Annotated in this window: 49 protein-coding genes (2 of these 49 only partly in view); 27 read left to right on the forward strand and 22 right to left on the reverse strand. The window is 64.3% G+C overall.

What is annotated here, in order from left to right:
• The 8 genes from AC3WLX_RS17365 to AC3WLX_RS17400 form a co-directional block, all read left to right on the forward strand.
• Positions 1-29 carry the 3' portion of an A24 family peptidase gene (locus AC3WLX_RS17365; RefSeq protein ID WP_291627518.1) on the forward strand. The gene continues 496 nt to the left of window position 1, outside the view, so 29 of the gene's 525 nt are visible here — the last part of the coding sequence; its start codon lies beyond the left edge, outside the window; it ends in the stop codon at positions 27-29.
• Between the two features lie 129 nt (positions 30-158).
• On the forward strand, positions 159-956 hold the full coding sequence (gene cpaB / locus AC3WLX_RS17370; protein WP_492336857.1) for a Flp pilus assembly protein CpaB: 798 nt from the start codon (positions 159-161) through the stop codon (positions 954-956).
• A gap of 11 nt (positions 957-967) precedes the next feature.
• Complete coding sequence (locus AC3WLX_RS17375) at positions 968-2,443, forward strand: type II and III secretion system protein family protein (protein WP_492336858.1); 1,476 nt, start codon at positions 968-970, stop codon at positions 2,441-2,443.
• Between the two features lie 20 nt (positions 2,444-2,463).
• On the forward strand, positions 2,464-3,198 hold the full coding sequence (locus AC3WLX_RS17380; RefSeq protein WP_291627514.1) for a CpaD family pilus assembly protein: 735 nt from the start codon (positions 2,464-2,466) through the stop codon (positions 3,196-3,198).
• Entirely contained in the window at positions 3,195-4,463 is a 1,269-nt protein-coding gene (locus AC3WLX_RS17385; protein WP_291627513.1) for a CpaE/TadZ family protein, read from the forward strand. The genes AC3WLX_RS17380 and AC3WLX_RS17385 overlap by 4 nt, the downstream gene beginning before the upstream one ends.
• A gap of 21 nt (positions 4,464-4,484) precedes the next feature.
• Positions 4,485-5,957 carry a TadA family conjugal transfer-associated ATPase gene (locus tag AC3WLX_RS17390; protein ID WP_492336859.1) on the forward strand — a complete coding sequence of 491 codons (1,473 nt, stop codon included), beginning with the start codon at positions 4,485-4,487 and terminating at the stop codon, positions 5,955-5,957.
• Positions 5,958-5,973: 16 nt separating this feature from the next.
• A complete protein-coding gene (locus tag AC3WLX_RS17395) occupies positions 5,974-6,951 on the forward strand; it encodes a type II secretion system F family protein (RefSeq protein ID WP_492336860.1) in 978 nt (325 codons plus the stop codon).
• 9 nt (positions 6,952-6,960) lie between these two features.
• Complete coding sequence (locus tag AC3WLX_RS17400; RefSeq protein WP_492336861.1) at positions 6,961-7,935, forward strand: type II secretion system F family protein; 975 nt, start codon at positions 6,961-6,963, stop codon at positions 7,933-7,935.
• 51 nt (positions 7,936-7,986) lie between these two features.
• Here the strand turns inward: AC3WLX_RS17400 and AC3WLX_RS17405 are convergent, their stop codons facing one another.
• Positions 7,987-8,814: a tetratricopeptide repeat protein gene (locus tag AC3WLX_RS17405; RefSeq protein WP_492336862.1), complete on the reverse strand. Its 828-nt coding sequence runs from the start codon at positions 8,812-8,814 to the stop codon at positions 7,987-7,989.
• Positions 8,815-8,909: 95 nt separating this feature from the next.
• Positions 8,910-10,415: a metallophosphoesterase family protein gene (locus AC3WLX_RS17410; RefSeq protein ID WP_492336863.1), complete on the reverse strand. Its 1,506-nt coding sequence runs from the start codon at positions 10,413-10,415 to the stop codon at positions 8,910-8,912.
• A 487-nt stretch (positions 10,416-10,902) separates the two neighbouring features.
• Between AC3WLX_RS17410 and AC3WLX_RS17415 the strand changes: the two genes are divergently transcribed.
• Together AC3WLX_RS17415 and AC3WLX_RS17420 are read left to right on the forward strand one after the other, a co-directional pair.
• Positions 10,903-12,276 carry a leucyl aminopeptidase family protein gene (locus tag AC3WLX_RS17415; protein ID WP_492336864.1) on the forward strand — a complete coding sequence of 458 codons (1,374 nt, stop codon included), beginning with the start codon at positions 10,903-10,905 and terminating at the stop codon, positions 12,274-12,276.
• Positions 12,269-13,123: a C40 family peptidase gene (locus tag AC3WLX_RS17420; RefSeq protein ID WP_492336865.1), complete on the forward strand. Its 855-nt coding sequence runs from the start codon at positions 12,269-12,271 to the stop codon at positions 13,121-13,123. The genes AC3WLX_RS17415 and AC3WLX_RS17420 overlap by 8 nt, the downstream gene beginning before the upstream one ends.
• Before the next feature lie 103 nt (positions 13,124-13,226).
• Here the strand turns inward: AC3WLX_RS17420 and AC3WLX_RS17425 are convergent, their stop codons facing one another.
• The 8 genes from AC3WLX_RS17425 to AC3WLX_RS17460 form a co-directional block, all read right to left on the reverse strand.
• On the reverse strand, positions 13,227-14,864 hold the full coding sequence (locus AC3WLX_RS17425) for an ABC transporter ATP-binding protein (RefSeq protein WP_291631419.1): 1,638 nt from the start codon (positions 14,862-14,864) through the stop codon (positions 13,227-13,229).
• The gene (locus AC3WLX_RS17430) at positions 14,864-15,304 is read right to left on the reverse strand and encodes a type II toxin-antitoxin system VapC family toxin (protein WP_492336866.1); all 441 of its coding nucleotides are present in this window, start codon (positions 15,302-15,304) and stop codon (positions 14,864-14,866) included. The genes AC3WLX_RS17425 and AC3WLX_RS17430 overlap by 1 nt, the downstream gene beginning before the upstream one ends.
• Positions 15,297-15,524, reverse strand: coding sequence for a hypothetical protein (locus tag AC3WLX_RS17435; protein WP_492336867.1), 228 nt, complete (start codon positions 15,522-15,524; stop codon positions 15,297-15,299). Before AC3WLX_RS17435 ends, AC3WLX_RS17430 begins: the two co-directional genes overlap by 8 nt.
• Positions 15,525-15,556: 32 nt before the next feature.
• Complete coding sequence (locus AC3WLX_RS17440) at positions 15,557-16,738, reverse strand: ABC transporter permease (protein WP_492336868.1); 1,182 nt, start codon at positions 16,736-16,738, stop codon at positions 15,557-15,559.
• Positions 16,738-17,847: a microcin C ABC transporter permease YejB gene (locus AC3WLX_RS17445; protein WP_291626806.1), complete on the reverse strand. Its 1,110-nt coding sequence runs from the start codon at positions 17,845-17,847 to the stop codon at positions 16,738-16,740. The genes AC3WLX_RS17440 and AC3WLX_RS17445 overlap by 1 nt, the downstream gene beginning before the upstream one ends.
• Positions 17,848-17,849: 2 nt before the next feature.
• Entirely contained in the window at positions 17,850-19,736 is a 1,887-nt protein-coding gene (locus AC3WLX_RS17450) for an extracellular solute-binding protein (protein WP_492336869.1), read from the reverse strand.
• Between the two features lie 14 nt (positions 19,737-19,750).
• On the reverse strand, positions 19,751-21,652 hold the full coding sequence (locus tag AC3WLX_RS17455; protein WP_492336870.1) for an extracellular solute-binding protein: 1,902 nt from the start codon (positions 21,650-21,652) through the stop codon (positions 19,751-19,753).
• Positions 21,653-21,878: 226 nt separating this feature from the next.
• Complete coding sequence (locus AC3WLX_RS17460) at positions 21,879-22,433, reverse strand: c-type cytochrome (RefSeq protein WP_291626812.1); 555 nt, start codon at positions 22,431-22,433, stop codon at positions 21,879-21,881.
• Between the two features lie 218 nt (positions 22,434-22,651).
• Here AC3WLX_RS17460 and AC3WLX_RS17465 point away from each other — a divergent pair, with 218 nt between their 5' ends.
• Both AC3WLX_RS17465 and AC3WLX_RS17470 read left to right on the forward strand, forming a co-directional pair.
• The gene (locus AC3WLX_RS17465) at positions 22,652-23,392 is read left to right on the forward strand and encodes a 3-deoxy-manno-octulosonate cytidylyltransferase (RefSeq protein ID WP_291626814.1); all 741 of its coding nucleotides are present in this window, start codon (positions 22,652-22,654) and stop codon (positions 23,390-23,392) included.
• Positions 23,393-23,413: 21 nt separating this feature from the next.
• A complete protein-coding gene (locus AC3WLX_RS17470; protein ID WP_291626816.1) occupies positions 23,414-24,271 on the forward strand; it encodes a prephenate dehydratase in 858 nt (285 codons plus the stop codon).
• Positions 24,272-24,400: 129 nt separating this feature from the next.
• Here the strand turns inward: AC3WLX_RS17470 and AC3WLX_RS17475 are convergent, their stop codons facing one another.
• Positions 24,401-25,417, reverse strand: a complete 1,017-nt coding sequence (locus tag AC3WLX_RS17475) for an LLM class flavin-dependent oxidoreductase (protein ID WP_492336871.1) — start codon at positions 25,415-25,417, stop codon at positions 24,401-24,403.
• Between the two features lie 361 nt (positions 25,418-25,778).
• Between AC3WLX_RS17475 and metF the strand changes: the two genes are divergently transcribed.
• Together metF and metH are read left to right on the forward strand one after the other, a co-directional pair.
• Positions 25,779-26,696: a methylenetetrahydrofolate reductase [NAD(P)H] gene (metF, locus tag AC3WLX_RS17480; protein WP_492336872.1), complete on the forward strand. Its 918-nt coding sequence runs from the start codon at positions 25,779-25,781 to the stop codon at positions 26,694-26,696.
• Positions 26,697-26,702: 6 nt separating this feature from the next.
• Positions 26,703-30,548 carry a methionine synthase gene (gene metH / locus AC3WLX_RS17485; protein WP_492336873.1) on the forward strand — a complete coding sequence of 1,282 codons (3,846 nt, stop codon included), beginning with the start codon at positions 26,703-26,705 and terminating at the stop codon, positions 30,546-30,548.
• Between the two features lie 287 nt (positions 30,549-30,835).
• Here the strand turns inward: metH and AC3WLX_RS17490 are convergent, their stop codons facing one another.
• Positions 30,836-31,465, reverse strand: coding sequence for a glutathione S-transferase family protein (locus tag AC3WLX_RS17490; RefSeq protein ID WP_492336874.1), 630 nt, complete (start codon positions 31,463-31,465; stop codon positions 30,836-30,838).
• A gap of 114 nt (positions 31,466-31,579) precedes the next feature.
• Between AC3WLX_RS17490 and AC3WLX_RS17495 the strand changes: the two genes are divergently transcribed.
• Complete coding sequence (locus AC3WLX_RS17495) at positions 31,580-31,999, forward strand: DUF6636 domain-containing protein (protein ID WP_492336875.1); 420 nt, start codon at positions 31,580-31,582, stop codon at positions 31,997-31,999.
• Between the two features lie 3 nt (positions 32,000-32,002).
• A complete protein-coding gene (locus tag AC3WLX_RS17500) occupies positions 32,003-32,629 on the forward strand; it encodes a hypothetical protein (protein WP_492336876.1) in 627 nt (208 codons plus the stop codon).
• 103 nt (positions 32,630-32,732) lie between these two features.
• On the opposite strand, the gene AC3WLX_RS17505 is transcribed toward AC3WLX_RS17500, so the two are convergent.
• Positions 32,733-34,085, reverse strand: a complete 1,353-nt coding sequence (locus AC3WLX_RS17505) for an MFS transporter (protein ID WP_492336877.1) — start codon at positions 34,083-34,085, stop codon at positions 32,733-32,735.
• Between the two features lie 120 nt (positions 34,086-34,205).
• Here AC3WLX_RS17505 and AC3WLX_RS17510 point away from each other — a divergent pair, with 120 nt between their 5' ends.
• The gene (locus AC3WLX_RS17510; protein ID WP_492336878.1) at positions 34,206-35,147 is read left to right on the forward strand and encodes a LysR substrate-binding domain-containing protein; all 942 of its coding nucleotides are present in this window, start codon (positions 34,206-34,208) and stop codon (positions 35,145-35,147) included.
• Between the two features lie 167 nt (positions 35,148-35,314).
• On the opposite strand, the gene AC3WLX_RS17515 is transcribed toward AC3WLX_RS17510, so the two are convergent.
• The 9 genes from AC3WLX_RS17515 to AC3WLX_RS17555 form a co-directional block, all read right to left on the reverse strand.
• Positions 35,315-35,908, reverse strand: coding sequence for a GNAT family N-acetyltransferase (locus AC3WLX_RS17515; RefSeq protein ID WP_492336879.1), 594 nt, complete (start codon positions 35,906-35,908; stop codon positions 35,315-35,317).
• A gap of 271 nt (positions 35,909-36,179) precedes the next feature.
• Positions 36,180-37,685: a glycerol kinase GlpK gene (gene glpK, locus AC3WLX_RS17520; RefSeq protein ID WP_492336880.1), complete on the reverse strand. Its 1,506-nt coding sequence runs from the start codon at positions 37,683-37,685 to the stop codon at positions 36,180-36,182.
• Between the two features lie 281 nt (positions 37,686-37,966).
• Positions 37,967-38,374 (reverse strand): endonuclease domain-containing protein, encoded by a 408-nt coding sequence (locus AC3WLX_RS17525; protein WP_492337314.1) that lies wholly within the window; start codon positions 38,372-38,374, stop codon positions 37,967-37,969.
• A 129-nt stretch (positions 38,375-38,503) separates the two neighbouring features.
• Positions 38,504-39,277: an SDR family NAD(P)-dependent oxidoreductase gene (locus AC3WLX_RS17530; protein ID WP_291628660.1), complete on the reverse strand. Its 774-nt coding sequence runs from the start codon at positions 39,275-39,277 to the stop codon at positions 38,504-38,506.
• A gap of 130 nt (positions 39,278-39,407) precedes the next feature.
• On the reverse strand, positions 39,408-40,550 hold the full coding sequence (gene pimD / locus AC3WLX_RS17535) for a pimeloyl-CoA dehydrogenase small subunit (RefSeq protein ID WP_492336881.1): 1,143 nt from the start codon (positions 40,548-40,550) through the stop codon (positions 39,408-39,410).
• 184 nt (positions 40,551-40,734) lie between these two features.
• Positions 40,735-41,925, reverse strand: coding sequence for a pimeloyl-CoA dehydrogenase large subunit (gene pimC / locus AC3WLX_RS17540; RefSeq protein ID WP_492336882.1), 1,191 nt, complete (start codon positions 41,923-41,925; stop codon positions 40,735-40,737).
• Positions 41,926-42,074: 149 nt separating this feature from the next.
• Entirely contained in the window at positions 42,075-43,262 is a 1,188-nt protein-coding gene (locus AC3WLX_RS17545) for an acetyl-CoA C-acyltransferase (protein ID WP_492336883.1), read from the reverse strand.
• Positions 43,259-44,941, reverse strand: coding sequence for a dicarboxylate--CoA ligase PimA (gene pimA / locus AC3WLX_RS17550; RefSeq protein WP_492336884.1), 1,683 nt, complete (start codon positions 44,939-44,941; stop codon positions 43,259-43,261). Before pimA ends, AC3WLX_RS17545 begins: the two co-directional genes overlap by 4 nt.
• A gap of 221 nt (positions 44,942-45,162) precedes the next feature.
• Positions 45,163-47,259, reverse strand: a complete 2,097-nt coding sequence (locus AC3WLX_RS17555; protein WP_492336885.1) for a 3-hydroxyacyl-CoA dehydrogenase NAD-binding domain-containing protein — start codon at positions 47,257-47,259, stop codon at positions 45,163-45,165.
• Between the two features lie 129 nt (positions 47,260-47,388).
• Here AC3WLX_RS17555 and AC3WLX_RS17560 point away from each other — a divergent pair, with 129 nt between their 5' ends.
• From AC3WLX_RS17560 to AC3WLX_RS17605, 10 genes are all read left to right on the forward strand, one after another.
• Positions 47,389-48,255, forward strand: coding sequence for an IclR family transcriptional regulator (locus AC3WLX_RS17560; protein WP_291622436.1), 867 nt, complete (start codon positions 47,389-47,391; stop codon positions 48,253-48,255).
• Between the two features lie 66 nt (positions 48,256-48,321).
• Complete coding sequence (locus tag AC3WLX_RS17565) at positions 48,322-49,119, forward strand: ABC transporter ATP-binding protein (protein WP_492336886.1); 798 nt, start codon at positions 48,322-48,324, stop codon at positions 49,117-49,119.
• A complete protein-coding gene (locus AC3WLX_RS17570; protein ID WP_291622429.1) occupies positions 49,116-49,829 on the forward strand; it encodes an ABC transporter ATP-binding protein in 714 nt (237 codons plus the stop codon). The genes AC3WLX_RS17565 and AC3WLX_RS17570 overlap by 4 nt, the downstream gene beginning before the upstream one ends.
• A 220-nt stretch (positions 49,830-50,049) precedes the next feature.
• A complete protein-coding gene (locus AC3WLX_RS17575; RefSeq protein WP_291622427.1) occupies positions 50,050-50,928 on the forward strand; it encodes a branched-chain amino acid ABC transporter permease in 879 nt (292 codons plus the stop codon).
• Between the two features lie 2 nt (positions 50,929-50,930).
• A complete protein-coding gene (locus AC3WLX_RS17580; protein ID WP_291622424.1) occupies positions 50,931-51,950 on the forward strand; it encodes a branched-chain amino acid ABC transporter permease in 1,020 nt (339 codons plus the stop codon).
• A 39-nt stretch (positions 51,951-51,989) separates the two neighbouring features.
• Complete coding sequence (locus tag AC3WLX_RS17585; protein ID WP_291622422.1) at positions 51,990-53,225, forward strand: ABC transporter substrate-binding protein; 1,236 nt, start codon at positions 51,990-51,992, stop codon at positions 53,223-53,225.
• Positions 53,226-53,341: 116 nt separating this feature from the next.
• The gene (locus AC3WLX_RS17590; RefSeq protein WP_492336887.1) at positions 53,342-54,568 is read left to right on the forward strand and encodes an ABC transporter substrate-binding protein; all 1,227 of its coding nucleotides are present in this window, start codon (positions 53,342-53,344) and stop codon (positions 54,566-54,568) included.
• A gap of 254 nt (positions 54,569-54,822) precedes the next feature.
• Positions 54,823-56,049 (forward strand): ABC transporter substrate-binding protein, encoded by a 1,227-nt coding sequence (locus AC3WLX_RS17595; RefSeq protein WP_492336888.1) that lies wholly within the window; start codon positions 54,823-54,825, stop codon positions 56,047-56,049.
• A 178-nt stretch (positions 56,050-56,227) separates the two neighbouring features.
• On the forward strand, positions 56,228-57,457 hold the full coding sequence (locus AC3WLX_RS17600) for an ABC transporter substrate-binding protein (RefSeq protein ID WP_291622417.1): 1,230 nt from the start codon (positions 56,228-56,230) through the stop codon (positions 57,455-57,457).
• A gap of 180 nt (positions 57,458-57,637) precedes the next feature.
• A protein-coding gene (locus tag AC3WLX_RS17605) for a glycerate kinase type-2 family protein (RefSeq protein WP_492336889.1) crosses the window boundary here: on the forward strand, positions 57,638-57,671 show its 5' portion. 1,250 nt of this gene lie beyond the right edge of the window; the window shows 34 of its 1,284 coding nt (coding positions 1-34); its start codon is at positions 57,638-57,640; its stop codon lies off the right edge, out of view.

Here is a 57,671-nt window from a genome sequence, read left to right on the forward strand (position 1 = left end):
TCGACCTCGCTCACCTCGCCCTGCGCTGAAAGCTCCGGGTAAACCCGGCGTTAAGCCGATTTAGATACGCCTCATTAACCATGCTTTGACGAATAGCTGGTCAACTGCCGATCACGGCGGCGGCAGCGTCGCAGCGTATTGTTGGAAAGTTGAAGCGTATGAATAGGGCACGCATTGTCGTCCTGGCGGTCGCCATCTGCGCCGGCGGCGTCGCCGCGTACCTGGCGAGCGGCACCGACAATTCGGCGCCGGCTCCGCCTCCGACCGCGCAACTGCCGACCGTCGACGTCCTCGTGGCTAAGAATGACATCGGCCTCGGCCAGACCGTGAAGCCGGAAGACGTGCAATGGCAGACATGGCCTGCCGCGACCGCCAGCGCAACATTCATCCGCCGCAACGAGCGCCCCGAAGGGGCGACCCAGGTTGCCGGTTCGATCGCGCGCGCACCGTTCATCCAGGGTGAGCCGATCCGCGAACAGAAACTGGTCAAGGTTGAAAACTCCGGCTTCATGGCGGCAATCCTGCCCACCGGCATGCGGGCGATCTCGACCGAGATCTCCCCGGAGACCGGCGCGGGCGGCTTCATCCTGCCCAACGATCGGGTCGACGTCCTGCTCACGCGCCGCTTGAAGAACCCCGACCAGAACAGCGGCGCCCCTGATATCGTCACCTCCGAGATCATCCTGGCCAATATCCGGGTCCTGGCGATCGACCAGGCGCCCAAGGAGAAGGATGGCCAGAACGCGGTGGTCGGCAAGACCGTCACTCTCGAACTCAACCCCGCGCAGACCGCGACGCTCTCCGCGGCGCGGCAGAGCGGCACGCTGTCGCTGGCGCTGCGCAGCATCGTCGACGTCAAGATGAGCGAGATCCCACTCGACGATTCCGCACAGAAGCAGGACGGCGTTTCGATCATTCGTTACGGCATTCCAAGTCAGACGGCTAAGGCACGATGAAGACAGTCGACATGAAATTCAGATCGGCTTCGGCCACGATGCGTCTATCACTGGTCCGAACCCTGTCGTTTTCGGCCGCCCTCGCCTTGGCGCTCAACCCGGCGATCGCTCCGGTGATCGCCGCCGATTACCGCCCGGTGCCGTCCGCCGCGGCGGACGGCCAGATCAACGCGCGCTTCCTCTCGCTCGGCGTCGGCAAGTCGATCGTGATCGACCTGCCGCGCGACATCAAGGACGTGCTGGTCGCCGACCCCAAGATCGCCAATGCGGTGGTCCGCTCGGCGCAGCGCGCCTACATCATCGGCGCCGCGGTCGGCCAGACCAACATCGTGTTCTTCGATTCGGCCGGTCAGCAGATTGCGGCCTATGACATCGCGGTGAAGCGCGACCTCAACGGCGTAAGGGCTGCTCTGAAGCAGATCATGCCCAATTCGGACATCCAGATCGACGGTCTCGGCGACGGCATCGTCTTGACCGGCACGGCTGCCAATCCGATGGAGGCGCAGCAGGCCAACGAACTCGCTGCGCGCCTGGCGGGCGGTGCCGACAAGGTGGTCAACTCGATCGTGGTGCGCGGCCGCGACCAGATCACGCTCAAGGTGACGGTGGCCGAAGTCCAGCGCAGCATCATCAAGCAGCTCGGCATCGACCTGACCGCCAACCTCAACTACGGCACGTCGGTGGTGAGCTTCACCAACTCCAATCCGTTCACCGCCCTCGGCAGGAACCTCGTGGACGGCAACAACCTGACCACGAAGTTCGGCGCAGCCCCGTCGGTGCAGGCCACCCTGCGCGCGATGGAGACCGCGGGCGTCATCCGCACGCTGGCCGAGCCGAACCTGACCGCGATCTCGGGTGAATCGGCGACGTTCATCGCCGGCGGCGAATTCCCGGTCCCGGCTGGCTATGCGTGCGACCCCGTCACCCATGTCTGTACCACCCAGATCAGCTTCAAGAAGTTCGGCATCTCGCTCAACTTCACGCCGGTGGTGCTGAGCGAGGGCAAGATCAGCTTGCGCGTGATGACGGAGGTCTCGGAGCTGTCGAACGAGAATTCGATCACGCTGTCCCAGGCCGTGAGTTCGACGTCGGTGAACTCGCTGACGGTGCCCTCGATCAGGACGCGCCGCGCCGAGACCTCGTTGGAAATTCCCTCGGGCGGCGCGATGGCGATGGCGGGCCTCATCCATCAGCAGACCAAGCAGGCGGTCAGCGGAATGCCGGGGCTGATGCAGCTCCCGATTCTGGGCACGCTGTTCCGCAGCCGCGACTTCGTCAACAACGCGACCGAGCTGGTCGTGATCGTGACGCCTTATGTCGTTCGCGCGGTGGCGCCGAAGGACCTGTCGCGGCCGGATGACGGCTTCGCCCCCCCTGCGGATCCGCAGGCCCAGCTGATCGGCAATATCAACCGGCTCTACGGCGTGCCCGGACGGACCGAACCAGCCAAGAACTACCGCGGCACCTACGGCTTCATTACCGACTGATGCGGAACGGGGACTTCACGATGATGACAAGACCACCCCAGCTTCGCAAACGCGCCCTCCGCCTCGGTGGCGCGCTGGTTGGCATCGCGCTCGCCGTCGGCGGCTGCCAGCACGACGACGTGCTCACGGCCTCCATCCCCGACGACTACAAGCAGCGCCATCCGATCGCGGTCGAGGAGCAGAATCGCTCGATCGTCGTCTTCGTGGGCCATGCCCGCGGCGGATTAACCGCTGCCCAGCGTGCTGACGTGATGGGCGTCGCATCGTCGTGGCTGCACGAAGGCACCGGCGCCATCCGCATCGACGTGCCTTCCAATACCCCCAATGCCCGTCCGGTCGCGGACACCATGCGTGAGATCCAGGCGATGCTGACAGCAGCAGGCGTTCCGCCGCGCGGAGTCAGCGTTCACCCCTACCAGCCGCAAGACAAGCGCTTCCTGCCGCCGATCCGGCTCACCTATTCGAAGATCGCGGCGGTCGCCGGTCCCTGTGGCCTGTGGCCGGAGGACATCGGACCCTCGATGAAGAACAAGCGATGGTTCGAGAACAAGGACTATTACAATTACGGCTGCGCTTATCAGCGCAACCTCGCAGCCATGGTCGACAATCCCTCGGACCTCGAGCAGCCGCGGCCCGAAACTCCGTCATACACGCCGCGGCGCATCACCGGCCTGGAGAAGTATCGCAAGGGAATGACGTCGGCGACCACCTATCCTGAGGCCGACAGGGCCAAACTCAGCGACACCGGCAAATGATCAGCTACGCGCGCCAGACACAAGAAGAGCAGCCGGCAGCAGCTACGCCGCCGGTGGAGGAGCACATTGCGCCCGCGCCGCGCGTCTCGGTCCAGGCCTTCTGCGAGACAGTGGAGACCGCCGCCGCGGTGCAGTCGGCCGGCGAGGATCGCCGTCTCGGCAAGGCCCATCTAAAGATCCAGATGGGCGGCATGGCGGCCGCCATCGAAGCCTACCGTTCGGCCCCCACGCCGAACGTGATCGTGCTCGAGAGCGATGGCCGCAACGATCTGTTGGGCGGTCTCGACCAGCTCGCAACCGTCTGCGACGCCGGCACCCGCGTGGTCGTGATCGGCCGCATCAACGACGTCACGCTCTATCGCGAGCTCGTGCGCCGCGGTGTCAGCGACTACGTGCTGGCGCCGGTCGGCGCGATCGACGTCGTGCGCTCGATCTGCAACCTGTTCTCGGCGCCGGAAGCCAAGGCGGTCGGCCGCATCATCGCCGTGGTCGGGGCCAAGGGCGGCGTCGGAGCTTCCACCATCTCCCACAACGTCGCCTGGGCGATCGCGCGTGACCTCGCGATGGACGCCGTCGTCGCCGACCTCGACCTCGCCTTCGGCACCGCCGGCCTCGACTACAATCAGGATCCACCACAGGGCATCGCCGACGCGGTGTTCTCGCCCGACCGCGTCGACACTGCGTTCATCGACCGCCTGCTGTCGAAATGCACCGACCATCTCAGCCTGCTGGCGGCGCCCGCCACGCTCGACCGGGTCTATGATTTCGGCACCGACGCGTTCGACGCGGTGTTCGACACGCTGCGCTCCACCATGCCCTGCATCGTGCTCGACGTTCCGCATCAATGGTCGGGCTGGACCAAGCGCGCCTTGATCGGAGCGGACGACATCCTGATCGTGGCCGCGCCCGATCTTGCCAATCTGCGCAATACCAAGAACCTGGTCGATCTGTTGAAGGCCGCCCGCCCCAACGACCGGCCGCCGCTCTATTGCCTGAACCAGGTCGGCGTGCCGAAACGGCCCGAAATCGCCGCCGCGGAGTTCGCCAAGGCGATCGAGAGCCAGCCGATCGTCTCGATCCCGTTCGAGCCGCAGATCTTCGGCTCGGCGGCCAACAACGGCCAGATGATCGCGGAGATCTCCGCCAACCACAAGTCGATCGATATGTTTCTGCAGATCGCCCAGCGCCTGACCGGCCGCAGCGAGACCAAGAAACAAAAGTCGTCCCTGTTTTCACCTCTGATTGAGAAGTTGCGGGGAAGATAAGCCGCCGCATGGAGTTGTTAAGTGTTCGGTAAGCGTAGCGGAACAGACACCGACCTTCGGGCGCCCAAGCCCGGTGCCGTGTCGCTCGAGCCTGCCCAGGCTCAGGCGGCGCCGGTGTCGCGCGCCCCGGCCCCGCCGGCTGTCGTCTCGCCGCCGCTTGCCCCCGCCAAGGCTCCGCCGCCGCCTCCGGCCATGGAGAGCCGGCGTTCGGACACTTATTACGAGGTCAAGGCGACCATATTCGGCGCGCTGATCGAGGCCATCGACCTTGCCCAGCTCGCCAAGCTCGATTCGGAATCCGCGCGCGAGGAAATCCGCGACATCGTCAACGAGATCATCGCGATCAAGAACATCGTGATGTCGATTGCCGAGCAGGAAGAGCTGCTCGACGACATCTGCAACGACGTTCTCGGTTACGGTCCGCTCGAGCCGCTGTTGTCGCGCGACGACATTGCCGACATCATGGTCAACGGCGCCAACACCGTCTACATCGAGGTCGGCGGCAAGATCCAGCGCACCGGCATCCGCTTCCGCGACAACCAGCAGCTCCTCAACATCTGCCAGCGCATCGTCAGCCAGGTTGGTCGGCGCGTCGATGAATCCTCGCCGATCTGCGACGCCCGCCTTGCCGACGGCTCCCGCGTCAACGCCATCGTGCCGCCGCTGTCGATCGACGGCCCCGCGCTCACCATCCGCAAATTCAGGAAGGACAAGCTGACGCTGGATCAGCTCGTCAGGTTCGGGGCGATCACGCCTGAAGGCGCCGAGATCCTCCAGATCATCGGCCGCGTCCGCTGCAACGTGCTGATCTCCGGCGGAACCGGTTCGGGCAAGACCACGTTGCTCAACTGCCTCACCAACTACATCGAGCACGACGAACGCGTCATCACCTGCGAGGACGCCGCCGAGCTCCAGCTTCAGCAGCCCCATGTGGTGCGGCTGGAAACCCGTCCGCCCAATATCGAGGGCGAGGGCCAGATCACGATGCGCGAGCTGGTGCGCAACTGCCTGCGTATGCGGCCCGAACGCATCATCGTCGGCGAGGTCCGCGGACCCGAGGCCTTCGACCTGCTGCAGGCCATGAACACGGGCCATGACGGCTCGATGGGCACGCTGCACGCCAACAACCCGCGCGAGGCGCTGTCGCGCTGCGAATCCATGATCACGATGGGTGGCTTCTCGCTGCCGTCGCGCACCATCCGCGAGATGATCTGCGCCTCGATCGACGTCATCATCCAGGCCGCGCGCCTGCGCGACGGTTCCCGCCGCATCACCCACATCACCGAGGTGATGGGCATGGAAGGTGACACCATCATCACCCAGGACATCTTCCTCTACGACATGGTCGGCGAGGACGCCAATGGCAAGATCATCGGCCGGCACCGCTCGACCGGCATCGGCCGTCCGAAGTTCTGGGAGCGCGCCCGTTACTACGGCGAGGAGAAGCGCCTTGCCGCCGCGCTCGACGCGGCGGAAGTCGCGCCGCAGACGTGAGCAAGGCAGCAGCGCCATGAACATCCAGGTCCTCGCCCTCGCCTTCCTCGCCACCGCAGCGGTCGGTGGCGTCGCCTGGGTCTTCCTCTACCCGCTGCTGTCCGGAGAGCGAAAGGCGGAAAGCCGCCGCGCCTCGGTCGCGCGCGCCGAGGCCCCCACGGTCCGCCAGGCCGAGAAGACCCAGCGCTCACGCCGCGAGCAGGTCGAGTCCTCGCTGAAGGATCTCGAGGCGCGGCGCGCCCAGGAGAAGAGCGCTCCGCTCAGCGTCCGCCTGTCGCAGGCAGGGCTCGACTGGACGACGCAGAAATTCTGGATCGTGTCCGCCGTCGTCGCGGGCGTCTTCTTCGCGGCCGCCCTGTTCGCCGGCGGCGGCCTGATCGGCGCCGCCGGTCTCGCTTTTGCCGGAGGCTTCGGCCTGCCGCGCTGGGCACTCGGCTTCCTGAAGAAGCGTCGGGAAGCCAAGTTCCTGGCTGCACTGCCCGATGCGGTCGACGTGATCGTCCGCGGCATCAAGGCGGGCCTGCCCCTGTTCGAATCGATCAAGGTGGTGGCCGCCGATGCGCCTGAGCCGCTGCGCAGCGAATTCCTCACCATCATCGAAACGCAGGCGATCGGAATGCCGCTTGGCGAGGCCTGTGGAAGACTTTACGAGCGCATGCCGCTGCCGGAGGCCAACTTTTTCGGCATCGTGATCTCGATCCAGCAGAAATCGGGCGGCAACCTCTCGGAAGCGCTGGGCAACCTCTCCAAGGTGCTGCGCGACCGCAAGAAGATGAAGGAGAAGATCCAGGCGATGTCGATGGAAGCCAAGGCCTCCGCCGGCATCATCGGCTCGCTGCCGCCGATCGTGATGTTCCTGGTCTATCTCACGACCCCGCAATACATCTCGGTGCTTTGGACTCATCCCACCGGACAGCTGATGCTGGTCGGTTGCGTCGTTTGGATGTCGATCGGCATCCTGGTGATGAAGAAGATGATCAACTTCGATTTTTGACGGTGTCGTATGGTCGAATTCCTCGTCTCGAAACTGCACGACGTCCGTTTCATGACCATGCTGCTCGCGGCCATCGCCGCGAGCGCCACCGTCTATACGCTGGTGATGCCGTTGTTCGCCGGCGAGGGCCTCTCCAAGCGCATGAAGGCGGTGGCGAGCGAGCGGGAGCGCATCCGGCAGCGCGAGCGTGAGCGCCTCAACAAGAACGAGAAGGTCTCGCTGCGGCAAACGCCGAAACAGCTTGTCTCCAAGGTGGTCGAGGACTTCAACCTGACCAAATGGCTCGCGCAGGAAGCTGCGCGAGACAAGCTGATCATGGCGGGCTACCGCGGCCAGGCGCCCTACATCACCTTCCTGTTCGCGCGCATGGTCGCACCGATCGTGCTCTTTATCGGCTCGGCCCTCTACGTGTTCGTGATCGCCCACATGCAGCAGTCGATGCCGATCAAGATCGGCATCTGCATCGGCGCCGCCTATCTCGGCCTCCAGGCTCCGATGCTGTTCCTCAAGAATGCGATCTCCAAGCGCCAGCTCTCGATCAAGCGTGCGTTTCCCGACGCGCTCGACCTGCTCTTGATCTGCATCGAATCCGGCATGTCGGTCGAGATGGCATTCCGCAAGGTCGCGACCGAAATTGTCGGCCAGTCGATCGCATTGTCGGAGGAATTCACCCTGACCACGGCCGAGCTGTCCTACTTGCAGGATCGCAAGGTCGCCTATGAGAATCTGGCGCGGCGCACCGGGCTCGAGGGCGTCAAGTCGGTGTGCCTGGCGCTGCAGCAGGCGGAACGTTACGGCACCCCGCTCGGCCACTCCTTGCGCGTCATGGCGCAGGAGAATCGCGACATGCGCATGAACGAGGCCGAGAAGAAGGCCGCCGCTCTGCCGCCGAAGCTCACGGTGCCGATGATCCTGTTCTTCCTGCCGGTGCTGTTCGTCGTCATTCTCGGACCCACCGCCATCAAGGTCACCGAGATGCAGTAAGCCGGGCTGGACCAAACGGTCCGCCACCAAGGCCGGCAAGATCGGATCTGATCAGTCGCCCTGGCTCAGCGCAGCCACCGGCGTTCGCTTCGGTGCGCCGCGCGGGGCCTCGCTGCGGCTCAACATCTCCTTGAGATAGGCGACATTGGCTGCGGCCTGGTCGGGTGGCAGGTCCGCCTTCACGATGGTCTCCGCTTCCGCGAAGCGGCCCTGGAGACCGACGACCAAGGCGAGGTTCTGCCGCACCCGGGCGCTCGCACGCGGCGAGGCATAGGCCTGCCGTAGCGCCTCCTCGGCCTTCGGCAGCTCTCTCGACAGCATGTATGACAGGCCGAGATTGGAGAGCACGCCGGGATCACCCGGCGCGATCTTCAGTGCGCTCGCGTAGTAGGAGCGCGCCTCCTCGTGACGGCCCATCTGGTCCAGCGCAGTGCCCTGTACCGAAAGCAGGCGCCAGTCCGGATTGTCGGGCGAATGCGCCTTCGACAACACGTCGTAAGCCTGCTGGAAATTGCCGTTGTCGGCGAGCGCGCGGCCGTACTGGGCCAGCAACGCCTTGTTGCCGGGATTGGCGATGGTCGCCTGCTCGAGCACGGCTGCGGCCTGGGCGCGCTGGCCGTTGGCGCGCAGGGCCTGCCCGTAGGCGAGCGCGGCGTCGGCGTCCTTGGGATTGGCGCGGTAACGCTCGCCATAGACTTCGATGGCGCGTGCTGGTTCGGCCGTTGCGCGGTCGCCGGGAGCCGCCTCCGCCCGCGGGCCGACCGAGCCCGTCACGTCGGAGAGTTTGGACATGGCCGTACAGCCGCCGAGGCCCATCGCCACCGTCGCGACCAGCGACGTGGAAGCAAGTAGCCGGGTAAGCCTGATCCGTTGGCGCATGACGCTTTGACTCTCGAGCCGCTCGATCGAGCCGAACGCGCCAGCAATAGAATGTTAACCCTAACGGCCGGTTAACACGCTCTCGAGCCCTCCCCTCACGCAGGCGTTTGATGGAGGGGCACTTCACCGCCGAGGTCCAAATCGAGGCCGAGCGCCTTCACCTGCCGGGCGAGGTCCTCCAGCAATTGCAGCCTCTGTTGTGCCTGCTGCTGAACGTCGATTCCCGCGCAAGGCAGCCGCGGCACTTCGCGCAGGAAATCGTCGCAGTTGGTCAAGCCCTTGCCGTAGAGCTCATCGAGCTGAGCGCGATCGATGCCGAGCACGCCGGCGGCTTGCTCGATCAACCGGCCGAGCAGCGCTCTTACCGCGGCGAGCGTGCCGACATCAGATCTCGGCCCGGACCTCGCGACCTTGCCTTCGAGCTCTGTCCAGGCATGCGACGAGACGATGTAGGCGTAGAGCGAATTCGCCCAATCCGGTTGCGCTTCATCGTGAAAACCGCGGCGCATGAACAGTCGGCGGGCGATCGCCGCCACCTGATCGCGCTTCAGCGCGCCGGACGAGACGACCTCGATGGCCGACTCGACGGCCGGATCACGGGAAAAGTCCCGTCCTGCCGGCAGCTTTATGATGCCGTCCGCCAGGTTCGAGTCGAGCGGCCTGAAGGCGGCATCGTTTCGCCGCCTCGAATAGCGGCTGATTGCGAAATGGTGCTCCCCGCGGCCGGCCCGGGACGCAGGGCCGAAATGGATGAGGTTGAACCCGGCATCGTCGCCAGCTTGCCCGGTCGAGGATGGACATGAGAGCACGTAGATCGTGCGCCAGAACGCCTCACCGCTCTCGCTCGATGTCGCACACGGATCGGGGATGGAATAGCGGGTCAGTCCCTCGACATGGCGATGACCATGCAGAACCAGATCGACGTTGAGCGAGGTGGCGGACTCCAGGAAGGTCGCAGGTGCGGCGAGATACATCAACGGCTCATCGGGCAGGCCGAGAAAGCGCTTTCCTTCGCCGGTCGCCTGCGGCAGCGGATGATGGTGCAAGGCCAGCACGCGCACCAGGTTTTCCGCCGGTTCGGCATAGTCGGCACGCCCCGCAGAACCGAGGCTGCCCGCGAGTTCGGCGCTCAGCCGGGCCGAATCCGCCACGATCGCCTTGTAAGTGCTCTCGTCGATATGTCCGCCCGCGAGCTTCATCAGGCTAGCGCGATTGGAGTCGAGCAGCACCAGGCTGAGGCCTGCCTGCCGGTAATAGACGCTCTTCGCGGTTCGCGGCAGATGCAGGTAATCGTAGGCGTCGTGGCGGCCTGCGGGCTGGCTCGGCCGCTTGACATCGTGATTGCCGGCAACGGCCTGAATGTCGGTGAACAGCCCGGTCTGCCGGAACGAGGCGATGACGGAAAGCGCCTCGTCGAGCGCACGCGGCGTCGGATCGTCGACCAGATCGCCCGTGATCAGCAAGATACGATCGGGGACCTGCGTGACGTCCGCCATCTTCTCGCAAACCGCGGCCCTGAGCGTCTCGATGGCCGGAAGCAGCCGGCCTGACCCATCCAGATGCAGGTCGGAAATCTGCGCAATAACGAACGATCTATCCATTTTGCGCCGCTCATCTGCGAATGCTGCGCCGCCCAAGCGATGAGAGAAATGCTTCGACGAACAAATTCAGGCCATCAGCCAAGAATGACCAACCGACAAGAATGACCAACCGAGTGCCACTGCGCCCCTGCGTGCGGTACGCGCAAGGCGAGCGACACAATCTAAAATATTCACGGATATTGCCACAACCGCGACGCTAGTAAAGCCCCGCGATTGTGCTTTTGCGAACAGCGGTTCTCGGCGCAAGATACGAGATTTGTCCGAGCACGGAATTGCCTAAAGCGCGATGCGATTAGGATGAATCGTCATCGCGCTTTAGGTTATTATTTGAGCATGATCTTTTCGGCAAACCCCTGCGCACTTTTCCGGATCATGCTCTAGCCCCCTCAATGTCGATGGCGAGCAAAGCCGATTGCAGCGGCGGCCAAACTCTGCGAAGTCTCGTCCGTTCGCATGACCTGCTTGATCCGACGATCCGGACCCGCCAATGCCTTCTGTCTTCGAGACATCACCCACCGCCACCCCGATCACGTTCATCACAAAATCGACCTGGGACCGGGTCGTCGAGACGCTGGCGCCGGCACAACGCAAGTTCGTGGGCGCCAGCGCCTTTGCCGCCAAGCCGGGCAGCTATCTGGCGCTGCCTGCGCCTGACGGTACGATTGCGCAGGTGCTGTTCGGCCTCGAAGACGACGGTGCGAGATCCCGAGACCTGTTCCGGCCTGGTGCCCTGCCCGGCTTGCTGCCGCCGGGCACCTATCGCTTTGCCAATGCACCTCACGATGCACGGCTCGCCGCGCTCGCCTTTGCATTGGGATGTTACCGCTTCGCCCGCTATCGCAAGGCAGACAGGCCCGACGTGCGGCTGGTGCCGCCGGAAGGTGTCGACGCGACCGAGATCGATCGCATTGCAGATGCGGCCATGCTGGCGCGCGACCTCATCAACACGCCGTCCAACGACATGGGCCCGTCGGAACTCGCCGCGGCCGCGCGAGCGCTCGCCGCCGAGTTCGGCGCGAGCTTTGCGTGCACCATCGGCGAAGACCTGGCGAAGAACTTTCCGCTGATCCATGCCGTCGGCATGGCTTCCAGCCGCGCACCGCGGCTGATCGACATCGGCTGGGGCGATCCAGATCATCCCAAGGTGACGCTGGTCGGCAAGGGCGTGTGTTTCGACACCGGCGGGCTCGACCTGAAACCGTCGAGCGGCATGCTGATCATGAAGAAGGACATGGGCGGCGCCGCCAACGTGCTGGCGCTGGCACGCATGGTGATGGACGCCAAGCTGAAGGTGCGGCTGCGCGTGCTGATTCCGGCGGTGGAGAACGCCGTCGCCGGCAACGCTTTCCGCCCGCTCGATGTCTTCACGTCGCGCAAGGGCATCACCGTCGAGATCGGCAATACCGATGCCGAAGGCCGGCTCGTGCTCGCCGACGCGCTGGCGCTGGCCGACGAGGAGAAGCCCGATCTGCTGATCGATCTGGGCACGCTCACCGGCGCGGCCCGGGTTGCGCTGGGGCCGGACTTGCCGCCCTTTTATACCAACGATGAAGCACTCGCCGCCGACGTCGCACGTTGTGCAGTGAAGGAGAACGATCCGTTGTGGCGCATGCCGCTGTGGCCGCCATACGATGCCTGGCTGGACTCCAAGACGGCCACGATCACCAACGCGCCATCAGGTGGCTTTGCCGGCTCGATCACCTGCGCGCTGTTTCTGCAACGCTTCGTCGAGCATGCCAAGAGCTGGCTGCATGTCGACATTTACGGCTGGACCCCCTCGGCGAAGCCGGCCCGTCCCGAAGGCGGCGAGTGCCAGTCCGCGCGGGCCATTTACGCACTCTTGAGCGAACGTTATGAATGACCCGGGATACGATCCGAGGCTGACGCCGGCGCGGGGCGACATCGCCGCGAAATATCTCGAAGGCAAAGTTGACGCGGCGCGCTTCGTCGAGGGCGAGGAATTCGAGGTAATCGACGCGCTCGCGCCGGTGCGCGAGCAACCATCCTCGAACGCCGTGCTGATGACCGAGGCCTTGCGCGGCGAACGCGTCACGGTCTACGAGCGCAACGGGGAGGGCTGGGCCTGGGGCCAACTCGATGCCGACGGCTATGTCGGCTGGCTGCCCGACGCGGCGCTCTCCAAGCTGCCGGGCGCGCCCACGCACAAGGTCAGCGCACTCAGAACCTTTGCGTTTCCCGGCCCGTCGATCAAGCTGCCGCCGGCCGACACGCTGGTGCTTGGGTCAAAGCTCACGATCGTGCGCGAGGAAGGGCCCTTCGCGACGACGCGCGAAGGAACGTTCTTGCCGAAGACGCATCTCGTCTCGCTCGACCACCGCGAGCCCGATTTCGTCGCCGTCGCCGAGCACTTCGTCGGAACGCCCTATCTATGGGGCGGCAAGAGCAGCCTTGGTATCGACTGCTCGGGCCTGGTACAGGTCTCGCTGACATCCGCCGGGATCGGCTGCCCGCGTGACAGCGACATGCAGCTCGCCGGTCTCGGCCGCGCGCTGGAGCCGCACGAGCGAGGCGGCTTGCTGCGCGGCGATCTGATCTTCTGGAAGGGACACGTGGCGATCGTTCGCGATGGCAGCACCATGGTGCACGCCAACGCGCATCACATGGCAACTGTGATCGAACCAATCGAGCCGGCCGTCGCGCGGATCAAGGCGGCCGGCAGCGAGGTCGTCGCGATCAAGCGGCTGTGACCTTCCAGTCATTCCGGGGCACGCGCAACGCGCGCGAACCCGGAATCTCGCGCTACAATCTCGGGATTCCGGGTTCGCCCATCGCGCCCCGGAATGACGAACGCTACGTCGCTGCCGCCCCGTTGCCGGCCGTCTCCAGCCGGAACGCGGCGGCGAACAGCGCGCGCGTGTAATCCGTCTTCGGGCTCTTGAACAGCTCGGCGGCCTGGCCCTCTTCGACCACCTTGCCGCCGCGCATGACGATGAGATGGCTGGCGAGCGAGGCGACGACGCGCAGATCGTGCGAGATGAACATGTAGGTGAGCTCGCGCTTGCGCTGGAGCTCGCGCAAGAGGTCGACCATCTGCGCCTGAAACAGCATGTCGAGCGCGCTGGTCGGCTCGTCCAGCACGACGAAGTCCGGCTCCAGCACGATCGCGCGCGCGATCGAGATGCGCTGGCGCTGGCCGCCGGAGAATTCGTGGGGGTAGCGGAATCGCGTCTCCGGATTGAGCCCGACGTCCTCCAGTGCCTTGACCACGCGCGTCTCGCGTTCTTCGCGCGACAGTCCCGGCTGATGCACAGAGAGACCTTCGGCGATGATGTCAACCACCGACATGCGCGGTGAGAGCGAACCGAACGGGTCCTGGAACACGATCTGCATATCGCGCCGGAAGGGGCGCATCTCCTTGAAGCGCAGGCCCTGGATGTCTTTCCCCAAGAACACGATGCGCCCGTCCGAGGAGATCAGCCGCAGGAGCGCCAGGCCCAGCGTGGTCTTGCCCGAGCCGGATTCGCCGACGACGCCGAGCGTCTCGCCCTTGCGCACGGCGACACTGACGCCGTCGACTGCCTTGATGTGGCCGACCGTCTTGCGCATCAGGCCGCGCTTGATCGGAAACCACACTTTCAGATCATTGGCCGACATCACCACCGGCGCGTTCGGCTGTGGCGGCGCCGGGTCGGGCTTCGGCTCCGCTGCGAGCAGGTCGCGCGTATAGGGGTGTTTCGGCGTCGTGAAGACCTGCTCGACCGGGCCCTGCTCGACGATCTGGCCGCCCTTCATGACGCAGACGGTTTCGGCGATGCGGCGCACGATGCCGAGGTCGTGGGTGATGAAGAGCAGGCTCATGCCGAGCCGGGAGCGGATCTCGGCGAGCAGCGCCAGGATCTGCGCCTGGACGGTCACGTCGAGCGCGGTGGTCGGCTCGTCCGCGATCAGAAGGTCCGGCTCGTTGGCCAGCGCCATCGCGATCATCACGCGCTGGCGCTGGCCGCCCGAGAGTTGGTGCGGATAGCTGCTCAGCCGCGTCTCGGGCTCGGGAATGCCGACCTGGGTCAAGAGCTCCAGCGTCCGCTTGCGCGCCTGCGCATTGCTGGTCGGATTGTGCAGCTGGATGATTTCGCCGATCTGCGCCTCGATCGTGTGCAGCGGATTGAGCGAGGTCATCGGCTCCTGGAAGATGATGGAGATGTCGCTGCCGCGGATCTCCCGCATTTCATGCTCGGAGCGGTCGATCAGCTCCTGGCCCTTGAAGCGGATGCTGCCCGAGGGATGCGAGGCATTGGGATAAGGCAGCAGCTTCAGGATCGAGAGCGCGCTGACCGATTTTCCGGAGCCGGATTCACCGACCAGCGCGAGGCATTCTCCGCGCTTGATCTGGAACGAGACCTTGTCAACCGCGAGCGTGGTGGCGCCGCCCTGGTGGAAGGCCACCGAGAGGTCGCGCACGCTGAGCAGGGGCTGGTTGATCGCGTCCACTAGGTTATCTCTCCGACTAAACGCAACAAATTGTCCCGATTGGGTAAGGTCAGGGAAAAACCATCCGGCAGCCGAAGCCTTATATCTGCCGATAAAATGGATCGACAGCCGGCGCGTATAGCCGTTACGACGTGAATGGCGTCCGGCAATTTTGGCATGCCGGAATGCTTCCGATATTCAGCGGTCTCAATCAGTACGTCGCGCGTTACTGGCTGAAGATCGAAAATGCGGCTCCAGACGATCAGATCCAGGTACATCCGTCGACGGACATCTGCTGCTCCGGCCAACACTTCGGCCAACGTCAACTCGCTCGTGACTCCGATTGCGCGGCGGGTACCAAACAGGTCGAATAGCTGGCGCAGGGGATCAGCGATCTCGCCGCTTCCCTCGATCGCGTAAATAAAGACGTTTGCATCAAGATAAATCAGACGATCAACCATCCCATTCGTCTCGTTGGCGCCTCAGTTCACCGTCAATTTCTTCAGCTGTCTTGAATGGAGGTTTTCTGGAGGACCATATTTGCTCCAGGGTGACAACGGCCGTCGGCAAGGTGGCTTCCTGCTCGACTGTGACAGTAACAGTCGCCCCTGGATCGACGCCCGTTCGCAAGTCTTCGGGAAGGCGCGATGCTGGGTAGTGTTCCTTGACGACCTTGTTCATGACCCACCTCGTCTGGAGATCATATCACGCCCCTACCTGAACGTCTTGCGCGGATCGAAGGCGTCGCGGACCGCTTCGCCGACGAAGATCAACAGCGACAGCATGATCGCGACCGAGAAGAATCCGGAGAAGCCGAGCCAGGGCGCCTGCACATTGGCCTTGGCCTGCGACAACAACTCGCCGAGCGAGGGCGATCCCGGGGGCAGGCCGAAGCCCAGGAAATCGAGCGCCGTCAGCGTCATCACCGAACTCGACACGATGAAGGGCAGGAACGTCATGGTCGCGACCATGGCATTCGGCAGCAGGTGTCGGAACATGATGACCGGGTTGGAGACGCCGAGCGCCCGCGCCGCCTGGATGTATTCGAAATTGCGTCCGCGTAGGAACTCGGCCCGGACGAGACCGACCAACGAGACCCAGGAGAACAGCAGGAGGATGCCGAGCAACACGAAGAATCCCGGCACGAGCACCGAGGACAGGATCAGGAGAAGGTAGAGCGAGGGGATCGCCGTCCATATCTCGATGAAGCGCTGGAAGATCAGGTCGACCCGGCCGCCGAAATAGCCCTGCACCGCGCCGGCTGCGATGCCGATGACGGACGAGACGATGGTGAGACAGAGGCCGAACAGCACCGAAATGCGGAAGCCGTAGATCAGCCGCGCCACCACGTCGCGCCCTTGATCGTCAGTGCCGAGCCAGTTGTATTCGAGGTCGCGGCAGCTCTTCAGTCCCTTCTTCTCCACCACCGGCTTGCATTGCTTCTCGGTCAGCATCCAGGTCGGCGGCGACGGCGCCGGCGTCGGCAGGTCGAGATTGTGGGTGTCGTAGGAGTAGCGGATCAACGGCCAGACGATGGTGCCGTTCTTCTCCTTGATGAGCTTCTGCAAATAGGGATCGCGATAGTCGGCCGCGGTTTCGAAGTCGCCGCCGAAGGTCGTTTCCGAATAGGTCACGAAGGCGGGCCAATAGAGACGGCCGTCGAACTTGATCAGGAAGGGCCGATCATTGGCGATCAGCTCGGCGAACAGCGAGAGCACGAACAGGATGATGAAGATCCAGAACGACCAGTAGCCGCGCCGGTTCGCCTTGAAATTCTGCCAGCGCCTCCGGTTGAGCGGCGAAGGCGCGAAGGGCTTGCGCGTGATGGGAACGGCATCGCCGAGCGACGACTCCGCCGTGGTCTCGATCGGCTTGGTTGGGGCGGCCAGACTCATCAGACCTCCCGCGCCTCGAAATCGATCCGGGGATCGATCCACATATAGGTGAGGTCGGAGACCAGGTTGATCACAAGTCCGACCAGCGAGAAGATGTAGAGCGTGCCGAACACGACGGGATAGTCGCGGTTGAGCACGCTCTCGAAGCTGAGTAGCCCAAGCCCGTCCAGCGAGAAGATGGTCTCAATCAGCAGCGAGCCGGAAAAGAAGGCATGGATGAAGGTGCCGGGAAAACCCGCGATCACGATCAGCATGGCGTTCCGGAAAACATGACCGTAGAGCACACGGCCCTCGCTGCACCCCTTGGCGCGCGCGGTCATGACGTATTGCTTGCGGATTTCGTCCAGGAACGAGTTCTTGGTCAGGAACGTCATGGTGGTGAAAGCGCCGAGGCCCATGGCGATCAGCGGCAGCGTCAGATGCCAGAAATAATCGATGATCTGCCGGTACCAGGGAAATTGCGACCAGCCATCCGAGGTCAGCCCGCGCAGCGGGAACCAGTTGAAGAAGGAGCCGCCGGCGAACAGGATGATGAGCAGGATGGCAAACAGGAAGCCGGGAATGGCATAGCCCAGCACGAGGATGGTCGATGTCCAGGTGTCGAAGCGCGTGCCGTCCTTCACCGCCTTGCGAATGCCCAGCGGAATCGAGATCAGATAGGTGATCAGCGTCAGCCAGATCCCGAGAGAGATCGAGACCGGGAGCTTCTCCTTGATCAGCTGGATCACGCTGACGTCGCGGAAATAGCTCTTGCCGAAATCGAAGCGGGCGAAATTCCACACCATCAGCGCGAAGCGTTCCGGTGCCGGCTTGTCGAAGCCGAACTGCACCTCGAGCTTCTTTATGAAATCAGGATCAAGCCCCTGCGCGCCGCGGTACTTCGAGTTGATGGCGTCGGCGCCGGCCCCCACCTGCCCCGGCGCGCGTTGCGCGAAATCGCTGCCGCCCGAGATGCGCGAGGTGCCGCCGGTATCGGCGCCCGAGAGCTGCGCGATCACGCGTTCGACCGGACCGCCCGGCGCGAACTGCACGACGACGAAGGAGACGAAGAGGATTCCGAGCAGCGTCGGAATCATCAGGAGGATGCGGCGGGCGATATAGGCGCTCATGGTTATTTCGCCTGCTCGAGCTTGGCGGCCTTGGCAGGCTCATGCCACCAGATGTCGGGGGCGCCGACGCCGTTGGCATAACGCGGCAGCTTCGCCGGATGTCCGAACTGATCCCAATAGGCCAGCCGATGAGTCTTGTTGTACCATTGCGGCACCCAATAGCGGCCGGCGCGGAACAGGCGGTCGAAGGCGCGGCAGGCTATGGTCAGCTCCTCGCGGCTATCAGCCGCCATGATTTTTTCGATCATGGCGTCGATGGCGGGGTTGGCGATGCCCGCGAGATTGTAAGAGCCCTTGGTGTTGGCGACCTGCGAGGAGAAGAACGAGCGCATGGCATCGCCCGGCGTCGCCGACATGCTGAAGCGCTGGATCGTCATGTCGAAGTCGAAATCATCCTGACGCGCCCTGTATTGCACCGCATCGACGAGACGGATGTTCGCTTCGATACCGAGCGTCGCGAGATTCTTGATGTAAGGTGCATGGTGCGGCTGGAACGAGGGCTCGTCCAACAAGAACTCGATCCTGAACACCTCGCCGTTCGGCAGCATCCGCTTGCCGTCCTTGATCGGAACACCGGCTTCGTTCAGCAGTTGCTGCGCCTTGCGGAGCAGGCTGCGGTCCTGACCGGAGCCGTCGGCGACCGGCGGCGTGAACGGTACGGTGAAAACGTCGTCCGGAACCTGGCCACGAAACGGCTCCAGCAGCTTCAATTCTTCCGGCGAAGGCGGCGCATTGCCAGCCATGAGGTCCGAGTTCTGGAATGGCGACACCGTACGGGCATAGGCGCCGTACATGATGGTCTTGTTGGTCCATTCGAAATCGAAAGCGTTGATCAGCGCCTCGCGCACGCGAGGGTCTTTGAACTTGTCGCGCCGGGTGTTGATGAACCAGCCCTGTGCTCCGGAGGGCGTATCGTCCGGCACCACCTCCATCTTGACACGGCCGTCCTTCACGGCCGGGAAGTCATAGCGCGTCGCCCAGATGCGCGAGGTGAATTCCTCGCGATAGAGATAGCTCTTGCCGGTGAAGCCCTCGAAGGCGACGTCGCGGTCGCGATAGAATTCATAGCGCACGACGTCGAAATTGTAGCTGCCGCGGCACACTGGCAGATCGGCGCCCCACCAGTCCTTGACCCGATCGAACTCGATGTAGCGATTGACCTCGAACCTCCCGACCCTGTACGGGCCGGAGCCGAGCGGAATCTCGAGCGTCGATTCATCAAACGGCCGGGAGGCATAATACGCCTTCGAGAAGATCGGCAATCCCGCGACATAGAGCGGCACGTCGCGGGCGCGCCCCTTGGCAAAGGTGACGACGAGCGTGGCGTCATCGACCGCTTCCGCATTCACGAAGTCACGCATCTGCATGAGGATCAAGGGGTGACCCTTGGCCTTCAACGTCGTCAGCGAGAACGCCGCATCATGCGCGGTGAGCTTGCTGCCGTCATGGAATCTCGCCTCAGGCCGCATCGTGAAGCGATAGACCAGCCCGTCCGGCGATATCTGCACGGATTTGGCGGCAAGCCCGTACATCGCGTCCGGCTCGTCGCTGGCGCGCGCCATCAGCGGCGCGAACGTCATGCCCATGCCTTGCGCGCCATCGCCTTTGAGAATGAACGCGTTGAGCGAATTGAAGGTCTGGTAGGATTGATTGTAGGCGCGCACCGACGGGATCAGCGAGAACGTACCGCCCTTCGGAGCATCGACGTTGACGTAGTCAAAATGATGGAAGTCGGCGGGATATTTCAGATCGCCGAACGCCGAGATGCCGTGCGCCCCGGTCGTCGCCTCCGAGGCTCGCGCGCCGCGCAACAGCGGCGCTCCGACGAAAGCGCCGAGGGCGCCGCCGACACCCAAGGCCAGCACATGGCGGCGTGACATCTGCGTCATGCGGAAACTGCCCTTCAAGACTTCTTTGCGATCCGCGCCGCCTTGCCTGCGTCGTACCACCAGATGAACGGAAAACCGGATTGGCCGTATGTGGGCAGTTCCGCCGGCCGGCTGAAGCGATCCCAGCGCGCGGTGCGCACCTTGTTGTAGGTCCACTGCGGCACGACGTAGTGGTTCCACAGCAGCACGCGGTCCAGCGCCTTGGTGGCTGCGACGAGATCATCCCGATCGGTGGCGTAGATCACCCGTTCGATCAGCTTGTCGATCGCCGGGTTCTTGATGCCGGCAATGTTGCGCGAGCCGGCGATATCAGCCGATTTGGACGACCAGAACTCGCGCTGCTCGTTGCCCGGCGATTGCGACTCGCCCCATGAGTTGGTGACGATGTCGAAATCCCACTCGCGCGTCCTGTTCTCGTACTGGGTCGGGTCGACCGTCCGCACGTTCACGGCAATGCCGAGCCGCTCCAGGGACGGCTTGTAGAACAGCGTGATCCGCTCGAAGCTCGGATCCTGGTTCAGCAGCTCCAGCGAAAACTGGGTGCCGGTCTTGACGTCGACCAGCTTGCGGTCGCGCACTTCGTAGCCGGCCTCCTTGAAAAGGCGCAGCGCCTCCCGGAGATTGTCACGCACGGCTTCCGGATTGCCGCCGACCGGATTGGTGTACGCAGTCGTGAAGACTTCAGGGGGGACCTGAGCGCGGACACTTTCGAGGATCTCGAGCTCCTTGCCCTGCGGCAAGCCGGTCGCCATGAGCTCCTCGATGCCGTCGAAATAGCTGCTGATACGCTTGTACTGGCCAAAGAAGATCTGCTTGTTCATCTCCTCGAAGTCGAACGCGTAGTTCAGCGCACGGCGCACGCGGGGATCGCTGAACTTGGCGCGGCGCAGGTTCGGCACGAAGGCCTGCATCACACCCGAGCTGCGATTGGCGAATTCCTCGAGGATTACGCGCTTTTCGCTCACGGCCGGGAAGTCATAAGCCGTCGCCCAGCTCTTGGCGCTGTTCTCTGTGCGCCAATCGACCTGATCGGCCTTGAAGGCCTCGATCGCGACCGTGGCATCTCGGAAATATTCGTACCGCAGCTCGTCGAAATTGTTGCGGCCGACATTAGCGGGGAGGTCGCGGCCCCAATAGTCCTTGACGCGCTCCAGCGCGATCGACCGTCCTGCCACGAAGTCCTTGACCTTGTAGGGGCCTGAACCGAGCGGCACTTCGAGCGTGGTGGCGGAGACGTCACGCTTGCGGCCCTGCGAGTCGGTCCCTTCCCACCAATGCTTCGGCAACACCATAAGCTGCCCGACGATCTGCGGCAGCTCGCGGTTACCGGGCGCGTCGAAGACGAACTTAACCTCGCGCTCGCCGACCTTCTCGGCCTTGACCACGTGGCTGTAATAGGCCGAGTACATCGGATGGTGCTTCTTGAAGGAGTCGAGCGAGAAGATCACGTCCTCCGGCGTCACGGGCTTGCCGTCATGCCATTTCGCCTGCGGCCGCAAGCGGTAGGTGACGAAAGAGAAATCATCAGGGTGACTGGCGGCTTCGGCCAGCGCGCCGTACTCGGTCGAGACCTCGTCGAGCGAGGGCGTCATGAGCGATTCGTAGATGAAGGCGACGGCACCCGCGACCTGGCCCTTCACGCCCGACACGACGATGTTGAAATTGTCGAAGGTGCCGACGGCGATCTGGCGGGCGACGCCGCCTTTGGGAGCGTCCGGATTGACGTAGTCGAAGCGCTTGAAGTCCGCGGGATACTTGACCTTCCCGAACAGCGACAGCGCGTGGCGCCAGGGAAGCTCGGCTATCGATTGCGCTTTGGCGGCGCCGGCGACGGGAACCCCCGCGACGGAACCGAGGGCGGGAAGCGCTGCGGCAGCAGTGCCGGTGAGCAGGAGATCGCGTCGGGTAATGGCCAAATCAACATCCCTGTCTTGAAGGAGGCTACTCCTTTAAGTTCCTAATATAGGCGAGGTTTCGACCGAATACGCGTTGCTTTTTCCTCATCTTGAAAGCCCGCACGGCCGATCCGATGCGGCCAAACGCCCCGATCGAACGCCCCGGTCCACGCCATCGCGATTCCGGATAAGGAAACGGCCAGGCTTTTCAGCCCGGCCGCCCGTCCAGATGGGTTTTTCGCTGCCTTTACTTCGACGCCGTCGGCAGCGGCTGTGGCTTCTCCGACTGCGAATTCAGGTAGGCGATGATATCGGCGCGCTCGGAATCCTTGGGAATGCCGGCAAAGCCCATGGCGGTGCCCGGGATGAAGCCCTTCGGGTTGGCCAGGAACTTGTTGAGGTCGTCGAAGGTCCAGTTGCCGCCCTTGCCCTTCATGGCCGCCGAGAAGTTGAAGCCACCATGGCCTTGGCCCTTGGGCTCGCCGACGACGCCATAGAGGTTCGGACCGACACGATTCGGGCCACCCTTCTCGAACGTGTGGCAGGCGCCGCACTTCTTGGCGGCGGCAGCCCCCTTCTCGATGGAGGCCGTCTGGAGCAGCTTTTCGATCGGCTCGGCGGCGGCGGCGGCGGCACCACCCTCCTTGCCGGGGCCGGCATCTTCCTTCACCGCGATCTCGAAGCCCGGCTTTTCCGGCATCTTGGGCGAGAACAGCGCGTTCGCGGTGAAGCTCGTCACCAGCAGGACGAGACAGGTGGCGAACACCGCACCGAGAATCTTGTTGAGTTCGAAAGAGTCCATTTCCGGCCAGGCCCCACCGCAAGAAGGAAACAGCGGCTCGAGCAGCCGCCAGGACGAGCCTCGGGAGAATCAAACATTCCCTATTGTTTCCCCGAGTTTTGCCATTGAGATATCGGTTTGCCCGGGGTCTGGCAACCCGTATAAGCGACCCCGCTTTCAGCCCGTCCCCACTCCATTTCCCCGTGCGGAAAATGCCCCGTTTCCAGGCTCTTAACCCGATGATCGATCCCCGCATCCTGGTGCTGATCCCGGCCCGCATGGCCGCCACCCGCCTGCCCGGCAAGCCGCTCGCCGATATCGCGGGACTGCCGATGATCGTGCATGTGCTGCGCCGCGCCGAGGCCGCTGCAATCGGCCGGGTCGCGGTCGCAACCGACACCGACGAGATCGCCTCCGTGGTGACTGCCCATGGCGGCGAGGCCGTGATGACCCGCTCCGACCACCCGTCCGGCTCGGATCGCATCCACGAGGCCATGAAGAAGCTCGATCCGGACGGCAAGGCCGAGATCGTGGTCAATCTCCAGGGGGATTTTCCGACCATCACGACCCACAACATCCGTGAAGTATTGCCGCCGCTGCAAGACCCGGTGGTGGACATCGCGACGCTGGCCTCGCAGATCCACACCGAGGAAGAGGATCTCGCCCCAAGCGTGGTGAAGGCGATCGGGACTTCCCTTGGCGGCAGGCGGATGCGCGCACTCTATTTTACCCGCGCGACCGCCCCGACCGGCGACGGACCACGTTACCACCATATCGGCCTATATGCCTTTCGCCGCGCCGCGCTGGAGCGCTACGTCTCGCTTCCGCCGTCTCCGCTGGAATTGCAGGAAAAGCTCGAGCAGCTCCGGGCGCTCGAGGCCGGAATGCGCATCGATTTTACCATCGTCGACACCGTGCCCCGCGGGGTCGATACGCCGGCGGACCTGGAAACCGCGCGCAGCATCCTTTCCAAATCCTGAGCCGCTGTTACAAGGCCGATCATGAGCAAGATGAAGATCGCATTCCAAGGCGAACCCGGAGCCAATTCCCACATCGCCATCGTCGAGGCCTATCCCGACGCCGAACCGATGCCCTGCGCCACCTTCGAGGACGCGCTCTCAGCAATCTCCTCGGGCGAGGCCGATCTCGGCATGATCCCGATCGAGAATTCGGTCGCCGGCCGTGTTGCCGACATCCATCACCTCTTGCCCGCCTCGGGGCTCTTCATCATCGGCGAATGGTTTCTCCCCGTTCGGCATCAGCTGATGGCGGTCAAGGGCACCAGGATCGAGGACATCAAGAGTGTCGAGAGCCATGTGCACGCGCTCGGCCAGTGCCGCCGCATCATCCGCAAGCTCGGTATCAAGCCGATCGTGCATGCCGACACCGCCGGCAGCGCCCGCGACATCTCCGAGCGCAAAGACAAGAGTGTCGCCGCGATCGCCTCGCGCCTCGCCGCCAAGATCTACGGCCTCGACATCCTCGCCGAGGACATCGAGGACGAGGCTCACAACACCACGCGCTTCGTGGTGCTGGCGCGCGAGCCGAAATGGGCGGCCCAGGGCTCCGGCCCGTTGGTCACGACGTTCGTCTTCCGGGTGCGCAACCTGCCGGCTGCGCTCTACAAGGCGCTCGGCGGTTTCGCCACCAACGGCGTCAACATGACCAAGCTCGAGAGCTACATGGTCGATGGCAATTTCTTCGCCACGCAGTTCTATGCCGACGTCGACGGTCACCCCGACGACAAGGCCCTCGCCTTTGCCGTCGAGGAGCTGAAATTCTTCTCGCGCGAGTTTCGTATCGTCGGCGTCTATCCCGGCCATCCCTTCCGTGCGACATTCAGCGAGACGCAGGATTGATTTCGTGTCACGGACGCGCGAAGCGCGAGCCGGGACCGAGGGGCTGCAAGACTCCGGGCTGCGATGGGCCCAGGTTCTGCAGCGCACCGCTGAAGAAGCGCTGCGCTGCGTTCGGGGTACGAGAGCGGCTTACTTTGCCTGCTGCACCAGCCCGAACGCTTCCGCCAGTAGCGAATACGACTTCTTTCGCGCCTCGTGGTCATACACCGCCGTGATCACCATCAACTCGTCCGGCTTGCTCGCGTCGATCAGCGGCTGCAGCTTCTTCTGTACCGTGGCGGGGCTGCCGACGAACAGGCGCGAGCGGTTGCGCAGGATCGAGGTGCGCTCGGCGTCAGTATACGGATAGGCCAGCGCCTCCTCGACGCTCGGCAGCGGCAGATATTGACCGCGGTCGCGGCGGAGCCGGTTGAGGTCGAAGGAGCTCGCGAGCCGTTCGGCCTCCTCGTCGGTATTGGCGGTGATGACGGCGACCGCGAGAATAGCGTGCGGGCTGGCGCGCCACGCCGAGGGCTGAAAACGATTGCGGTAATGCACAATCGCATCGATCGCATCGTGAGACGCGAAATGATGGGCGAAAGCGAAGCCCATGCCGACCTGGGCGGCCAACTCCGAGGAATAATCGCTGGAGCCGAGCAGCCAGATCGGCGGCAGAGCGGTGTCGTCGGGCATGGCGACGACATTGTGGTAGGGGTGCCCTGCGGGAAATTCGCGGGTCTCCCACAGGATCAGCTCGTGCAGCCGCTCCAGGAAATCGTCGCCCTCGCGGCGGTCGAGCCGGCTGCGCAGGGCGTAAGCGGTGGCGCCGTCGGTGCCCGGCGCGCGGCCGAGGCCGAGATCGATGCGGCCGGGAAACAGCGCCTCCAGCATCTTGAAGCGCTCGGCCACCACCAACGGCGCGTGGTTGGGCAGCATCACGCCTCCCGAGCCGACGCGGATGTGCTTCGTCACCGCCGCGATCTGCCCGATCATGACGTCGGGCGCCGGGCTCGCGACCGAGGCGAGGTTGTGGTGCTCGGCAAGCCAATAGCGGACATAGCCGAGCCCATCGACATGGCGCGCCAGATCGATGCTGTTACGCAGCGCCGCGGCGGGCTTGGTGCCGGTGGTAACTACGGAAAGGTCGAGGACGGAGAGCGGGATCATGGCCGGGTAACGTAATGGAGGCCGGCGCAGCGGCAATGGGCTGGCGGCGCAGGTCGAACCGGCGAGCAGCACAGATCGGCGGTTGGGACACAGGAAGGCGATCTGATCTCAATATTAAACTGCCCACCGTCAATGGCGACGGCCTCCAAAGCACGAAATGCAATATATCTCGAAAATTCAAGTAATTACGCGCAACAGCGATTTGCCCACCCATCCCCCGTCATACCCGAAAATTCTACCAAAACTGGATTCAATGGGCCATTTCCCACAATCGATGGGCTGTTAGCTGGACCGCCTTTGCCCTATCTTAGCTTCTCCAAGTTAGACCCGACCGCTGCCTGACACTGGAGTGAGTGGTGCCATGACTGACGTGACGACGCCTGCGACGGCCAACGGGCGAGACGGGCACCTGAAACCTGCGATCTCCTTCGAGTTCTTTCCGCCCAAGACCGAAGAGATGGAGCGCAATCTCTGGGAGACCATCAACCGGCTGGCCCCGCTGGAACCGAAATTCGTCTCGGTGACCTACGGCGCCGGCGGTTCGACCCGCGAACGCACCCACTCGACTATTGCCCGCATCCTCAAGGAGACTGCGCTGCTGCCCGCCGCGCACCTGACCTGCGTCGGAGCCTCCCGCGGCGAGATTGACGAGATCGTCGACCGCTATCACGAGGTCGGCGTCCGCCACATCGTCGCCCTGCGCGGCGATCCCGCCGGCGGCATCGGCACGCCCTATGCGAGCCACCCCGACGGCTACCAGAGCTCGGCCGCGCTCGTGGCGGGGATCAAGAAGCGGCACGGCGATATCGAGATCTCCGTTTCCGCCTATCCCGAGAAGCATCCCGAAGCGCGCGACTTCGATGCCGACATCGACACGCTCAAGGCCAAGGTCGATGCGGGCGCGACGCGCGCGATCACCCAGGTGTTCTTCGATAACGATCTCTACTTCCGCTATCTCGACCGCGTCCGCGCGCGCGGCATCGACATCCCGGTCGTGCCGGGCATCATGCCCATGCACAATTTCAAGCAGGCGCGCAATTTCGTCACCCGCGCCGGCACCACCGTGCCGGACTGGTTCGCCGCGAAATTCGACGGCCTCGACGACGATGCCGAGACACGCAAGCTCGTCGCCGCGACCGTCGCGGCCGGTCAGGTGCAGAAGCTCGCCAAGCACGGCGTCGACACCTTCCATTTCTACACGATGAACCGCGCCGATCTCGTCTTCGCGATCAGCCATCTGCTCGGCATTCGCGCCAAGAGCGCGCAGAAGGCGGCTTGAGAGAACATGACCGTACCTGCTTCGCCGAAACGCACCGTCCTGCTCGACGCCGCGCGCGAGCGCATCCTCGTGCTCGACGGCGCCATGGGCACGATGATCCAGAACCTCCAGCTCGACGAGGCCGCCTTCCGCGGCGAGCGGTTCAGGAACTTTCATCGCGACCTCCGCGGCAACAACGACCTCCTGATCCTGACCCAGCCGCAGGCGATCGAGGACATCCACGCCGCTTACTTGCGCGCCGGCGCAGACATCGTCGCGACCAACACCTTTTCCACGACCTCGATCGCGCAGGCCGATTACGACCTCACCGATATTGTTTATGAAATGGCGCGCGAAGGCGCCCGCCTCGCCGGCAATGCGGCGCGGCGCGTCGAGGCGGAAGACGGCAAGCCGCGCTTCGTCGCCGGCGCCATCGGCCCGACCAACCGCACTGCCTCGATCTCGCCCGACGTCTCCAATCCGGGCTACCGCGCCGTCACCTTTGATGACTTGCGCAAATCCTATGGCGAACAGATCCGCGGCCTGATCGACGGCGGCGTCGACCTCTTGCTGGTCGAGACCATCTTCGACACGCTGAACGCCAAGGCGGCGCTCTATGCGATCGCCGAGATCACCGAGGAGCTCGGTATCGACCTCCCCGTGATGGTGTCGGGTACCATCACCGACAAATCCGGCCGCCTGCTCTCGGGCCAGATGCCGGAGGCGTTCTGGAATTCGGTGCGGCACGCCAAGCCCGTGACCATCGGCTTCAACTGCGCGCTCGGCGCCGAGGACCTGCGCGCGCATATCGCCGATATCGGCCGCGTCGCCGATACGCTCGTCTGTGCCTATCCGAACGCCGGCCTGCCCAACGAGTTCGGCCAGTATGACGAGACGCCCGAATACATGGCGCGCCTGATCGGCGAGTTCGCTCGCGACGGCCTCGTCAACATCGTCGGCGGTTGCTGCGGCACCACGCCGGACCACATCGCGGCGATCGCAGCCGCCGTCGCTCCGCACAAGCCGCGCATCGTTCCCGAGATCGCGCCACGCCTGCGGCTTTCGGGCCTCGAGCCGTTCGCGCTGACGGAGGCCATCCCGTTCGTGAACGTCGGCGAGCGCACCAACGTCACGGGCTCGGCCCGCTTCCGCAAGCTGATCACATCAGGCGACTACACCGCCGCGCTGCAGGTCGCGCGTGACCAGGTCGAGAACGGCGCGCAGATCATCGACGTCAACATGGACGAGGGCCTGCTCGATTCCGAAGCGGCGATGGTGACGTTCCTCAACCTCGTCGCCGCCGAGCCCGACATCGCCCGTGTCCCCGTCATGGTGGACTCCTCGAAATTCTCCGTGATCGAGGCCGGCCTGAAATGCGTGCAGGGCAAGCCGGTCGTCAACTCGATCTCGATGAAGGAAGGCGAGGAGAAATTCATCGGCGAGGCGCAGATCGCGCGCCGCCACGGCGCGGCCGTCGTGGTGATGGCGTTCGACGAAATCGGCCAAGCCGACACATTCGCCCGCAAGACCGAGATCTGCAAGCGCGCCTACGACATCCTGGTGAACCGGGTCGGCTTCCCGCCGGAGGACATCATCTTCGATCCCAACATCTTCGCGATCGCGACCGGTATCGAGGAGCACAACAATTACGGCGTCGACTTCATCGAGGCGACGCGCTGGATCCGGCAGAACCTGCCGGGCGCGCATGTCTCGGGCGGCGTCTCCAATCTGTCATTCTCGTTCCGCGGCAACGAGCCGGTGCGCGAGGCCATGCACTCGGTGTTCCTGTATCACGCCATCAAGGCCGGCATGGACATGGGCATCGTCAATGCGGGGCAGATGATTGTCTATGACGACATCGACCCTGAGCTGCGGCAGACCTGCGAGGACGTCGTCCTCAACCGCGACGCAGGCGCGTCCGAGCGTCTCTTGGCGCTGGCGGAGAAATTCCGCGGCAAGAAGACGGAGAGCAAGGAAGCCGATCTCGCCTGGCGCGAATGGCCGGTGGCGAAGCGGCTGTCGCATTCGCTGGTGCACGGCATCACCGAGTTCATCGAGCAGGATACCGAGGAGGCCCGCAAGACGTCGTCGCGCCCGCTCGACGTGATCGAGGGACCGCTGATGGCCGGCATGAACGTGGTCGGCGACCTCTTCGGCGACGGCAAGATGTTTTTGCCGCAGGTGGTGAAGTCCGCGCGCGTGATGAAGCAGGCCGTCGCCTACCTCATGCCGTTCATGGAGGAGGAGAAGGCGCGCAACCTCGCCAACGGCATCGGCACGGAGGGCTCCTCGTCCGCCGGCAAGATTGTGCTCGCGACCGTCAAGGGCGACGTCCACGACATCGGCAAGAACATCGTCGGCATCGTGCTCCAGTGCAACAATTTCGAGGTGATCGACCTCGGCGTGATGGTGCCGGCGGCGAAGATCGTCGAGACGGTGAAGGCTGAGAAGGCCGACATCGTCGGGCTGTCGGGGCTGATCACGCCCTCGCTCGACGAGATGGCGTTCTTCGCCGGGGAATTGCAGCGTGAGGGCCTCAAGCTGCCGCTGCTGATCGGCGGCGCCACCACCAGCCGCGTGCATACGGCGGTGAAGATCGACCCGAGCTATCGCGCAGGCCCCGTCGTGCACGTCAACGACGCCAGCCGCGCCGTCGGCGTCGCCTCCGCGCTGCTGTCGCCGGAAAAGCGCGAGGCCTATGCGGCCGAGGTGCGCGCCGAATACGCAAAAATCTCGGAGGCGCATCTGCGCGCGCAGGCCGACAAGAAGCGGCTGAAGCTGACTGATGCCCGCGCCAACCGCGTGCCGGTCGATTTCGCCAAGAGCAAGCCGGTGAAGCCGACCTTCCTCGGCATCAAGAGCTTCGACGAGTACGATCTCGCCGAGCTCGTCCCGTACATCGACTGGACGCCGTTCTTCCAGACCTGGGAGCTCGCCGGACGCTTCCCCGCCATCCTCGACGACGCCAAGGTCGGCGAGGTCGCGCGCTCGCTCTATGACGACGCGCGCAAGATGCTCGACGCTATCGTCAAGGAGAAGTGGTTCCGGGCGCGCGCGACGATCGGCTTCTGGCCGGCCAACGCGCAAGGCGACGACATCGTGCTCTATGCCGACGAGAGCCGCACCAAGCCGATCGCGACGCTGCACACGCTGCGCCAACAGCTGGAGAAGCGCGAGGGCCGCTTCAACGCGGCGCTGTCCGACTTCATCGCGCCCGCCGGCGTGCCCGACTACATCGGCGGCTTCGTCGTCACGGCGGGCATCGGCGAGGACGCGGTCGCCGACCGCTTCAAAATGGCCAACGACGACTATTCCTCGATCCTGTGCAAGGCGCTGGCCGACCGCCTCGCCGAAGCCTTTGCCGAACGCATGCACGCGCGGGTGCGCCGCGAGTTCTGGGCCTATGCGCCGGACGAGACGCTCTCCACCGACGATCTGATCCTGGAGAAATACCAGGGCATCCGCCCGGCGCCGGGCTATCCCGCGCAGCCCGACCACACCGAGAAGGCGACGCTGTTCGAGCTGCTCGATGCCGAGGCGACCGCCGGCGTGAAGCTGACCGAGAGCTTTGCGATGTGGCCGGGCTCCAGCGTGTCCGGGCTCTATTTTGCCAGCCCCGAGAGCTATTATTTCGGCGTCGGCAAGATCGAGCGCGACCAGGTCGAGGACTACGCCGCGCGCAAGGGCATGAGCGTCGCGGAAGCCGAGCGCTGGCTGGCCCCGGTGCTGAACTACATTCCCTCGCAACAGGGCAAGGCATTCGCGGCCAGACCTGCGAATGACGAACCCTCGAACGACCTCGCCTCGCATCCGCCGGGCTGCACCTGCGCGGTGCACCTCGTCTGGCAGAAGAAGCGAGCCGGCGCGGGGTAGGCGGCGTTCAAAACAGAAATTGAGAAAACAACCCCATGCACAGTAGCGATGGGGTTGAAAGAGTTGAGTTATTTCTGTTTCACCGAAATCGCGTTGCGACGTCGGGCAAAACGGGGGTAGTATGGCATCATTGGGCTGTCGTGTCGGACTGACAACGCTCGCCAAGCCCAGCGCCGTCATTCCGGGGCGCGCGTAGCGCGAGCCCGGAATCCATCGTGCAGCGCATGACGCGGAGAAATGGATTCCGGGCTCGCGCCAAGAGGCGCGCCCCGGAATGACAGAGCGCCTCACCCCTTCGGCGGCGCCAGTGGCTGCACGATCTCCTGGAACGGCGCCAGCGCTTCGCAACGCTCGGCATGGGCCGCCAGCGCCGGATAGCGCGAGGCGTCGAACAGCTGCGGGTGCGCCTCTCGGGTGAAGCGGACGACGCAGGCGACGGCGACGTCGGCATGGCCGATGCGCTCACCCAGCCAGTACGGCGTCGTCACCTTGGCGCGCTCGGCCTCGAGCACCTTCAAGACGTCGCCGATCTGCGCCTGGCAACGCTCGACCCACAGCGCCAGCTGCTCCTTCCGCAGCACGCGCTCGTAGAGCAGGCTCACCGCCTTGTCGCCGAGGCCTGACGCGAGCGCGCAGATGCGCAGATGCTTGCGCCGCTCGGCACCGCCGCGGGGCAGCATCGCCTTGTCGGGACCAACGAGGTCATCGAGATAATCGAGGATGATCATGCTCTCGATCAGCGCCTCGCCATCGTCGAGCACCAGGGTCGGCACCCGGCGCAAGGGATTGTAGGGCGCGATCTTGTCGGCATCGCCAAAGGTCGACCACGGCTTGTGCTCGAACGCGAGCCCGTAGAGCCGGAGCGCGATGGCGACGCGGCGGACGAAGGGGGAATCATATTGGCCGATCAGGAACATGGTGCACCTCTGGTCATTGCCGGGCTTGACCGGGCAATCCATCCTTCCTCAGATTAGAGAACGATGGATGCCCGGATCAAGTCCGGGCATGACGGAGCTGGACGCGGAGCGCCTATGTCGCAACGACTCGCAATGGTCACACTCGGGCTATCCTTGCTCAGCCCGCACGCCGCCCAGGCACAGGACCGCCCGACCGGCTTTCTGACACCGTCGAAGAACATCGCCTGCCAGTTCTTCTCGGATAACGGCCAGGGCGTGCTCCGTTGCGACATCATGAGCATGGACGCGCGCCCGCGCCGTCCCGCCGATTGCGAGCTCGATTGGGGCCATGCCTTCGAGATGAGCGCGAAGGGCGCGGCAGGCCGCATCTGCGCGGGTGATACCGTGATGGACACGTCGCTGCCCGTGCTGGCCTATGGCGAGGTGTGGCAGCGCGGGGGATTTACGTGCCGGTCGGAGCAGACGGGATTGACGTGCTTCAATGCGATGCAGCGGGGGTTTTCCCTGGCGCGGGGGAAGCAGGAGGTGTTTTGAGACATGTTCCGCTCACTCTTGATCTTTGCAATAGCCTCGATCACGATCGCGGCCGCGTGGGGCCAGAACGACGTGACTGCTGAGAAGTCTCCATCGCTCAAGATATTGGGCGCCTACTCCTACAGCGCTGACGAGGTGGCCTATACCCGTTTTATCCGGGAACTGATCGATTTCCACGATCCTCCTAATTTCAGCGAAGAGCTGAAAGCCTTCCTGCGGAGCGTTGGCAGAGGCGGTGAAATCGTGCCTTTGACTGATGAGGATCGACAGGAATGGGAGGACGACCTGCGGCGCAACATGGACGATGCAGCAGTCTTCGAGGTGCAGGTCACAAACCCAGACGCAAAGTTCAGTATGTCCGACTTCGTCCAGGCCGACCCATCGCGCCCAAAGGAACAGTGGCAGGTCGCATGGGACGAGACGTTCCTGACGACAGATGGCGAGACGGTGATCGACATCGGTCGCGGGCGCAGGCTGCCCGAGGCCAGACAGTACCGCGTGGTTTTCGTGATCCATTCCTGGAAGCCAGGCCTGCCACTTGGCTCCAGCTACGGGGAGCTTCAGCCTCCGCCGATGCAGCCATTACCCGAACGATTGTGGCGGCTCGCTCCGTACGATCTGCCGAACTAGGCCGCGTCCTATAAAACCTCAGAAGCGTCACGCAATTGATGACTGGGTCCGCTTCCCCGACCGTCGACCAGTCGTGGGTCAACCAGAGCCATATTTCATGCGCTCACCGATCGGCGGGAAGCAGGAAAACTGCTGCAAGCGCGCCCAGGACTGCTGTTGACGCCGCGGCAGCAAAGATGGCCGCGAGGGCTTGCCCGCCACCAACTACGGCCAGCGCAGCGATCCCAAGCGCGAAGCCACCCTGCCGCGCCACGATCGTCATGGCGGAGGCCATGCCGGAACGGTCTGGCGGGGCGAGCGCAAGCAGGGCACCCGAAAGTTGCGGGTGGGAGAGCGCCGCTCCGCTGCCGATCGCGATCATGCCCGCGAGCATGAGGCCGAGGGTCTCGGCCGTATCTGTACGCCAGAGCGATGCAAGTAAAAGGAGATTGCCGACGGCGAGCATCGCGAGAGAATACGCGAAGTGCCAACGCCAACCGATGCGCATGACGAGGTGGGCGCCAATTGGCGGCACGATCAGCATCGGCGCCGTTGCGGCGAGCAGCGCGAACCCAGCACGGCCGGCGTCCCACCCGAATGCGTTCTGCAGTGCAGGCGGCAGATAGACAAGGATAGCCCAGTAGCTGACGGAGACCGCAATCAGCAGCAGGCCGACACCGATCATCGCGGATGTCCCGAACACGGTCGGGTCGAGGAGCGGCACAGCGCGCCGACGCTGCTGAAGGGCGAAGCCTGCCAACAGCAGAAGTGCCGCGCCGCCGAGACTCGCAGCAACGATCATATCGGCGCGTAGACGCAACGTGGCCTCGATCATTAGCGCGAGTGCCATCGTCAACAGAGCAGCGCCGACAATATCGAGCGAGCGCTTCTCCGCGGCCTGGCTCTCCGCAACGAGCCGAGGCACCATGAGGGTCAGAGCCGCGCAGAACGGCACGTTGATGAAGAAGATCCAGCGCCACCCGGTCCAAGCCGTGATCACGCCACCGAGCGTCGGCCCCACGGCCATCCCGACACCGGAGACGACGCCCATCAAGGCGAACACACGCGCTCTGACGGCGGCATCCGGGAACGCGCTGGCAACGAGCGCCAAGGCGCCTGTGACGACGAACGCTGCGCCAACGCCTTGCAGACCTCGGGCGAGCCACAAGGACGGACCGTCCCAGGCAAGGCCGCAAGCAAGGGAAGCGACAAGGAAGATCGCATTGCCGGTCAGCAAGGCGCGGCGGCGGCCGAAGCGATCGGCGATGGCCCCAGCCGCCAGCAGCATGCCCGTGAAAGCGAGCGAATACGCATCGATCACCCACGCCGTCGCGGCCATGCCAAAGTTGAGGCTATGCTCCATCGCCGGCAGCGCGACGACGACGGCGGTGACGTCGAGATTCGTGAAGAACGCACCGAGGCCGAGTGTCAAGGCAACGGAAAGATCACGAGCGGATAGCGAGGGTGCCGTCTTCACAAATCTTCTGCCGGTAAGTGTCGCGCAGGAGCCCTGCGATGCCCGCTGGTTATCATCGGTTTACGCTCCTGGCGTATGCCGAGTGTTCAATTCAGCATGAATCTCCTTCATAATGCCGACATGACCGCGCAACCTCCATTCGATGCCCTGATTGCCTTCGAAGCCGTGCACCGCCTCGGCAGCGTCACCGCCGCAGCAAGCGACCTCCGCGTGACGCAGAGCGCAGTGAGCCACCGGTTGCGGCGGCTGGAGGACTTCATGGGTTTGCCACTGCTGATGCGGACTTCGGGCGGCATGCGGCCGACGCCCGCCGGTGAAGCGCTTGCATCCGGCCTCGCAGAACTCCTCACCGGCCTCGGAGAGCTACGCGCACGATGCCGCGCTGCGGCCAGCGATGGCCCATTGCGCGTCGGCGTCAGTGCGGCGCTTGCGGACTATTGGCTGGTCGCACGCCTGCCGATGTTCAAGGCCCCGTCGACGCCGGTCGAGCTGATCATCGTCGAGAGCACGGCGCAAGCGATCCACCTCGATCTCGACATCACGATCCATTGGCTTCACGAGGGCGAGGCGCGCGAGACCTCGACGCAGCGCGTGTTGTTCCGCGAGCAGGTCTTCCCCGTTTGCCAGCCGAAACTGTTGCCGTCCGCGCCGCTCGACGATCCGATGCGCATTGCCGCGCTGCCGCTGATCCATAAGGGGGTTGGCGCAGACGCGAACGCGGGAACGGAGTGGTCCTGGTCGACGTGGTTCGCGCGACTTGGCCTCAATGCGCCGCCGCCGGTTGGACTGCGTTACGCCAATATGGCGACGGCAATCGGCGCCGCACTTCAAGGCAGCGGAGTCGTGCTGACGCGCTCACTCCTCGCGCGCGACGCGCTGATCGACGGCCGCCTTGTGCGCGTCCTGCCTGAGGCCTGGGATATGCCGTCGACCAAGGTGCACCTCGTGCGCTGGCCCGCGGCCCTGGCAAGTGATGCTCGTGTGAAGGCATTTGTCGCATGGCTTTTGGACGAGGCCAACGATGCGTCCAATAGGAGGCCCGGCGGCACCGCCGTACATTGATGCGCTGACCGCAGCGTCGGCTGCCCCTCGTCGCGCGCCAACCGATCCGCGCATCGCGCGGCCCAATGACGGGCTCCCCGGCGCAATCCAGAATCTGTCCGCGGGGGCAGCCTGGATTGCTTCGTCGCAAGGGCTCCTCGCAATGACGGCGGGGAGACCGACGCAGATCACTCGATGATCGGCACGTGCTTCGCCGCATCGCGCGGCGCCGTGCCGTCGAGCCTCGGATCATCCGCGATCTCGATCTGGCGGCGAAACGCGCGGAAGCCGGAGCGCTGGTAGAAGGCGACCGCGGCGGGATGATCGAAGGTGCAGGTGTGGACCCAGACGCGGCGGACGTCGCGCGACCAGGCACGCTCCAGCGCGCGGTTCATCAGGAAGCGGGCGGCGCCGGTGCCGATGAGACCAGCGGTGACGCCGAAATAGGTCAGCTCGCACTGGCCGGGTTCGCGGAAGTCGAGCTCGAGCAGCCCTTCGTCGCGGCCGTCGAGGGCGAGCGCGTAGACCTCGATTCCGGCTGCGTGGATGATGGCGGCGAGTTCGGCATCGGTCATGCGGGCGCGCGAGAACCACAGCCAGTTCTCACCGACGCGGCGGAAGAGATCGCGATACCAGGCAAGCGCGGGGGTATCGACCTTGCGCAGGATCCAGGCGCCGGGCGGATCGTCACGGCGCGCGGGAGGCGCGGTCATCTCGAGATGGGTGACGACGGCGGCGATCTCGCCGTGGGGGACGTCGGAATAGCCGTCGGGGAGGATCATGGGGGATTCCTATGGGGCAAACTAGCACTGTCGCCCCTCGCCCGGAACGCATCTGGCGATGCGTTCCCCGCAGGCTGCAGGGCAATCGCGTTTCAATTTTGCAGAGGCCGTCATGCCCGGGCTCGTCCCGGGCATCCACGTTCTTTGTGCTGCGCGGGAAGGCGTGGATGGCCGGGACGAGCCCGGCCATGACGCCGTGGAGAGGGTCGGTGCCATAAGCCCACATCCCATATGCGATGGCCCGCCGCAGCCGGGGAGAGGTGAGGAGCCGCTACCCCTCGCCCTCGTCGCTCGCCAGCACGCCCTTCACGGCCTTTGCCCATCCGGCGAGCTTCCGCTCGCGCGTGGCTTGGCTCATGTTTGGCTTGAAGCGGTGCTCGAGGCGCCAATTATCGGCGAACTTCGTTGGCTCGGGATAGACGCCGGCCTGGAGGCCGGCGAGGTAGGCGGCGCCCAGCGCCGTGGTCTCCTGGATCACGGGGCGATCGACCGGGGCATCGAGCAGATCGGCGAGGCGCTGCATGGTCCAGTCCGACGCCGTCATGCCGCCGTCGACGCGGAGCACGACGCTGGCGGTTTCCGAACTCGGCCAGTCCGCGCGCATCGCGGCCCAGAGGTCGTAAGTCTGGTAGCACACGCTTTCCAGTGCGGCGTGGGCGAGCTCGGCGGGGCCGGTGTTGCGGGTGAGGCCGAACAGCGCGCCGCGCACGCGCGGATTCCAGTAGGGTGCGCCCATGCCGACGAAGGCGGGGACGAGATAGACGCTCTGCATGGAGTCGGATTGATCGGCGAGCGGGCCGGTTTCGGCGGCGTGCTTGATGATACCGAGGCCGTCGCGCAGCCATTGCACGGCCGAGCCTGCGACGAAGATCGAGCCCTCCAGCGCGTAGGTGCGTTTGCCGTCGAGCTGGTAGGCGACGGTGGTGAGCAGCTTGTTCCTGGAGACGACCGGCGTGGTGCCGGTGTTGAGCAGCGCGAAGCAGCCGGTGCCGTAGGTCGACTTCATCATGCCCGGGCGGAAGCAGGCCTGGCCGATGGTGGCGGCCTGCTGGTCGCCGGCAATGCCGGAGATGGCGATGGGACCGCCGAACAGGTCCGGCGTGCTCTCGCCGAACCGGGCGGAGGAATCCTTCACCTCGGGCAGCATCGAGCGCGGCACGCCGATGATCTCCAGCAGCTCGTCGTCCCACTCGCCGGTGTGGATGTTGAACAGCAGCGTGCGCGAGGCGTTGGTGGCGTCGGTGGCGTGCACCTTGCCGCCGGTGAGGCGCCACAGCAGGTAGCAATCGACGGTACCGAACATCAACTCGCCGCGCGCGGCGCGGGCGCGGGCGCCGGGGACGTGGTCGAGGATCCAGGCGACTTTCGTCCCGGAGAAATAGGGATCGATGATCAGGCCGGTCTTCTGCGAGATCACGCCCTCGCGGCCGTCGGCTTTCAGCCTGGCGCAGATGTCGGCGGTGCGGCGGTCCTGCCAGACGATGGCGCGATGCACGGCCTGGCCGGTGGCGCGGTCCCACACCACCGTGGTCTCACGCTGGTTGGTGATGCCGATCGCGGCGATGTCCTTTGCGCTGATGCCGGCGTGCTCGATCGCCTCGCGGCAGACCATCACGGTCGAGGTCCAGATGTCCTCAGGCTCGTGCTCGACCCAGCCCGAGGCCGGAAAATGCTGCGGAAACTCGGCCTGCGCCTTCGCCGCGATGGAAATGTCGCCACGAAACACGATCGCGCGCGAGGATGTGGTGCCCTGGTCGATGGCGAGGACGAAAGACATGGGAGCTTACCTTGGCGTTGTTCCCCGGGGGGCGCGTTTGATTGAGGCAGAGAAAACGGGATTGCCGGCCAGAGGTCAAGGCGTGCGCGGCATACGCCTTCTTACCCTCCCCTCGAGGGGGAGGGTCGGATCACATGCAGCGAAGCGGAATGTGATCCGGGGTGGGGTGAAGGTCTCTCCGCAGCGATCAGTGCCCGTGGGGAGAGATCACCCCACCCCGCTCGCGCTGCGCGCGATCGACCCTCCCCCTCCAGGGGAGGGTAAGAAAGGGCGCTGCTCGATTACGTTGGCGTTTCTCGCTTGCGCCGGTGAGCGAGGTGCATCGTTTCCGCGTCGCGCGAGTCATAGAGCTCGACATAGATCCGTTCCATTACCGCGGTGAGATCAGCCCTGATCTCCGAGTTCCAGAAGCGGATGACGCGATAGCCTTCGTTCTCGAGCCAGCGTTGGCGTTCGAGATCGCGTGCGGCCGTGGCGTCTTCGTTGTGGTGGCCGCCGTCGAGCTCGATGATGAGGCGCTTGGCCGGGCAGAAGAAGTCGACAACGTAAGGACCAATTGGTGCTTGGCGACGGAAGTGCGAGCCATCCATGGGAAGGTCTTTGAGAGCACGCCACAACATCCGCTCGTGCGGTGTGGTGTTCTCTCTCAGCTTCTTCGCGGCGGCGCGGCGGATTGATGTCGAGACCAGTTGCGTGGCTTCACCCCACCCCGCTCACGCTACGCGTGAGCGACCCACGGGCAAACTATGCTCGTCCCGGACCCCTCCAGGGGAGGGTAAGTGAAGCGCGCTCGTCCTGCAATGGCAAGTGGTGTTGCGCTACACCGCCGCGGTCGTCACGCCGCCGTCGATGACGATGGTCTGGCCGGTCATGAAGCTCGAGGCGTCGGAGGCGAGGTAGGCGACGGCGCCGGCGATTTCGTCGGGCTCGCCGATGCGGCGGAGCGGCGTGGTGGCGGTGCGGCGCTTGAGGTTGGCTTCGTCTTCCCACAGCGCGCGGGCGAAGTCGGTCTTGACGAGACCGGGGGCGATGCAGTTGACGCGCACGCCCTTCGGGCCCCATTCGCCGGCGAGCGAGCGGCACAGTGCGAAGTCGGCGGCCTTGGAGATGCCGTAGGCGCCGATCACGGTGGAGCCGCGCAGGCCGCCGATCGAGGAGATGATGATCACCGAGCCGTTGCCACGCTCGGCCATTTGCGGGATCGCCAGCGCCGAGAGCCAGATGTTGCTCTTGACGTTGCTGCCCATGATCTTGTCGAAGGCTTCATCTGATATGTCGAGCAACGGGCCGTAATAGGGATTCACCGCAGCGTTGCAGACGAGAATGTCAATCTTGCCGTAGTGCTTCGTGGCACCCGCGATCAGCGCCTCGACCTCGTTCTTGCGCGCGATGTTGCAGGGGATCACGATGGCATCGCCGCCGGCCGCGTTGATGCCGTCGGCGACCTCCTTGCAGGCATCCGCCTTGCGCGAGGAGACCACGACCTTGGCGCCGAGCTTTGCCAGCAGCTCGGCGGAGGAGCGGCCGATGCCGCGGCTGGAGCCGGTGACGACGGCGACCTTGCCGGTGAGATCGAACGGGGTGTTTTTCATGGGTGTCCCTCTTCTGGTCATTCCGGGCGCGCGTAGCGCGAGCCCGGAATCCATTTCACCGCGCGTAGTGCCGCCTGATGGATCCCGGGTTCGCGCTACGCGCGCCCCGGGATGACAGCGGCGGAGTGACTCAGATCAACCCGCCCGCGTCGGCGACGCGGCGCTGGTGGTAGTCGGTGTCGCCGAACGAGTTCTCGATCATGGTGAGGCGCTTGAAGTAGTGGCCGATCTTCGCCTCCATGGTCATGCCGATGCCGCCGTGGAGCTGGATCGACTGCTGGCCGACGAATTTGGCCGACTTGCCGATCTGCACCTTGGCCGCGGCGATCGCGTTCGTGCGCTCCTTGGCGTCCTCGAAATCGCCGGCCATGGTCGCGAACATCGACATCGAGCGCGCCTGCTCGGCGGCAACGAACATGTCGGAGGCACGGTGCTGCAGCGACTGGAACGAGCCGATCGCGACGCCGAACTGCTTGCGCGTCTTGATGTACTCGACCGTGGTCTTGAGCGACTCGTCCATCAGGCCGACCGCCTCGGCGCAGAGCGCGATGCGCGCCTCATCGACCACGCGCTCGACCAACGCGAGCGAGTCCTCGGGATTGCCGAGCACCGCATCAGGGCCGACCTCGACGCCGGTGAAGGTGATGTCGGCGGCGTGGAGTCCGTCCTGGGTCGGATAGCCCTTCCTGGAGACGCCCTTGGCATTCGCCGGGACCAGGAACACGCCGATGCCTGACTTGTCGCGGCGATCGCCCTTGGTGCGCGCAGTGACGATGAGCGTGTCGGCATTCTCGCCGTTGAGCACGACGAACTTCTCGCCGTCGATGACGTAAGCGTCGCCCTTCTTCTTCGCGGTCGTGGTGACGTCGAACAGATCGTAGCGCGAGTTCTTCTCGAGCTGGGCGAAAGCGAGCGTCTTGCTGCCGTCGATGATCCCGGGCACGTGCGCCGCCTTCTGCGCCTCGGTGCCGGCATGGCGCAGGAAGCCGCCGCCGATCACGACCGTGGCGAGATAAGGCTCGAGCACCAGCGCCTTGCCGAGCGCTTCCATGACGATCATGGTCTCGACGCCGCCGCCGCCGAAGCCGCCATCGGCCTCGGCGAAGGGCAGGCCGAGCAGGCCCTGCTCGGCGAGCTTGAGCCAGACCGCTTTGCTCCAGCCGCCCTTCTCCGCCATGTATTTCTTGCGCTGGTCGAAATCGTAGGAGTCGGTCAGCAGGCCGTCGATGCTTTCCTTGAGAAGCCGCTGCTCCTCGTTCAGATCAAAATCCATTTCTTTGGTTCCTCGTACCCGGACTTATTTGGCTTCGTCATCCCGGGGCGCGCGAAGGGCGAGCCCGGGATCCATACTCCCGATCGTGGTCATGGATTCCGGGCTCGCGCTCCGCGCGCCCCGGAATGACGGTGGAGACGTTGCCTCCCCCGCCTTCGCGGGGGACGACACCGTCATTGTTGACTCACAGCCCCAGCACCGCCTTGGCGATGATGTTGCGCTGGATCTCGTTGGAGCCGCCGTAGATCGAGACCTTGCGGTTGTTGAAGTAACTCGGCGCGATCTGGGCGGTCCAATCCATGGTTTCGTTCGAGCCGTCGTCGCCGTGCACGTCGTAGGGCGCGGCGAACGGGCCGATCACTTCCATGAGGAGCTCGGTGGTGGTCTGCTGGATCTCGGAGCCCTTGATCTTCAGCACCGACGAGGCCGGATTGGGCTTGCCCTTGCCGTGCTTGCCTTCGTCCGCGACGACGCGCAGCTGGGTCAGCTCGAGCGCCTTCAGCTCGATCTCGCAGGCCGCCAGCTTCTCGCGGAAGGCGGGATCCTGGAGGATCGGCTTGCCGCCGGCCTCGACCTTGGACGCCAGATCCTTGATGCGGCGGAGACGCTCCTTGGAGACGCCGACGCGGGCGATGCCGGTGCGCTCGTTGCCGAGCAGGAACTTGGCGTAGTCCCAGCCCTTGTTCTCCTCGCCGATCAGGTTCTCGATGGGCACCTCGACGTCGTCGAAGAACACTTCGTTGACCTCATGGCCGCCGTCGATGGTCTGGATCGGGCGCACGGTGACGCCCTTGGACTTCATCGAGAACACGATGAAGGAGATGCCCATCTGCTTCTTGGCGTTGGTGTCGGTGCGGCAGAGGCAGAAGATCATGTCGGCGTGCTGGGCCAGCGTGGTCCAGGTCTTCTGGCCGTTGATGATCCACTTGTCGCCGCGGCGCTCGGCCTTCGTCTTCAGCGAGGCGAGGTCGGAGCCGGAGCCGGGCTCGGAGAAGCCCTGGCACCACCAATCGTCGACATTGGCGATGCGCGGCAGATATTTCTTCTTCTGCTCCTCGTTGCCGAAGGTGTAGATGACCGGGCCGACCATACTGACGCCGAAGGCGAGCGGCTGCGGCGCCGGATGGGCCTGGAGCTCCTCGTTGAAGATGTAGTGCTGCACGGCGGTCCAGCCGGTGCCGCCATATTCCTTCGGCCAGTGGCTGACGCCCCAGCCCTTCTTGTTGAGGATGCGCCACCAGGTCACCATCTCGTCCTTGGAGAGATGACGGCCCTCGACCATCTTGCGCCGCGTCTCCGACGGCACGTTGTCGCGGAAGAACTGCCGCACTTCCTCGCGAAACGCCTGCTCTTCTTTCGTGAATGCGAGATCCATCGGATCCTCCTGTGAGCGATTTGTTCTGACCGAATTTCGCCGTCATTCCGGGATGCGCCGCTTGGCGCAGGCCCGGAATCCATATCCCCGATCTGTGGTTATGGATTCCGGGCTCGCCGCTTCGCGGCGCCCCGGAATGACAGAAACACTTACTGCAGCACCTCGAACAAGCCCGCCGCGCCCATTCCGCCGCCGACGCACATGGTGACGACGGCGTACTTGGCCTTGCGGCGGCGGCCTTCGATCAGGGCGTGGCCGGTGAGGCGCGCGCCGGACATGCCGTAGGGGTGGCCGACCGAGATCGCGCCGCCATTGACGTTGATCTTCTCGAGGTCGATGCCGAGCTTGTCGCGGCAATACAGCACCTGCACCGCGAAGGCTTCGTTGAGCTCCCAGAGGCCGATGTCGTCGACGGTGAGGCCGTGGCGCTTGAGCAGGCGCGGCACGGCGAAGACCGGTCCGATGCCCATCTCGTCCGGCTCGCAGCCGGCCGAGACGAAGCCGCGGAAGATGCCGAGCGGCTGGAGGCCGCGCTTGGCGGCTTCCTTGTCGCTCATGATGACCGAGGCGCTGGCGCCGTCGGAGAGCTGGCTGGCATTGCCGGCGGTGATGGTGAAACCCTCGCCGCGCACCGGCTTGAGGCCGGCAAGGCCTTCAGCGGTGGTCTCGGGGCGCGGGCCCTCGTCCTGCGACAGCGTGATGTCCTTCATCGAGACAGCGCCGGTCGCCTTGTCGGTGACCGCCATCTGCGTCGTGATCGGCGCGATCTCGTCCTTGAACTTGCCGCCCTGCTGCGCGGCCGCGGTGCGGCGCTGGCTTTCCAGCGAGTACTCGTCCTGCTTCTCCCGCGAGATGCCGTAGCGCTTGGCGACGACTTCGGCGGTGTCGATCATGGGCATGTAGACCTCGCCCTTGATCTTGAGCAGCGCCGGGTCGGTGGCGTGGAAGCCGTTCATCTTGTCGTTCTGCACGAGGCTGATCGACTCGCCGCCGCCGCCGACCGCGATCTCGACGCCGTCGAAGATCACCGAGCGCGCGGCGAGCGCGATGGCCTGGAGGCCCGAGGCGCATTGCCGGTCGATGGTGGTGCCGGCGACGGTGACGGGCAGGCCGGCGCGGAGCAGCGCCTTGCGCGCGATGTTGCCGCCGGTCGCGCCCTGTTGGAGGGCGGCGCCCATCACGACATCCTCGATCTCCTTCGGATCGACCTTGGCGCGGGCGACGGCTTCGCCGATGGCGTGGCCGAGCAGGGTCGCGCCCTCGGTGGCGTTGAGCGCGCCGCGATAGGCCTTGCCGATCGGGGTGCGGGCGGTGGAAACGATGACGGCGTCGGTCAAGAACGAGCTCCTGATGATGGTTGGGCGGATTGTGACGGTTTCTGCTGCCGGCGCAATTCGTGGCGCGACAATTTTCCGACCGGGGTGCGCGGCAGGTCGTCGACGAATTCGACCTCGGCCGGCAGTTCGTGCTTGCCGACCTTGCCGGCGAGTTGCGAGCGCAATTCGTCGAGCGAGAACGGCATTGCCTCCGGCCTCAGCTTGATGAAGGCCTTGGCGGCTTCGCCCCGATAGGGGTCGGGAATGCCGAGCACGATCACCTCGTGCACGCCGGGAATGGTGTAGATCGCCTGCTCGATCATCTGCGGATAGACGTTGAAGCCGCCGGAGATGATCATGTCCTTCTTGCGGTCGACCAGGAAGAAATAGCCGTCGGCGTCCATGTAGCCGATGTCGCCGGTGAGGAAGCGGCCGTCGACGAAAGCGTCCGCCGAGCCCTCCGGCCTGTTCCAGTAGCCCTTGGTGACGTTCGGTCCCTTGATACGGATCTCGCCGACCTCGCCCGGCGGCAGCACGCGCCCGGGATCATCCAGCGCGACGATGTCGAGCTCGATGCCGGGCAGCGTCAGGCCGATCGAGCCGGGCTTGTCCGGGCCGGTGGGCGGATGGCCGGTGCCGGGCGAGCAGGTCTCGGTCATGCCCCAGCCGCTCTTCAGCTTCTTGCCGACCTTGCGCTCGAAGAAGCTCGCGATCTCGACCGGCAGCGGCGCGCCGCCGGAGCCGATGGTGGCGAGCGAGGAGAAGTCGCGCTTGTCGAGATCGGGCAGCGCGGCGATCGCGATCCACATCGTCGGCACGCCCGGGAAATAGGTGGCGCGCTTGAGCTCGATGTCGCGCATCACGGCTTCGACGTCGAAGCGCTGATGCAGCGAGATCAGATGGCCGCGGCTGAGCGAGGACAACAGCACGACGGTCAGCGCGTAGATGTGGAACAGCGGCAGCACGCAGATCACGCGCTCGATGGCGTCGCCGCGCGCGGCGCGCGACGGCTTGCCCCAGACGTCGTAGATCGACACCGCCGCGGTGAGATTGCCGTGCGTCAGCATGGCGCCCTTGGGCAGGCCGGTGGTGCCGCCGGTATATTGCAGCAGCGCGACGTCGTCGGCCGTGACCTGCGGCCATTGCGCAGGGGCGGTGGCACCTTCGACGAAGGCCTTGAAGGTGACGATGCGGGGATCGTCGGGGATCGCCGCCTGCGGCGTGCCGACCTTGCCCCAATGATCGTCCTCGCAGACGACGAGGCGGTCGATCAGCCCCTTCTCCAGGAATTTCAGCGCGGTCGGCAGCAGCGCCTGGAGGTTGGAGGTGACGAGCAGGCGCGAGCCGGAGTCGGAGAGCTTGTGCGTCAGCGCGATCTCGCCGTCGAGCGGCGACAGATGCGCGACGCGGGCGCCGGCCTTCAGCGCGCCGAAGAAGTTGACGGGGTGATCGGGCGTGTTGCCAAGGAACAGCGCGATCGAGCTGTTCTCGCTGCATCCGGCGCGCAGGAACGCCGCGCCCGCGCGCTCGGCCAAGCTTGAGAGCTCGGCATAGCTGACCGGGCGATCACGGAATTCCAGCGCTGTGCGCGGACCGTAGTCGGCGGCGGCCTTCGAAAGAAGGTCCGGCAGCGTGCCCTGGGCGATGGGATCGTCCCACCGCACGCCCTCGGGGTAAAACTGTTCGCCGGGATGGGTCATTGGCGGTCGATACTCTTCGCTGCCTGGGCAGCAATTCCATGTAAGGCAGGCACTGGCGGTCGGGCTCCCTCCCCCCTTGTGGGGGAGGGTTGGGGAGAGGGGTAGCCACAAACTCGAACCTCGCCCGGAGCCACCCCCCTCCCCTGACCCTCCCCCACAAGGGGGGAGGGAACGGAGAGAGTGTTGCCCGGAGCGCGACATCGCGGCAGCTACCAATCCAATTACGCCGCTTTCGACTCCGCAGCCAGCGAGGCGAACGTCTTGCCTTCCGCCGCGAGCTTCTTCAGCAGCGGGGCCGGCTCGAGGCTGGGATCGTTGGTCTCCTTGGCGTAGAAGGAAAGGCGGTCGGCGATGTGCTTGAGGCCGATGCTGTCGGCCCAGAACATCGGGCCGCCGCGGTAGATCGGCCAGCCATAGCCGTAGAGCCAGACCACGTCGATGTCGCTGGGGCGCGCGGCGATGCCCTCTTCGAGGATCTTCGCGCCCTCGTTGATCATCGGATACATCATGCGCTCGAGGATCTCCTCGTCGCTGACGACGCGCTTCTTGCGGCCGAGACGCAGCAGGGTCTCGTCGATAAGCCTCTCGACCTCGGGGTCGGGCAGCGGCGCGCGGGAGCCGGCTTCGTACTTGTAGTAGCCCTTGCCGGTCTTCTGGCCGAAACGGCCGGCCTCGCACAGCGCATCCGCGATCTCCGACTTGATGCCGCGGTCTTTCCGCGAGCGCCAGCCGATGTCGAGGCCGGCGAGATCGCCCATCGCGAACGGCCCCATCGGCATGCCGAACTTGGTGACGACGGCATCGACCTGCTGCGGCAGCGCGCCCTCGAACAAGAGCTTCTCGGACTGCTTGCCGCGCTGGGCGAGCATGCGGTTGCCGACGAAGCCGTCGCAGACGCCGACCACGGCCGGCACTTTTGCAATCTTACGCGCGATCGTGACGGCGGTGACCAGCGCATCGGGCGCGGTCTTGTCGGCGCGCACGATCTCGCACAGCTTCATGACGTTGGCCGGCGAGAAGAAGTGCATGCCGAGCACGTCCTGCGGACGCTTGGTCGACTTCGCGATCTCGTCGATGTTGAGGTAGGAGGTGTTGGAGGCGAGCACGGCGCCCGGCTTGGCGTACTGGTCGAGCTTGCCGAACACCTCCTTCTTCACCGCCATGGTCTCGAACACCGCCTCGATGACGAGGTCGGCATCGCCGACATTCTCGATGCCGACCTTGCCGTCGATCAACGCCATGCGCTTGGCGGGCGCATCGGCCGGGATGCCGCCGCGCGCGGCGGTCGCTTCCCAGTTCTTCTGCATCACGCCCATGCCGCGCTTCAGCGGCTCCTCGGCGGTCTCGATCAGGGTGACGGGAATGCCGGCATTGGCAAAGGACATCGCGATGCCGCCGCCCATGGTACCGGCGCCGAGAATGGCGACGCGGTTGACCGGACGCGGCTTGGTACCCTCGGGCACGCCCGCAATCTTGTTGGCCTCGCGCTCGGCGAAGAAGGCGTAGCGCTGCGCCTTGGACTGGTCGCTGGCGACGAGCTTGAGGAAGCCCTCGCGCTCCTTCTTCAGGCCTTCATCGAACGGCAGGTCGATGGCGTAGCCGACGGCATCGGCTGCCGCAAACGGCGCCTCCAGCCCGCGCGACTTCTTGGTCATCGCGGCGACGGCGTTGGTGAAGATCGAGCGGTCGGCCTTGGCGGCGGCGAGCTTGGAATCGTCATCGCGCAGGCGCTTGAGCGGACGCTTCTCGGCGATCAGCTTGCGGACGAACGCCTCGCCGCCGGCAGCCGGACCTTCGACGATCTCCTCGATCAGGCCATGCTTGAGCGCTTCCGCCGCACCGATCGGGTCGCCGCCGACGATCATCTTGACGGCGAGCTCCGGCCCGACCGCGCGCGGCAGGCGCTGGGTGCCACCGGCGCCCGGCAACAGGCCCAGCTTGACCTCGGGCAGGCCGAGCTTGGCCTCTTTCACCGCAACGCGGAAATGGCAGGCGAGTGCGACCTCGAGGCCGCCGCCGAGCGCGGTGCCGTGGATCGCGGCGACGACGGGCTTGGGCGAATTCTCGATCTCGGACAGCACGTCGTTGAGCGCCGGCGGCTTCGGCGGCTTGCCGAACTCGGTGATGTCGGCACCGGCGATGAAGGTGCGGCCGGCACAGGTCAGGACGATGCCCTTGATGGCGGGATCGGCGACGGCTGCCTTGATGCACTCCAGGATGCCACCGCGCACTGCGGCACTCAGCGCATTGACCGGCGGGCTGTTGACCGTGACGATCCCGACTTCGTCATGACGCTCAAGCTTGACCACTTCGCTCACGGTGTCCCTCCTTGGTGGGGATTGCTTTTGTTCGATTTCGCAGTGCGGAATTTAATTCCGCATCTTGACGGCAGGGTTATTTTGAAGCACGGACGTTGTCAACGACTCCGCGCAAGAAGCAGATCTGGGATGAAGCGTACAGGAAAGAAGACTGCGACAGATCGGAATTTCGTCGTCGCGCTTTCCCGCGGACTGGATGTATTGCGCGCATTCCAACCCAATGACGGCCTGCTCGGCAATCAGGAGATTGCGGCCCGAACCAATCTGCCCAAGCCGACGGTGTCGCGGCTGACCTACACGCTGACCAGGCTCGGCTATCTGACCCCGGTTCCCCGCTTCGAGAAATACCAGCTCGCGCCGGCCGCGATGTCGCTGGGATACGCGGCGCTGGCCAATCTCGGCGTGCGGCATTTGTCGGAGCCGTTCCGCGAGGACGTAATGCGCGCGACCGGCGGCGCCGTCGCCGTCGGCGGCCGCGACCGACACAGCATGATCTATTTCGGGCAGAGCCGCGGCAGCGAGACGGTCGGCGTTCAACTCGACGTCGGCTCGCGTGTGCCGATTGCAACCAGCGCGATGGGCCGCGCCTATTTCTGGGCGCTCGACGACGAAAACCGCGCCGAAGTGTCGCGCATCCTGCGCGAACATTACGGCAGCCGCTGGCCGAAAATGCGCGACGGATTGGAGCGGTCAGGCGAGATGGTCGCGAAACACGGCTTCGCGATTTCGGTCGGCGACTGGCACGACGACATCGGCGCAGCCGGCGTCGCGCTCAAGCTCAACGACGGAACCGGACCCTACGCATTCAATTGCGGCGCGCCGGCATTCCGTTTCACGGAAGAGCGTTTGATCAACGACATTGGACCGCGTCTCGTAGCGATGGTAAGGAACATCGAAGCGGCACTCGGGGGTCTGATGCCGCATTCAAAAAAAGAAATCAGCAAAAAGCTGAAATCAGGAGGAAAAGTTGCGCGTGTGGCCGAGGGATTCAGATAGCCATTGTTTTCATCGGGAGCGGTTAGCATCGTTCCATCGCTCACTGAATGACGTGAGCGAGACGAGATGACGCAGGCACAGCTCGCGCAGGGGACATCGCCCCTGCTCGCCGTTCGCGACGTCAGCGTCGTGTTCGGCGGCATCGTCGCGCTCAACGGCGTGTCCTTTGACATGCACAAGGGCCAGATCCTCGGCTTGATCGGGCCCAACGGCGCCGGCAAGACCACGCTCTTCAACTGTCTCTCGCGGCTGTATCAGCCATCGTCCGGCGACATCCTGATGGAGGGCGCGAGCATCCTGTCGCGGCCGCCGCACCGGATCGCCGAGATCGGTATCGGCCGCACCTTTCAGAACGTGGCGCTGTTTCCGAACCTGTCCGTGATGGACAACGTCCGCGTCGGCGCACACGCGAAGACGTCCAGCGATATCATCAGCGACTCCCTGAGGCTTGCCTGGGTCCGGCGCAGCGAGGCCGGCATCAACAAGAAGGTGCAAGAGATCCTCGCTTACCTCGGCCTCGAGGACGTCGCCCACACCGTCGTCTCCGGCCTGCCATTCGGCACGCAGAAGCGCGTCGAGCTGGCGCGCGCGCTGGCGGCGGATCCGAAGATCCTGCTGCTCGACGAGCCCGCCGGCGGCCTCAACCACGAGGAAGTCTATGTGCTCGGCGACCTCATCCGCAAAATCCGCAGCGAACGCCACATGACCGTGCTGCTGGTCGAGCACCACATGGGCCTCGTGATGTCGATCGCCGACCACGTCGTTGCGCTGAATTTCGGCAAGAAGCTCGCGGAAGGCACCCCCGCCCAGGTGCAGGCCGATCCCGACGTCATCAAGGCCTATCTCGGGAGCAAAGACCAATGACGCCACTGCTCAACGTCAAGGACCTGCGCGCCTATTACGGCCAGGTCCAGGCGCTCCACGGCCTGTCCTTTTCACTCAACGAGGGCTCGCTGACCACGCTGCTGGGCGCCAACGGCGCCGGCAAGACCACCACGCTGCGCGCGATCTGCAACATGGTGCGCTCCACCGGCGGAGTCGAGTTCGAAGGCAAGCCGCTCAACAACCGCTCCACCGAGAGCATCGTGCGGTTCGGCATCGCCCATGTGCCGCAGGGCCGCGGCACCTTCACCAACATGACGGTGGAAGAGAACCTCCAGCTGGGCGCCATTACCCGCAAGGATACCGCCGGCATCGTCTCCGACATCGAGCGCATGTATGCGCATTTCCCGGTGTTGAAGCAGCGCCACACCCAGCAGGCCGGCACACTCTCCGGCGGCGAGCAGCAGATGCTCGCGGTCGCCCGCGCCCTGATGCTGCGGCCGCGGCTGATGCTGCTCGACGAGCCCTCCTTCGGCCTCGCGCCGCTCGTCGTGCGCGACCTGTTCGGCATCCTCGGCAAGATCAACCGCGAGGACAAGGTGTCGATCCTGGTGGTCGAGCAGAACGCCCAGCTCGCGCTCGAGCTCGCCGACCAGGCCTATGTGATCGAGACCGGCCGCATCGTGATGTCGGGCAATGCCAAGGACATCGCGAACAACGAAGAAATCCGCAAATCCTATCTGGGTTACTGAGGGAGCGATGATGGCAATGATCTATCCGCGCTCTCGATCCACCTCTCCCCAGCGGAGAGATGTGGATTTGCGCAGCAAATCGGGTGAGGAGCCGCAGTTTCACCGCGGCACCGCAACCCCTCACCCGGCGCTTCGCGCCGACCTCTCCCTCAGGGAGAGGTGGACCTTCAACGCCGCAGCATTTCGCCCCGTATCGGGCAAGTTTTAGGGAGCCGGGACAATGGAGCTGTTCACCAACCAGGTCCTGGCCGGCATCGCCACGGGCGCGATCTATGCCTGCATGGCGCTCGCCGTGGTCATGATCTACCAGGCCATCGACCATCTCAACTTCGCGCAAGGCGAGATGGCGATGTTCTCGACCTTCATCTCTTGGCAGCTGATGCAGTGGGGCGTATCCTATTGGTTCGCCTTCCTGATCACCCTGGCATTTTCCTTCGTCGCCGGCATCGCGATCGAGCGCATCCTGTTCAAGCCGCTGGTCAAGGCGCCGGTGCTCACAAACGTCGCCGGCTTCATCGCGTTGTTTGCGATCATCAACTCCTCGGCGGGCCTGATCTGGGACTTCACGATCAAGCAGTATCCGACCCCGTTCGGCTCCGCACCGTTCCTCGGCAGCCAGCTGATCTCGACGCACCAGGCCGGCATGATCGGCGTCACCGTGGCGCTGCTGCTCGCGCTCTATTTCTTCTTCCAGTACACGCGGATCGGCCTTGCGATGCGAGCCGCTGCGTCGGTGCCTGAATCGGCTCGCCTCGTCGGCATCAACACGAGCTGGATGATCGCGCTCGGCTGGGGCATGGCGACTGCGATCGGCTCCATCGCGGGCATGCTGATAGCACCGGTCGTGTTCCTTGAGCCCAACATGATGGGCGGCGTGCTGATCTACGGCTTCGCCGCCGCGGTGCTCGGCGGGCTATCGAGCCCGTTCGGCGCCGTGGTCGGCGGCTTCCTGGTCGGCGTGTTCGAGAACCTCGCCGGCACCTACATCCCCGGCGTCGGCAATGAGTTGAAACTCCCGATCGCGCTCGCGCTGATCATCTCCGTCCTGGTCGTCAAACCCGCCGGCCTGTTCGGCCGGCACATCGTCAAGCGAGTTTGATCATGAGCGCAGCAGAAGAAGTCGTTGCCGAAGGCCACGAAGCGGTCGAGGCGGTTCCGAAGCGGGCCATGACTCTGGGCACCGGCACCTCGCTGGTGGTGCTGGCGGCGTTGTTGATCGTGCCGGTGTTCGTCAAGAACTTCATCATCTTCCAGATGACGATGGTCCTGATCTACGGGCTCGCGGTGCTGGCGCTGAACATCCTGACCGGCGGCTCCGGCCAATTCTCGCTCGGCCAGAGCGCGTTCTACGCCGTCGGGGCCTATACCTCGGCAGTGCTGATGGAGCATGCCAACGTCAACTACGCGCTGACCATTCCGATTTCCGCCGCGATCTGCTTCGGATTCGGGTACCTGTTCGGCAAGCCGGCGCTGCGGCTGTCGGGCATCTATCTCGCGCTCGCGACCTTCGCGCTCGCGACCGCGATGCCGCAGCTGCTCAAGCTGAACTTCCTCGAGCACTGGACCGGCGGCGTGCAGGGCCTCGTCGTCACCAAGCCGGACGCGCCGTTCGGGCTGCCGATGTCGCAGGACATGTGGCTTTACTATTTCACGCTCGCCGTGACGGGCGCGATCTACATCTTCTCGGTGAACCTCCTGCGCTCCCGCTCGGGCCGCGCCTTCATGGCGATCCGCGACAACGAGATCGCGGCGTCCTCCATGGGCGTCAATGTCGCGCTCTACAAGACGCTGGCCTTCGGCGTGTCCGCCGGCATCACCGGCGTTGCCGGTTCGCTCGGCGCCATCGCCGTGCAGTTCGTCGCACCCGACAGCTACACCATCACGCTCGCGATCTCGCTGTTCCTCGGCATGGTCGTCGGCGGCGTCGGCTGGCTGCCCGGCTCGTTCGTCGGCGCGGCCTTCATCATCTTCGTGCCGAACATGGCGGAAAGCATCTCCAAGGGCCTTTCCGGCGCGGTGTTCGGCGTGCTGCTGTTCCTCGTCATCTACCTCGTGCCGCATGGCGCAAGGCAGGTCGCGATCCTCGGCCAGCAGCTGGTCGGCAAGCTCAAACGAAACTGAAGACTCTTACCCACGCGTTCATCGAAGAAGGAGACCGAATTGCTCTTTGGAAGAACACTGCGAGCCGCCGCGCTGGTCACGGCAACGGCGGCCATCACCCTTACCTCCGGCGCTGCACTCGCCCAAAAGAAATACGATACCGGCGCGTCCGACACCGAGATCAAGATCGGCAACATCATGCCGTATAGCGGTCCGGCATCGGCCTATGGCATCATCGGCAAGACCGAAGAAGCCTATTTCAGGATGATCAACGACAAGGGCGGCATCAACGGCCGCAAGATCAACTTCATCACGTATGACGACGGCTATTCGCCGCCGAAAGCGGTCGAGCAGGTCCGCAAGCTGGTCGAGAGCGACGAGGTGCTGGTGGTGTTCAATCCGCTCGGCACGCCATCGAACACGGCCATCCAGAAATACCTCAACGCCAAGAAGATTCCGCAACTCTTCGTCGCCACCGGCGCCACCAAGTGGAACGATCCGAAGAACTTCCCCTGGACCATGGGCTGGCAGCCCTCTTACCAGAGCGAAGCGCAGATCTACGCGAAATGGCTGATGAAGGAAAAGCCGGACGCCAAGGTCGCGATCCTCTACCAGAACGACGATTTCGGCAAAGACTATCTCAAGGGCACCAAGGACGGTCTCGGCGCCAAGGCCTCGTCCATGATCATCATGGAAGAGAGCTATGAGATCTCCGAGCCCTCGATCGATGGTCACATCGTCAAGATCAAGGCGGCCAATCCCGACGTGCTCCTGATCTACACCACGCCGAAATTCGCGGCGCAGACCATCAAGAAGACGGCGGAACTCAACTGGAAGCCGCTCCAGATCCTCACCAACGTGTCGATCTCGGTCGGCAGCGTGATGAAGCCCGCCGGCTTCGAGAACGCCCAGGGCGTGCTGTCGGCCGCCTATGCCAAGGACTCGACCGATCCGCAGTGGGCCAACGATCCCGGCATGAAGCGGTGGAACGAGTTCGTCGACAAATACATGCCAGGTGCCGACAAGTCCGACACCAGCATGGTCTACGGCTACGGCGCCGCGTCGACTTTGGCCAAGGTGCTGGAAATGTGCGGTGACGATCTCACCCGCGCCAACATCATGAAGCAGGCGGCTTCGCTGAAGGATTTTGCTCCGGATACGCTGCTGCCCGGCGTCAAGATCAACACCAGCGCCACCGACTTCGCCCCGATTGCGCAGCTTCAGATGATGCGCTTCAAGGGCGAGAAGTGGGAACTGTTCGGCGAGACCATCAGCGGCGACGTCGCCACCGAGTGATGCGCTGACGCGACAACCAAAGCGAAGAGCCCCCGCAGACGCCCGCGGGGGCTTTTTGTTGACGGCAGGCGCCAATCTTGTTCAATGCGACCGATCCGTCCCGGGGTAGGAGAACAATGGCCGCCGTTCGTTTCCAGGTTGCGGTGCTCTGGACCGCACTCGCCTTGTGCACTGCAATGAGCAGCGAAGCGCTGGCGCAAAAGAAATACGACAGCGGCGCGTCCGATACCGAGATCAAGATCGGTAACATCATGCCCTATAGCGGTCCGGCGTCCGCCTATGCCGCGATCGGCAGGACCGAAGAAGCCTATTTCAACAAGGTCAATGCCGAGGGCGGCATCAACGGCCGCAAGGTCAAATTCATCTCCTATGACGACGGCTATTCGCCGCCGAAGACGGTGGAGCAGGCGCGCAAGCTGGTCGAGAACGACGGTGTGCTGCTGATCTTCGGCTCGCTCGGTACGTCCACCAACACCGCCATCCGCAAATACATGAACGAAAAGAAGGTGCCGCAATTGTTCGTGGCGAGCGGCGCGTCGAAATGGAATGACCCTGAGCACTATCCCTGGACCATGGGCTGGCAGCCGAGCTACGTCAGCGAGGCCCGCATTTATGCCAAGTACATCATGAAGGCGAAGCCGGACGGAAAGATCGCCGTGCTCTACCAGAACGACGATTTCGGCAAGGACTACCTGAAGGGGCTGAAGGAGGGCCTTGGATCCAAGGCAGCGATGATCGTGCGGGAAGAGGCCTACGACCCCTCCGAGCCGACCATCGACGAGCGCGTCGTCAAGCTGAAAGCCTCCGGCGCCGACATCTTCATCAGTATCACGGCCACGAAATTCGCCGCGCAAGGAATCAAGAAAGCGGCAGAGATCAACTGGCATCCGATACAGATCATCTCCAACGTCTCGGCCTCGGTCGGAGCCGTGCTGGAGCCGGCCGGTATCGAGATTTCGCAAGGCGTCCTGTCGGCGACCTACGCCAAGGACGGCTCCGACCCGCAGTGGAACGCCGACGATGGCATGAAGAAATTCTACAATTTCCTCGCACAGTACCAACCCAAGGCCAACAAGCTCGATGCCGGTGTCGTGTACGGCTATGCCGCAGCGCAGACCATGGTGAAGGTGCTGCAGCTGTGCGGCGACGATCTCACCCGCGAGAACGTCATGAGGCAGGCCGCGAGCCTGAAGGATTTCGAGCCCGATACGTTGCTGCCCGGCATCAAGATCAACACCGCGCCGGATGATTTCGCCCCGATCGAACAGCTGCAGATGATGCGCTTCAAGGGCAAGAAGTGGGAGCTCTTCGGCGACATCATGTCGAGCGACATCCGCCACTGACGCCGGCGCAATTCTGGATAGCCGCAGGGTCCAGCGACAACTTGCGCGCAGTTAAATGACGACGCGCCTCATCTCGCGCGCCGGAATATTCCACGTCCATTCCAAAAAACAGCGCCCCGGTGCGACTGCTTCGCCAGGGCGTTTTCCTTGCTGCCCGCCCGGGAAGGGTATTGAATGTTCACCGAAGCGACACCCAACGATCGCTTCCAATCAAGAACACGACACATTCAATCCGACCCAGGGAGATGAACAAGATGCCTGCAATGCATGTGCGATTGGGGGCCTTCTCGGCTGCCCTCGTGCTGGCCGCCACGCTGTCCACGACAGCGCTGGCGCAGAAGAAATACGACACCGGCGCATCCGATACGGAAATCAAGATCGGCAACATCATGCCCTACAGCGGACCGGCGTCCGCCTACGGCGTGATCGGCAAGACGGAGGAAGCCTACTTCCGCAAGATCAACGCTGAAGGCGGCATCAACGGCCGCAAGATCAACTTCGTGACCTATGACGACGCCTACTCGCCGCCGAAGACCGTGGAGCAGGCGCGCAAGCTGGTCGAGAGCGACGAGGTGCTGCTGATCTTTAACTCGCTCGGCACGCCGCCGAACTCGGCAATCCAGAAATACATGAACCAGAAGAAGGTGCCGCAGCTGTTCGTCGCCACCGGCGCCACGAAGTGGAACGATCCGCAGAACTTCCCGTGGACGATGGGCTGGCAACCCAACTACCAGAGCGAATCGATCATCTACGCCAAGTACATCCTGAAGAATCATCCGAACGCCAAGATCGCCGTGCTTTACCAGAACGACGATTACGGCAAGGACTATCTGAAGGGCTTCAAGGATGGGCTCGGCGCCAAGACCTCGATGATCGTGATGGAGGAGAGCTACGAAGTCTCCGAGCCGACCATCGACTCCCACATCGTCAAGCTGAAGGCGACCGGCGCCGACGTGTTCTTCAACATCACGACGCCGAAATTCGCGGCACAGGCGATCAAGAAGAACGCCGAGATCGGCTGGAAGCCGCTGCACTTCCTCAACAACGTCTCGGGCTCGATCGGCAGCGTGATCAAGCCGGCCGGGTTCGAGAACGCCCAGGACATCATCTCGTCGCAATACTTCAAGGATCCGACCGACGCGCAGTGGAAGAGCGACAAGGCGATGATCGCCTGGAACGAATTCCTGGACAAGTACTATCCGGAAGCGAACCGCGCCGACGCCTCGGTGATGTACGGCTACATCGTCGCGCAAGGCCTCGTTCACGTGCTCAAGGCCTGCGGCGACAACCTGACCCGCGAGAACATCATGAAGCAGGCCGCAAGCATCAAGGACTTCGAGCCGGCCGGCCTGCTGCCGGGCGTCAAGGTCAACACCTCGGCGACCGACTTCGCGCCGCTCTCGCAGCTGCAGTTGATCCGGTTCAAGGGCGAGCATTGGGAGCGCTTTGGCGACGTCTTGAGCGGCGACGTCGGCGGCTGACCTTAACCAAGGGCTGAAAATCCAAGCCCTGATCGACCAAAAACGTAGCCCCTGCGGCCTTGCCGCAGGGGTTTTCCTTGAAGCTTCCGGGCAAATCGTATTGAATTGCAGCCGCGTCGCCAAAAACGATCAAGCCAAGAAAAAGGACGCACACACCAAGAAAAACAGGGAGATTGGAATGCCTGCTGTCACCGGCAAGCTTGCGGCCGCATCATTGGCGCTCACGCTCATCGCGGCTTCGGCTTCAACTGCATCGGCCCAGAAGAAATACGATAACGGCGCGACCGACACCGAGATCAAGATCGGCAACATCATGCCCTACAGCGGACCGGCCTCCGCCTACGGCATCATCGGGCGCACCGAAGCCGCCTATTTCAAGAAGATCAACGACGAGGGCGGCATCAACGGCCGCAAGATCAACTTCGTTTCCTATGACGACGCATACTCGCCGCCGAAGACGGTGGAGCAGGCCCGCAAGCTGGTCGAGAGCGACGAGGTGCTGCTCGTCTTCAATTCTCTCGGCACGCCGCCGAACTCGGCGATTCAAAAATACATGAATTCGAAGAAGGTGCCGCAGCTGTTCGTCGCCACCGGCGCCACCAAGTGGAACGATGCGCAAAACTTCCCCTGGACGATGGGCTGGCAGCCCAATTACCAGAGCGAGACGCAGATCTACGCAAAGTACATCCTGAAGGCCATGCCGAACGCCAAGATCGGCGTGCTCTACCAGAACGACGATTACGGCAAGGACTATCTGAAGGGCCTGAAGGACGGCCTCGGGGCCAAGGCTGCCAGCATGATCGTGCTGGAGGAAAGCTACGAGACCTCGGAGCCGACCATCGACAATCACATCGTCAAGCTGAAGGCGACCGGCGCCGACGTCTTCGTCAACATCACCACGCCGAAATTCGCGGCGCAGGCGATCAAGAAGATCTCCGAAATCGGCTGGAAGCCGACGCACTTCCTCAACAACGTCTCGGCCTCGGTCGGCAGCGTGATCAAGCCCGCCGGCTTCGAGAACTCCCAGGACATCATCTCGGCCGCCTATCTGAAGGACGTGTCCGATCCGCAGTGGAAGGACGACCCCGGCATGAAGGCCTTCCTGGAGTTCATGACGAAATACTTCCCCGAAGGCGACAAGCTCGACGGCGGCACCGTCGTCGGCTACGGCGTGGCACAGACGCTGGTCGAGGTGCTGAAGAAGTGCGGTGACAATCTGACGCGCGAGAACGTCATGAAGCAGGCGGCGAGCCTGAAGGACTTCCGCACCGAAGTGCTGCTGCCCGGCATCAAGATCAACACCGGACCGAACGACTTCGCACCGATCAGCTCGCTCCAGCTCATGAAGTTCAAGGGCGACAAGTGGGATCTGTTCGGCGAGGTGATCAGCGCCGACGCCGGCGGCTAGCCCGCTGGAACCAGCACGAGCAAGCCCCCTGCGCTGATCACGCAGGGGGCTTTTTCTTGCGCCGCGATTTCGAGCACCATCGAATGATGGGCGAGCCGGCTTACGCTTTCGCGCATGATGCGGTAGGCATGGAACGGGCGCGCTGCCGCCGATCTCTTCCGTCTGCCAAGGCTTTCCGCAATGACCGACCGCCGTCCCCTGCTTCGCGCGCTCT

Source organism: Bradyrhizobium sp. FW305-F6 (genome assembly GCF_058782905.1).

Excerpts from the sequence above, each read along its gene's own strand:
- AC3WLX_RS17560 (WP_291622436.1), top strand. The coding sequence starts at position 47,389 with ATGAAGCGTACAGGAAAGAAGACTGCGACAGATCGGAATTTCGTCGTC.
- AC3WLX_RS17515 (WP_492336879.1), bottom strand. The coding sequence starts at position 35,908 with ATGATCCTCCCCGACGGCTATTCCGACGTCCCCCACGGCGAGATCGCC.
- AC3WLX_RS17570 (WP_291622429.1), top strand. The coding sequence starts at position 49,116 with ATGACGCCACTGCTCAACGTCAAGGACCTGCGCGCCTATTACGGCCAG.
- AC3WLX_RS17435 (WP_492336867.1), bottom strand. The coding sequence starts at position 15,524 with ATGAACAAGGTCGTCAAGGAACACTACCCAGCATCGCGCCTTCCCGAA.
- AC3WLX_RS17460 (WP_291626812.1), bottom strand. The coding sequence starts at position 22,433 with ATGGACTCTTTCGAACTCAACAAGATTCTCGGTGCGGTGTTCGCCACC.
- AC3WLX_RS17395 (WP_492336860.1), top strand. The coding sequence starts at position 5,974 with ATGAACATCCAGGTCCTCGCCCTCGCCTTCCTCGCCACCGCAGCGGTC.
- AC3WLX_RS17530 (WP_291628660.1), bottom strand. The coding sequence starts at position 39,277 with ATGAAAAACACCCCGTTCGATCTCACCGGCAAGGTCGCCGTCGTCACC.
- AC3WLX_RS17440 (WP_492336868.1), bottom strand. The coding sequence starts at position 16,738 with ATGAGTCTGGCCGCCCCAACCAAGCCGATCGAGACCACGGCGGAGTCG.
- AC3WLX_RS17595 (WP_492336888.1), top strand. The coding sequence starts at position 54,823 with ATGCCTGCAATGCATGTGCGATTGGGGGCCTTCTCGGCTGCCCTCGTG.
- AC3WLX_RS17510 (WP_492336878.1), top strand. The coding sequence starts at position 34,206 with ATGACCGCGCAACCTCCATTCGATGCCCTGATTGCCTTCGAAGCCGTG.
- metH (WP_492336873.1), top strand. The coding sequence starts at position 26,703 with ATGACCGTACCTGCTTCGCCGAAACGCACCGTCCTGCTCGACGCCGCG.
- AC3WLX_RS17375 (WP_492336858.1), top strand. The coding sequence starts at position 968 with ATGAAATTCAGATCGGCTTCGGCCACGATGCGTCTATCACTGGTCCGA.
- AC3WLX_RS17490 (WP_492336874.1), bottom strand. The coding sequence starts at position 31,465 with ATGTTCCTGATCGGCCAATATGATTCCCCCTTCGTCCGCCGCGTCGCC.
- AC3WLX_RS17475 (WP_492336871.1), bottom strand. The coding sequence starts at position 25,417 with ATGATCCCGCTCTCCGTCCTCGACCTTTCCGTAGTTACCACCGGCACC.
- AC3WLX_RS17415 (WP_492336864.1), top strand. The coding sequence starts at position 10,903 with ATGCCTTCTGTCTTCGAGACATCACCCACCGCCACCCCGATCACGTTC.
- AC3WLX_RS17575 (WP_291622427.1), top strand. The coding sequence starts at position 50,050 with ATGGAGCTGTTCACCAACCAGGTCCTGGCCGGCATCGCCACGGGCGCG.
- AC3WLX_RS17445 (WP_291626806.1), bottom strand. The coding sequence starts at position 17,847 with ATGAGCGCCTATATCGCCCGCCGCATCCTCCTGATGATTCCGACGCTG.
- AC3WLX_RS17420 (WP_492336865.1), top strand. The coding sequence starts at position 12,269 with ATGAATGACCCGGGATACGATCCGAGGCTGACGCCGGCGCGGGGCGAC.
- metF (WP_492336872.1), top strand. The coding sequence starts at position 25,779 with ATGACTGACGTGACGACGCCTGCGACGGCCAACGGGCGAGACGGGCAC.
- glpK (WP_492336880.1), bottom strand. The coding sequence starts at position 37,685 with ATGTCTTTCGTCCTCGCCATCGACCAGGGCACCACATCCTCGCGCGCG.
- pimD (WP_492336881.1), bottom strand. The coding sequence starts at position 40,550 with ATGGATTTTGATCTGAACGAGGAGCAGCGGCTTCTCAAGGAAAGCATC.
- AC3WLX_RS17580 (WP_291622424.1), top strand. The coding sequence starts at position 50,931 with ATGAGCGCAGCAGAAGAAGTCGTTGCCGAAGGCCACGAAGCGGTCGAG.
- pimA (WP_492336884.1), bottom strand. The coding sequence starts at position 44,941 with ATGACCCATCCCGGCGAACAGTTTTACCCCGAGGGCGTGCGGTGGGAC.
- AC3WLX_RS17450 (WP_492336869.1), bottom strand. The coding sequence starts at position 19,736 with ATGACGCAGATGTCACGCCGCCATGTGCTGGCCTTGGGTGTCGGCGGC.
- AC3WLX_RS17380 (WP_291627514.1), top strand. The coding sequence starts at position 2,464 with ATGATGACAAGACCACCCCAGCTTCGCAAACGCGCCCTCCGCCTCGGT.
- AC3WLX_RS17470 (WP_291626816.1), top strand. The coding sequence starts at position 23,414 with ATGAGCAAGATGAAGATCGCATTCCAAGGCGAACCCGGAGCCAATTCC.
- AC3WLX_RS17465 (WP_291626814.1), top strand. The coding sequence starts at position 22,652 with ATGATCGATCCCCGCATCCTGGTGCTGATCCCGGCCCGCATGGCCGCC.
- AC3WLX_RS17600 (WP_291622417.1), top strand. The coding sequence starts at position 56,228 with ATGCCTGCTGTCACCGGCAAGCTTGCGGCCGCATCATTGGCGCTCACG.
- AC3WLX_RS17410 (WP_492336863.1), bottom strand. The coding sequence starts at position 10,415 with ATGGATAGATCGTTCGTTATTGCGCAGATTTCCGACCTGCATCTGGAT.
- AC3WLX_RS17405 (WP_492336862.1), bottom strand. The coding sequence starts at position 8,814 with ATGCGCCAACGGATCAGGCTTACCCGGCTACTTGCTTCCACGTCGCTG.
- cpaB (WP_492336857.1), top strand. The coding sequence starts at position 159 with ATGAATAGGGCACGCATTGTCGTCCTGGCGGTCGCCATCTGCGCCGGC.
- AC3WLX_RS17400 (WP_492336861.1), top strand. The coding sequence starts at position 6,961 with ATGGTCGAATTCCTCGTCTCGAAACTGCACGACGTCCGTTTCATGACC.
- AC3WLX_RS17430 (WP_492336866.1), bottom strand. The coding sequence starts at position 15,304 with ATGGTTGATCGTCTGATTTATCTTGATGCAAACGTCTTTATTTACGCG.
- AC3WLX_RS17385 (WP_291627513.1), top strand. The coding sequence starts at position 3,195 with ATGATCAGCTACGCGCGCCAGACACAAGAAGAGCAGCCGGCAGCAGCT.
- AC3WLX_RS17565 (WP_492336886.1), top strand. The coding sequence starts at position 48,322 with ATGACGCAGGCACAGCTCGCGCAGGGGACATCGCCCCTGCTCGCCGTT.
- AC3WLX_RS17500 (WP_492336876.1), top strand. The coding sequence starts at position 32,003 with ATGTTCCGCTCACTCTTGATCTTTGCAATAGCCTCGATCACGATCGCG.
- pimC (WP_492336882.1), bottom strand. The coding sequence starts at position 41,925 with ATGGATCTCGCATTCACGAAAGAAGAGCAGGCGTTTCGCGAGGAAGTG.
- AC3WLX_RS17590 (WP_492336887.1), top strand. The coding sequence starts at position 53,342 with ATGGCCGCCGTTCGTTTCCAGGTTGCGGTGCTCTGGACCGCACTCGCC.
- AC3WLX_RS17495 (WP_492336875.1), top strand. The coding sequence starts at position 31,580 with ATGTCGCAACGACTCGCAATGGTCACACTCGGGCTATCCTTGCTCAGC.